We start from the raw sequence: 57,671 nt of genomic DNA, 5'->3' as shown, positions 1-57,671 counted from the left end.
GAAGCGGGCGAATGCGATTCGCCCCTACGGAAATATGATTAAATATAGTCTTAGAAACTACGTTCAAACCATGATCTTGGTCCATCCTCTCATCCTCGGTGGGTGAGCGGAGTCGAACCCCAATCCTGGTTCAAATATCAAGTCCACCACAAGTCTAAATACTAAATACTATATACTAAATACTACTCCGATAAATAACTCGTTTTCACCGTAATATTCGCGGTTTTCTTTCTTGAGGTCACATTAAAGGCACCACCATAGGAATACTCTTCGTTTTCGTTCTGGCCGGTGATCTGGAAGATACCTAAATCTGCTTTCACAAGGGATCCCAATGAAGATCCAGCTTCTTTGGCAATATTTTCAGCTCTAACTTTTGCGTTTTGGGACGCTTCGGAGATTAATTTTAATTTCAGGTCTTCAAGGCCAGAGAAATAGTAGTTTGGCGCATTGGAAGCCAACTCCACACCTTGCGAAATCAAAGTGGAGATTTCACGGGATGCATTAGCCACTTTATCTAAATCTTTCGACTCAATGGAAACATTTTGGGAAAGGCTATATCCTGTAAAAGTATTGAAACTATTACCGTTTTGGTCGGTATGGTAGTTAAAATCACGGGCAATATTAACGGCATTGAACAAAATTTCCTTCTCGTTTATTCCTTGTCGAACCAAAAAGTCTTTCACCAACTCACGGTCCCGCTTCAATTGTTCAGAGGCCTCGCTCAAATCCATGGATTTACGGCTAAATACCGCAGACCATTTCACTATATCAGACTCAAAATTGGTCATCGCATTACCGGTCACATTAATCGTATTGGAATTTTTGTACTTATACTTATAGGCATTACCAAAGATCATAGCAAAAACAATGATGGAAAGGCCGGCGATAATACTGATAATAATCCCTGTGTTTTTCATATAAAGCGTGTTAATGTGATTATACTAAAATTGTTATCCTTTAACCTAACCTAAGTTAACAAATTTTGGGTATTATTGGAATTCCAAACATCAAATTATATGAAACGTAAATTTGGCTTAATACTTCTTGGTTTAAGTGCAATTTCCCTAACGTATGCACAGAAAAAACCAATCGATCACACTGTTTATGATTCCTGGAATGTTATCAGTAAACCCGAGATCAGCAAATCTGGAAATCTTATTTTTTATAGCATTACTCCACAAGAGGGCGATGCCACTGCCATCTTAAAAAATGCCAACAACCAAAATCTGATTCAAATCCCTCGAGGAGCAGATTTAAAGTTGACCAAAGATGAAAAACATTTGGTCAGCTTAATCAAAGCTCCTTTCCAAGAGGTTAGACAGGCAAAGATCAAGAAAAAGAAACCTGATGAAATGCCAAAGGACTCTCTTTTGGTCTTCAATATCGCAAAGAACCAGACCAATAAATTTGGACAGGTCAAATCATATAAAATCGCCCGAAATGGAAATGATTTTGTTGCCTTCCTGCATGAAACTAAACTTCCAAGTACTTCGGATAGCAGCAAAACAAAGTCGGGATCAAAAAAAGACAAACCCACTCCTACTTTAACCGTCCTAAATTTAAATACGGCCGACACAAGCAATATTCTAAAAGCGGATAGTTACGAATGGAGTGATGATGGAAAGTTCCTAGTTTACTCCATTAAAGGTCCTGAAAAAGATTCCTTAAATGAATCTGGTCTATTTATTATGGACTTGGCAAATAAGTCCAAGAAGAAAATCAGCTCAGGAAAAGGAAACTATAAAAACATACAGTTTGACGACGCTACAAAGCAATTGAGTTTCTTGGCGGACAAAACAGCAGAAAAATCACTATTGAAAGAATTTAAGCTCTACTATTATACTGCATCCCAAGATTCAGCAGTGATATTGGCCGATAGAAATTCAAATGGGATTCCTCAAAACTGGTTTGTTTCTGGCGATGGTGCCTTAACCTTTAGCAAATCAGGCAAAAGACTATTTTTCGGTCTGGCTCCTATCCCAAGAGTAAAGGATACCACCTTGGTAGAATTCGAACATGCAAAAGTGGATATCTGGCATTGGCAAGATGACTATCTGCAACCTATGCAATTGGTAAACTTAAAAAGAGATCTTTCTAGGAACTATACGGCTATGATTAATTTAGCCTCCAATAGAAATGTTATCCCCCTATCGGATGAAACCTTCAATAGAATCTCCTTAACAGGCGATGCCGACAATGAATGGGCAATGGCGACTTCTGACAAGGAATACAGGATAGAGACCCAATGGGAAGGTGGTATGCGTTCCGATATTTATGCAATCTCTACCTTAACCGGCAAAAATAAATTGGTTACTAAATCAAATTCCGGATACGCCTCCTTATCTCCGAATGGAGATTACATTGTCTACTTCAACCGTAGCAATGGCAATTGGTACAGCTTCAATATTGCCTCGGAAAGTACCAACCAATTAAATGAAGGATTGCAAGTAAGCTTCGTGGATGAAGAAAATGATGTTCCAGCTGCTCCAGGACCCTACGGAATTGCAGGTTGGTCCAAAGATGGCAAAAACATCTTCATCAATGATCGATATGATATCTGGAAGCTGAGCCTGGATGGTAAAACCAAAACTAATCTAACTAATGGCCAAGGACGACAAAACCAGATGGTTTATCGTATTGAAGAACTGTTCAAAAATGATGATCCTAGAATCAATCATAACCAGATCGATGAATCAAAGGCCATTTTCTTAAATGGTTTCAATAAAATAGATAAAAACCAAGGTCTATATAAATTAGGTAAGAAAGACATCAGCAAGTTATGGTCAGGTCCTCATACCTATAGAATGCTTAGCGCGGATGAAAAATTAAACAAGGTCATTTATACCAAGGAAGATTACCAGCATTCTCCAGACCTTTATCTATTGGCCAACTTTAAAAACGAAACTAGGCTATCTGATATTAATCCTCAACAGGCAAATTATAACTGGGGAACAGCAGAATTGGTTCATTGGACAACCCCTAAAGGATATAAATCCGAAGGTATCCTATATAAACCAGAAGATTTCGACCCTAACAAGAAATATCCTATTATCGCTTATTTCTATGAAACCTTATCTGATGGGCTATATACCTACCAAGCTCCAGCTCCAACCCCATCGCGTTTGAACATCCCTTATTTTGTAAGTAATGGCTATTTGGTCTTTGCTCCAGATATCCGTTATGAAACTGGTTACCCAGGTAGATCCGCTGAAGAATTTATTAATTCAGGAATGCATTACCTAGCTAGGAACCATAATTGGGTTGATTCAACCAAAATGGGAATCCAAGGACAAAGCTGGGGTGGTTACCAAGTTGCCCACCTGATCACTCGCACCAATATGTATGCTGCAGCCTGGGCTGGTGCTCCGGTTGTCAATATGACTTCTGCTTATGGTGGAATCCGTTGGGGAACTGGAATGTCTAGACAGTTCCAATATGAAAATACCCAAAGCCGCATCGGAAAACCATTATGGAAAGCTAGGGACTTATATATCGAGAACTCACCCCTATTCTTTATGGATAAGGTGAACACTCCGGTTGCTATTATGCACAATGACAATGATGGAGCAGTGCCTTGGTACCAGGGTATTGAATTCTTCACAGCTTTGCGAAGGCTGAATAAACCGGTGTGGTTATTGAATTATAATGGTGATGACCATAACTTAATCCAAAGACAGAACCGAAAAGACATCCAAATCCGCGAAGCTCAATTCTTTGATCACTTCCTAAAAGGAAAAGCAGCTGCTAATTGGATCAAGAAAGGTGTCAAAGCAACTGAAAAAGGTATAGATTGGGGACTTGAAGTCGACTAATTTTACAAAACTCCATTAAAACAGGTGGTAATTTCTAGAAATTACCACCTGTTTTTGATAAAAAACACTAAATATCTTCAGTTTTTTCATTTTTTTTCAAAAATTTTATCCAAGTAAATTGTTTTTACTATACTTTTGATAAAAATTCAGAAGAAATAATTCAGTAATCAACAAAAACTTAAGTATATTTAATATTAACAGCATGTTAAACTCCAGACTATCCGCAGTTGAAACTGCCTCAAAGCACATGTTCAATGAAACTACTGAGGTAAATTCAGAACGCGCCATTCACATTTTTAACAAAAATGTGTTCAGCATCTCAAAAATGAGAGATTACCTTCCAAAGTCTACTTTTAGCGAATTAAAATCATCTATTGACGAAGGCAAACAAATCAGCAGAGAATTAGCGGACTTCATCGCACAAGCTATGAAAACTTGGGCCCTAGAAAATGGTGCTTCGCACTATACCCACTGGTTCCAACCTTTGACTGGATCAACAGCTGAAAAACACGATGCTTTTTTCGAACCAGACTCTGACGGAAGCGCAATCGAGAAATTTAATGCAGATGCATTGGTGCAACAAGAACCAGATGCTTCTTCTTTCCCGAATGGCGGTATCCGTAATACTTTCGAAGCAAGAGGTTATACTGCTTGGGATCCTTCATCCCCTGCCTTTATCTTTGAAACTGGTGCTGGCAAAACCTTATGTATCCCTACCGTATTCGTTTCATACACGGGCGAATCCCTAGATTACAAAGCGCCTTTACTAAAAGCTATCGCTTCTATTGACAAAGCTGCAACTGATGTTGCTCAGTATTTTGATAAAGCCGTTACCAAAGTAAATGCTTCTTTAGGTATCGAACAAGAATATTTCTTGGTTGACCTTGCCTTATATAATGCTCGTCCTGACCTACAATTGACTGGAAGAACCTTATTCGGACACATGTCAGCTAAAGGACAACAATTAGAAGATCATTACTTCGGAGCAATTCCGGAACGTGTATTAGCGTACATGGTTGATCTTGAAAACGAAGCCTTGAAATTAGGTATCCCTTTGAAAACTCGTCACAACGAGGTTGCTCCTTCTCAATTTGAATGTGCGCCTATGTTTGAAGAGATCAACTTGGCTATCGACCATAACCAATTGTTGATGAACGTAATGGAACAAATTGCCATTCGTCATAACTTCAAAGTTTTATTGCACGAAAAACCATATAGCGGAGTTAACGGATCTGGAAAACACAATAACTGGTCATTGATCACCAATACTGGTGTGAACCTGCTGTCTCCTGGCAAAACGCCTAAAAACAACTTGATGTTCTTGACTTTCTTCGTGAATACCATCAAAGCTGTTTATGAGCATGCAGATTTATTGAGAGCATCTATTGCAAGTCATTCCAATGACCACCGTCTTGGTGCCAATGAAGCTCCTCCAGCAATCATCTCTATCTTCTTAGGTTCTCAATTAGATGAAATCCTTGAAGAGGTAGAATCTGCTCGCGTTGCCAAAAAAGTTAAGGCTGATGCTAACTTATGGCACGGTATCCCAAAAATTCCTGATTTGAAATTGGACAACACCGACCGTAACCGTACTTCTCCTTTTGCTTTCACCGGCAATAAATTTGAGTTCCGCGCAGTTGGTTCTTCTGCAAACTCGGCATTGCCAATGACCATCTTGAATGCAATCGTTGCTACACAATTGATTGAATTCAAAACAGAGGTTGATAAACAAATCAAAAAAGGAATTAAAAAAGACCTTGCGATCTTAAACGTAGTTCGTAAATATATCAAAGATTCAAAAGCGATCCGTTTCGAAGGAAATGGTTATAGCGAAGAATGGGAAATCGAAGCAGCAGGTAGAGGTCTTTCTAACATCAAATCAACGCCAAAAGCACTTGATGTTTATGTAAAACCAGAATCTCTTGAGCTTTTCGAAACCCTAGGAATCTTCTCAAGACGTGAATCGGAAGCAAGACATGAGATCTTATTGGAGAACTTCTTCAAGAAACTTCAGATTGAAGCTCGTGTGATTGGCGATGTGGTAACTAGCCAAATTGCTCCTGCATGTCTGATCTATCAAAACCAATTGATTGAAAACGTAAAAGGCCTTAAAGATTTAGGTCTAAGCAAAGAAGCTTATAGTTCACAACTGAACTATGTTGAACGTATCTCCAAGCATGTGAACATTATCCTTGAACAAGCCGAGGAAATGCGTCAAGCCCGTAAAAAAGCAAACACCATCGAAGACATGCGCGAAAAAGCAATCGCTTACGACGAAGTCGTAAAACCATTCTTCGACGAAATCCGCTACCATGTCAACAAACTTGAAAAAATCGTTGATGACGCAAAATGGCCTTTGCCAAAATTACGCGAATTGCTTTTTATCCACTAAGCATTAACTAAACAAGAAACAATAACCATTAAGGGGCTTCTGCAAAGATTGCCCCTTTTTTTGTGGAGGGGAGTGGGAACAAAACGCAGTTTTGCACCACTTTCGTAGGGGTTTATTGCATAAACCCGCTTTTGAACCAGGATGCCCTTCGACGCCGCTCAGGGTACGGGATAAGAGGATGGACTAAGATCAAAAGCCAGTATTACCGAAATGTTGGTAGGGGTTTATTGAATAAACCCGCTGCATATTTTGAATAAATATCGCGGATTACATTGGCGTACAGGTTCTTTACCTTCGGTAAAGAATGACACGCATTAATAATAGAGAACCGTACAGATTCTTCACTAATCGTTCAGAATCAAAATGTCCTAAAGAGGGAATCACAGTAAAACGAAGAATCTATTTTTTGTTTTTTATGGATCGTTGTAATTGCGAAATCGTAAGATGAGCAAACTATTTTTTGGTGATTTTAAGGTTTGGATAAAGGTTTTATTCGCCCTATGGTTGAAATTATTTTAGGTTTGTAAGTGGTGAGCGTATGCGGTATCGATATTGAAAAACCAATCCCAAATCAACAATCCTGTGCCGGGTCTCGACTCCGCTCGACCATCGGAATTATACTTGGTCCATCCTCCAATCCCGTTTGGCGAGCGGAGTCGAGTCACATCCTGGTTCAAAACCAGTTCTTGGTCCATCCTCTTATCCATTCCATCCTGGTTCAAAAAAAAGAGGGGATTTCCCTTTCCCCTCAATTGATGCTATTCTTTAATAAAATAACAAACTAACTCCTCAAATATCCCACTTCTAGCCTTGTTATTTTTACACTTATTACGGTTTCAGATACCACAATTACAGTTTTTACCTTTTCTCTTCTGCAATACCCTCTTTAATAAAGATCTTCTTGATCAGGCTCACATCTAAGGTATTCATATCTACCAATTTCAAATCCTTGATCATTTTCAAGGTGGTGGTTTTATAATGCTGGAAATGTTTGGACTTGATATGGTCCTCATAGGCTTTTTGATCTCTATAGATTTCGAGAATCCTGATCTTATATTTTTCAGCCTGGATCTCCATCGGGAAAATTGAAATCACTCCTTCCTCCTTCTCCACGGACTCGCGAGCTCCATAGAGCAAGATTTCCTTATATTCTTCCCAGTATTCTGGAATTACCTCAATTTCTGCTATCCTAACCAAGTGAATTTGTTTATTTCCACCCAAATCCACAGCTTTTTCCTGCGAAAAGAGATTTCCAAAAGAAAAAACCAGAATAAAACCTAATAAATACCTCAAATTCAACTTAATTTCCATAGCGTGATTTATTTTCTTCAATTATAACCCAAATAATATCAGAATTGTTGGGTTTACAAACCTTAATTATTGATCTGGCTTGCCTGTTGGCCAACTGCTCGCTCGCCTACAATCTTGATTTTGTCCAATGCAGCAGTCAACTCCTTCAATTCTTCAGGTTTAAATTGAAATTCTCTCGAATCAAAATTTTCCTTCAAATGAGCCAGTTTGGTGGTTCCTGGGATCGGAACGATAAATGGTTTTTGTGCCAATAACCAAGCTAGAGCTACCTGAGCGACGGTCAAACCACGCAAGTCTCCAAAATCCTTCAGCACATCAATCAGAGTCCAATTGGCGATAATGGCATCCTTTTGATAGCGCGGCAAAGCTGGTCGATTATCATTATTCGCATTGTACTTGGTTCGTTCATTGATATAACCTGTAATCAAACCCCTACTCAATGGACTATAAGGAACAAAACCTATCCCTAACTCCTCACAGACAGGTATCACTGTGGTTTCAGGTTGGCGGGTAACCAAGGAATATTCACTTTGCAAAGCCGTCACTTGTTGTACAGCATGGGCTTTCCTAATATTTTCTGCACTGGCTTCACTCAATCCAAAGTTCCTGACTTTCCCGGACTGGATTAATTCTTTTACCGTTCCGGCAACATCCTCCATCGGCACATTCGGGTCAACCCGATGTTGGTACAATAGATCAATATAATCAGTCTTTAAACGCTTCAAGGATTGATCGACAACCTTTCTGATCGTTTCTGGTCTGCTATCCAATCCTTTCGCCGGTGTGCCGTCCACAAAACCAAACTTGGTAGCAATCAATATTTCCTTTCGAATAGGCTGTAAGGCCTCTCCTACTAATTCTTCATTAATCCATGGGCCATAAGCCTCGGCAGTATCAAAGAAATTAATACCCAATTCAGCTGCCTTTCTTATTAGATTTATGCTTACCTGACGGTCAGGAACGAAACTTCGGTGATAACTCATACCCATACAGCCTAAACCAAATGCGGATACTTCCAATTGATGTTTTCCAGATCCTAACAGCCTCTTTCCTGTTTCCTGAAAATTGAGGCTACTGTCTTTATTTATTTCCATGGTTGAACTAGCAAATAAAACATTGGTGCTGATCAGTCCCAATCCTGCTAATGCTCCATTCTTTAAAAACTCTCTACGATTGTTTGTTCTCATATTCTCTGATGGTTTAATGTATTCCAAAGGTCTGTAGAATAAACAATTAAATGCTTATATGGATTACAGGATTAACTACCAATTTTACTTTTGACTTTCATTATACCGAAAATCTCAAATTATACTTGGTTTAGCCGACATAAAACATCAATTTTATAATACTTGGCTTACCTGCCAAATGAGAACATTAAATGTAATCACAAATGAAACTACATAGCATAGATACTGGATTTTTCAAATTAGATGGTGGTGCCATGTTTGGCGTTGTACCAAAAAGCCTCTGGCAGAGAACGAATCCAGCTGACGAAAACAACTTATGTACCTGGGCAAACCGTTTGATGCTTATTGAGGATGGCAAGCGATTGACCCTGGTCGATACTGGGATCGGCGACAAGCAGGATGAAAAATTCTTTAGCCACCTCCATATGCATGGCGACGACACTTTGGATAAGTCTTTAGCTAAACTTGGTTTCCACCGTGATGACATTACGGATGTGGTCTTGACCCATTTGCATTTTGACCATTGTGGTGATGCCATTAAAAGAGAGGGTGATAAGCTGCTGCCGGCATTTAAGAATGCAAGGTATTGGTCGAATAAAGAGCATTGGGAGTGGGCCGTAAATCCGAATCCTAGGGAAAAAGCGTCCTTTTTAAAGGAGAATATCATACCTATCCAAGAAAGTGGTCAGCTCAATTTCATCGATATTGAAAGCCCACAATACGATACAGAGATCCAAATGCGCTTTGCTTATGGCCATACCGAGGCTATGATGCTTCCACAGATCCAATATAAAGGCAAAACCATTCTCTACATGGCAGACTTGCTTCCTTCTGTAGGCCATATTCCAATTGCTTATGTCATGGGTTATGATGTCAGACCATTGGTTACCATGCAGGAAAGACAAGATTATTGGAAAGAGATCGTTGATAATGAATATATCATGTTCTTCGAGCATGATTCCGTAAATGAATGCGCAACATTGCAGTACACTGAAAAAGGAATTAGACTGAAAGACACTTTTAAATTAAGCGAAATCTAAGCTATTCATGTCCGTAGATATCAAGAAAAGATTCGACCGTATTGTTGAGATATTGATTCAATTACAATCCAAAAGGATTGTAAAGGCGCAGGAATTGGCCGATCGATTTGATGTCAGCCTACGAACCATATATAGGGATATCAAAAGCTTGGAACAAGCTGGAGTCCCCCTCATTGGCGAAGCTGGAATGGGTTATAGCATCATGGATGGCTATCGGCTCCCGCCGGTCTCCTTCAGTAAGGAAGAAGCCCTTTGCTTTGTCGCCACGGAGAAACTAGCCGAGAAATACCTGGATCAAGCTGGTTTCTCGCTTTACTCTTCCGCATTGATGAAGATCAAGGCGATATTAAAGAGCAATGACCAAGACATGGTGACCAATATGCAGGAACAGATCATCATGCGGAAACAGCATGTACCGATCTTCCCTGAAAAGGTACCCCATGTATTGAGCAGCACCATTGAAGCCATTGCCAATAAAACCCAGATCCAAATTGAATACCAAGGTATCAAGGATGATGAAGCCATCCTCAGGATAATCGAACCTATCGGCATTGTCCACGAGATAGGCTTTTGGTATATCGTTGCTTATTGCCTTCAACGGATGGACTTCAGGCAGTTCAGGAGTGATCGAATAGCCCAGGTAACAGCACTGGAAAATAAGTTCAGCAAAAGACATATCAGCATTGAGGAATATATGTCGACCCAGAAATCCCCAGAGCTACCCAAGATTAAATCCAAGATTCTGGTTAGCCGTGATTTTGCTCCCTTTATGCGTTGGCAAAGAAATACTTATGGATATGTATCTGAAGCTAAGGTTGGGGATAAAATTGAGATGGTTTTTGAAAGCCGGGACATCGAACATGAGTTCCCTAGATGGCTGATGATGTTTGGGGACCAGATAGAAATAAAAGAGCCTGAAGAGCTTAAGCACAGCTTTAATAAACTCCTTCAGGCTATACAAAACAACATAAAATAGTATTTCTTTTTAAGCGCCTTGGTATGGATGTTTCCAAGGTGCCCTATATTCTCTTTTTAATCTTTTTGTAGCTTCTTCATCGCCCACACAGACCTTCTTCTCCGGATCATATACCAATGGACGATTTAATTCCATGGACAGATTGGCCAAGATACAGGAAGCTGTAGAGATATGCCCTTGAAGGACATCTGCTACGGGTAATGTATTGGTATCGATTGCCGACAGAAGATTCCGCATCTGCCCTCTGGTTGCTGGCGCTGCATTGAGCTCAATCCGAGGTTCTTTCAGATCTTCAGGATACTTTTCCCTTTCATAGACCACATCTCGAACGATCTTCTCCCCTTTTGTTGGGATAAATTCCCATTTCATGGTACTTCCCTTGAGTGTTCCCTTATCGCCATAGATCACAAAAGCCCAAGGGAATTCAGGATCTGCCGGCGTGCCCCATGTACGGTGGGTCCAGACACAATTCAGGTCATCGTATTCAAAAATAGCCGTTTGGGTATCGGCAATATTGGATTTTGCTTCTTTTTGCACATAGATCCCTCCCGTTGCCGATATCTTTTTGGGCCAGCCCAAACCTAAGATCCAACGTACCGTATCAAACATATGGACACACATATCGCCCGTGATCCCATTACCGTACTCCATAAATGCGCGCCACCAGCCACCATGCGGAAGCCCATCATAAGGCCTCAATGGCGCAGGTCCTGTCCACATTTCATAATCCAAAAAATCCGGAACCGGTTCTTCAGGCGGATTGGCATTGCTTTTCATATGGTAATAACAGCACATTTCAACATGTGAAATCTTTCCCAACAATCCTTTCTCTACTATATTTTCCTTGGCATCGATCATGTGCGGCGTACTTCTACGCTGTGTACCGATCTGAACCTTTCTATTATGCTTTCTAGCCGCAGCAACTACCGCCTCTCCCTCCAGCACATCCACACTGATGGGCTTTTGCAGATACACATGTGCACCCGATTCAATGGCTGCAATACCGATCAAGGCATGCCAATGATCTGGAGTGCCCACCAACACCAAATCCAGCTTATTCTCGGCCAACAGCTTCCTATAATCGGAATACTTCTTTGGAACCTTCTTCGATTTCTGTTTTTGGGAAATCAGCTCTGCAGCCTCCTCCAAATGCTTTTTGTCCACATCACAAACCGCAACTACCTCTACATCGCTTACTTGTAGCAACCTAAACAGGTCACTTTTTCCATACCAACCGGCACCAATCAAGGCAACAGTTCTTGCTTTTAAGATCTCCGCTGCAAAGCCCGCCTGCTGCAAGGCTGCAATGGACAATAAGGCACCAGTCCCAAAAATAAATTGCCTGCGATTGAGGTTTATATTTCCCATAAGGATAGAGGTTTTAAGGTTTATAGCTTTTAAGATAGGCAAAAATTAGGTAATAGACAATAGATATGAGATATGAGATATGAGACATTTTCTGGCGGAATATGTATTCCGTTTCGTGGGGGTTTGAACCAGGATGTTCGGGATGGGAGGATAGACCAAGATCAATTCCAAAGTTCGAGCGGTAACTCGGATTCGATTGGGGAGCACACTCAACAAGAATTGACTTTGATTAGGGAGCATATTACTTAATGGGGGATCACCCTCATAATCCCCCACAAGTAACATTTTAATTCAATTTACTAAACGAGAATCTTAGGTTTCAGCAATAAATTACTGGTTGATTATTCGTTCATGTCCTGACGCGCTAACTCATCATTGTATAAACATACTGGACAAACATTAATAACAAAATCTTATTAATGTTGTAATATATTGATTTACATAGATGTAAATCAATAATAGAAATAATATTCTACTGTCTGTATCACAAAAATAGCATAGAAAACAATACAAATAAAATTAATAAGTATATACATATAAAACAAAAACATATTCACCTGATTATCAATGATTAAAAAATTAATAAATCATGTCACATGAGGTTGGGTGGGGTTGATCCAGGATGCCCTTCGACTCACCTTCGACTCCGCTAAGGGAACAGCTCAGGGGACAGGATATGGGGATGGCCCAAGATCAATTTGTCACTGGAAAGTCCCCCGATACTGTAGGCCTTATGTTTGTATTTAGGACGTGCTAACACAAAGAGATAGCATAAGATTATTTGTTTATATTTTTATATAACCAAAATAACAACATAAATCCTAATCTTATGCTACGACAAAATACGGATTTAAATTTTGATGGACAACCGATCTATATCGGAATAGATGTCCATCTAAAGAGCTGGAACGTTGCGATCTACAGCAAGGACCTGTTCCTTAAGTGCATCCACCAGGAATCCAACGTTGGGGTCCTGGTGGACCATCTCTGGAAACATTATCCCGGAGCCTCCTACCATTCGGTATATGAGGCGGGATTCTGCGGTTTCTGGATCCATCGCGAACTCCAGGCGCACGGGGTCCACAACATCGTGGTCAATCCCGCCGATGTCCCCAGCACCCAGAAGGAGCTGCTCCACAAGAGCGATCCGATAGATAGCAAGAAACTGGGCAGGGCCCTTCGGGCCGGTGTTTTACGGGGGATATACGTCCCTTCGCCCGATTGTGAGGACGCCAGGTCCCTAGTGCGGCTGCGCCATTCCACGGTGAGGGAGATCGGCAGGATGAAGAACCGGCTGAAGTCATTCCTGTACACCAATGGCATCAGCTACCCCGAGGCCTTCCTGCACAACGGGACGCACTGGTCCAGGCGGTTCATGGCGTGGCTGAAGGAGGATGTCCACATCAAGGGCGAATTTGGCAGGCGGACCCTGGAGCTGCTGGTCCGGAAAGTGGAGTACCACAGGGGATTCCTGCTGGAGCTGAACCGGGAACTCAGGAGCATGATGGCCCAGCAGGTGCATGCCGTGGACTACGCGCTGCTGCGCTCTGTCCCGGGCATCGGTCCGGTGACGGCCATGAGCCTGCTGGTCGAGCTGGAGGACATCCGGCGGTTCGCCAACAGCGACCACCTGGCCAGCTTTATCGGCATCGTGCCGACCAGGCACAGTTCAGGTGAGCGTGACCCGGACGGAGAACTGACCTTCCGCAGGCACGAGCTGCTGAGGCGGATGCTGGTCGAGGCATCCTGGATCGCCGTGCGGAACGACCCGGTGCTGGCCCTGGGCTTTTCAAAGGCCTGCCTGAAGATGAAAAAGAACCTGGCGATCATCAAGGTCGCAAGGAAACTGGTCAACCGGATAGCGTATGTGCTGAGGACCAGGGAAAAATATGTTATTGGAGTAGTGAAATGACGGTACTTGGATAGACACAAAAAAATTGGGTGACCGCTATACGCCCCTTGCGGCATTGCGTCCGCTCTCATTGTAGTTTGCGGCACCCATACTTTACAAACTGAAAAAGACACTGCAGCCATAGGTCTGCTCATAGAAGGTTGTTTGAAAAGTAACTGTCATATCGCAGCTGTTGGAAAAACCATCAGCCGGGCAACCTTTGGCCCAAAGCAAGGGAAAGGGAAAGGAAAAACAACCATAGAGGCAAATAATCAAGAAAAAATTTGGAATACAACATAGAAGGGGCGTATCGCATACGCCCGCCACATGCATTTGAACCAGGATTAAAGGGATTCGGGGTTCGACTCCGCTACCCACCGGATGGACCAAGATTATTAGTCCGATGGTCGAGCGAAGTCGAGACCCGGCACAGGATTATCGTTGGCATTACATTCAACAATAAGCGAACAGTTCTTAAATCTTCGATTTAAGATGACAGGTCATCGTGTAAAATTACCGTACAGATTCTTCACTAATCGTTCAGAATTAGAAATTCCCTGAGAGGGATTCAGAGCAGCGCAAAGAATCTATTTCCTTTTTTTTGCTGAATATATCATTGCGAATCGCAAGATGAGCAAACTATTTTTATTAAATTTTGCAGGAGTTAATGGGATTTATTCAGCCTATAGGCTGACATTCTTTTTGCATTTGAACATTTACCCCTCTTTTCCTAAACCATCCATAAAAAAAACACAAGACCTTAGCCCGCTGAACGGTCTAAGGTCTTGTGTCTATTGTCTTATGTCTTAGAAGAAAGTCTATGACATTCTTCTAATAAAAAAGTTTTCCTGCAGTACTCTGTTTTACCATATCAAGGGATACTCCATCATGGAGTTCCAATACCTTAAAACCACCTGTTGGCATAACTTCAAATACGCCCAATTCCGTTACTATTTTCTTCACACATTTCACACCAGTCAGGGGCAATGTACAACTAGGCAACAACTTAGATTCTCCAGCTTTGTTGACATGTTGCATGGCAACGATAATATTCTCGGCGCTTGCCACTAAATCCATGGCACCACCCATTCCTTTCACCATCTTACCGGGAATCTTCCAGTTGGCGATATCGCCATTTTCTGAAACCTCCATAGCTCCTAAGATGGTTAAGTCGATCTTACGGGAACGGATCATGCCGAAACTCATCGCTGAATCAAAGAATGCCGATCCTGGCAATGTCGTAATAGTTTGCTTGCCGGCATTGATATAATCAGCATCTTCTTCTCCTTCAAAAGGAAAAGGCCCCATACCCAACAAGCCATTTTCACTTTGCAAAACCACATTGATATTGTCTGGGATATAATTTGCCACCAAGGTTGGAATCCCAATGCCGAGGTTCACATAATATCCATCTTTTATTTCCTTAGCAATTCGCTTTGCTATTCCAAATTTATCCAACATAGGTTAAATCTTTTTGAGGATCATGGCACTTGCCCCACCACCACCATTACAGATAGCGGCAAGTCCTAATTGACCATTCTCCTGATGTAATACACTAGTTAAAGTAACGATGATCCGAGCGCCGGAACAACCCAATGGATGCCCCAAGGAAACCGCACCACCATATACGTTCATCTGGTCTTCGGAGATGTCCAATAGCTTAGCATTTGCCAAGGCAACTACCGAAAAGGCCTCATTGAATTCAAAATAATCGATATCGTCTACCGTCAGTCCCACCTTCTGCAACACTTTTTGTGTAGCCGCAGTAGGTGTAGTGGTAAACCATTCGGGAGATTGTTCTGCATCAGCATAGGCAACGACCTCAGCTAAAGGTTTGATCCCAAGCTCCATTACTTTCTCTTCACTCATCAGGATAACCGCCGCCGCACCATCGCTTAAAGTAGAGGCATTGGCAGCAGTGATCGTTCCATCGGTTTTGAAGGAAGCCCTCAATTGGCTCACCTTTTCAAAATTGATATTCTTGTATTCCTCATCCTCATCCACCAACACGGTACCCTTCCTGGATTTCACTTCAACAGGAACCACCTCATTCTTGAATTTTCCAGTCTCCCAGGCGATCTTACTGCGGGTATAGGATTGAATCGCATATTCATCCTGATCGGCCCTACTGATCTCGTACTTCTCTGCACAGAGCTCACCACAATTTCCCATCGCTTGTTCCGAATATACATCCGTCAAACCATCTTTTTGGATACCATCGGTTAACTTCTGGTCACCGTATTTGGAACCCCATCTCGCTGCAGTATCATAGAAAGGCACTTGGCTCATGTTCTCCATCCCACCAGCGATCACAACCTGCGCATCTCCCAATAGAATCTGTTGTACGCCTATTGAAATGGCTTTCATACCGCTAGCACAGACCTTATTGATGGTAGTTGCCGGTACATGATCAGGGAGCCCAGCAAACTTAGAAGCTTGTCTAGCAGGCGCTTGCCCCAGATTAGCCTGAAGCACCGAGCCCATATAGACTTCGTCCACATGGTGCTTCTCCAATTTAATTTCGTCCATTACAGCTTTGATCACGGTAGCTCCCAATTCTGTTGAGGAAACAGAAGCCAAGGATGATCCGAAACTTCCCATTGCTGTTCTCTTAGCAGCAACGATATATACTTTTTTACTCATTATCTTCTCTTTTTCTAACCGTTCTTTGTTCAATTCTCTTTTCATACTTCGCCCCTTGGAAAATCTTGTTTACAAAAATCCCTGGAGTATGAATATGGTTAGGATCCAATTCGCCCACCTCCACTAATTCTTCCACCTCGGCGATGGTAATCTTACCACACATAGCGACAGCATGGTTAAAGTTCTGCGCCGTTCCGCGGTAAACCAAGTTACCTGCTGTATCGCCTTTCCATGCTTTTACCAAGGCATAATCCGGTTCAAAGGCATATTCCATTAAGTAATCTTTCTCTACCCCATGGAAAGTAAACCTTCTTACTTCTTTACCCTCTGCCACTTCGGTCCCTACTCCGGCTGGCGTAAAAATTACAGGAAGTCCATATCCTCCAGCCATCAAGCGCGTGGCCAAAGTTCCTTGTGGAACCAAGTCTACTTCCAACTCTCCACTCAACATCTGTCTTTCAAATTCTGCATTCTCACCTACATAGGATGCAATCATTTTTTTGATCTGCTTATTCTGCAGCAACAGGCCCAAACCGAAATCATCCACCCCTGCATTGTTACTGATGCAAGTGAGGTTTGTGACCCTCTTATCCAGCAAAGCCGAAATAAGGTTTTCAGGAATCCCACACAGCCCAAAACCACCTAGGGAGATGGTCATGCCATCCTGAATACCCTCAATAGCTTGCTGCGCATTAGATACTGTCTTATTAATCATATCTGTACATTGCGTTATTTCCCCAATCGGGAATAAATAAATCTTTTAGAGCTTAGGACAACCAAATAATTATCTAAAAATCAATCAGTTGATAAAATATTTTTTGGAATAATATTTATTTATGTCCTGAAGTTTATAATCATGATAAATTTAACGAAATTATCTTAAACCTCTAATTATTAAGAACTTTTACAATTCTATAAACTAGAATTGGGTATTATTCAATACTTAGCAGTAAACAGGAAGGTATTTTACAAATGATGGAACAGTTTTAGGAATTGGATTAGAGATTACAAAATCCCCTCCCAATTTAATCGGAAAGATAAATAATTATTAACCCCAGGTTAATCAAATAAATAGATTAGTGTATTATTGAATCAATTTCTAGAATTTCTTTTGTAATTCTAATTAAATTGCTAAACTTGACTCTTAAAGCAAGAAATATACCATATACTATGCGATTATTATCACTCTTTTTACTGTTTTGGGTATCTAGTTCAACCCTATTTGGACAGACCCTACAACAAAAACTGAAAACGGCTCCTCTAGACAGCCAATTCGTCTATTTGAATTTGCAATCTAGAAACCAAGACAAGGACTTTAAGATTATCCGTAAGACTAATCTTGACATCATCCGTCAAAATGTGAAAGACTCCTTGAGCATTTATAAAAAGCAAATTTCTGGTTTGAAAGGCGACGCATCCTCTACCGAAGGAAGCCTGCAAACCCTGCAAGATTCCGTAACGAATCTATCTGCTGCTTTACAAACTGAACAACAAAAAACCGATAGCATTTCCTTTTTGGGGATCCAGTTCTCCAAGAGCTCTTACCATACCATGGTATGGGTAATCATCATTGTGCTAGCGATTGCTTTATTTGGAATTTTAGCGGCATTCAGAAAAGCTAAAGTTGACACCGAAGAAAGTAAAAATACCGTAGATGAACTTCAGGAAGAACTTCAAACTCTTAGAAAAAAATCTATGGAAAGAGAACAACTCCTAAAACGTCAATTATTGGACGAACAGCTGAAAAGGAATTCTTAACTAGACATCAGACAACAGACAACAAACATAAGACGATGTTCCTCGTTGTTTGAGGTCTTGAAATAACAAAAAAGCAGTGTTAGCATCGGTTAACACTGCTTTTTTGATTTAAAATCATATTTTATTCAGAATCCTGTAACATAACAAGCTAATTTCTGACTAATTACTCAGGTTAAACCTAAAGCCTAAGGAGCATGAAGAGTTACTTCAATTTGCAGTTCAAGATTATCTGTAGATCCATGAAAGATTTCGGACTGCCTTGGCTATTGATTTTCCCAGCAATATTATTGGTCTATACTGCTCTTTTCTACTTACTTCAACTCTATCCATACTGGGCTGCCTACTTAATTTTCCTATTGAACTTTCAGGCCTTATTTAGCCTTGCTGAATACAACCGAAATGATTTTCTGAAGTTGACCTTCAATAACCTGGATTATTACCTCATCAGGATGCTAGAAAACCTGGTCATCAGCTTGGGTACGGTCATCCTATTTATCCTGCACGCTAAATTTGACCTGGCACTTTTGCTCTTGGCAATCGGTATCCTTTTCGTTTTCGTATCGACAAACAGCCTTTGGTCTAGAACCATTCCTACCCCATTCAAGAAATATCCATTTGAATTTATTATCGGATTCCGTAAGACCTGGCTTCTCCTTTTGATACTTTATATACTAGCCTATATTGGCTTGGCTTATGGCAATCAAAACCTTGCGCTTTTCTGTATGTTCTGTATCTGCATCTGTGCCAGCTTATATTATCAGGTTATTGAACCAAACCTTATCCTTTGGAATCAAAACCGAAAACCTGTTGCCTTCTTAAATCACAAATTCAAACGGGGCATATTTCAATTAAGCCTCTTATTATTGCCAATCCTGATTCCACTTGTTGCCCTCTTCCCTCATGACATCAGCAAAGCACTTATTGTATGGGGACTCGGCCTATTTTTGATACCCTTTGTGATCAGTCTCAAATATGCAGTCTTCCCCAGAAAGGTCAATGTTGCTGAGGGTGTCATCCTAGGCTTATGCCTGATGTTTTATCCATTGGTATTGTTCATCATCCCTTACTATTATTTCAAAGCCATCCAAAACTTAAAAACTGTACAATGATAGAAGTAATAAACCTAGGAAAATCCTATGGCGCCAAAGCTGTACTCAAGCTTATCAATGTGATCTTTGAGCCTGGAAAGGTATATGGCCTTGTCGGAGAAAATGGCTCTGGGAAAACTACATTCTTCAGATGCTTGGCGGAAATGGAGGATTACGAAGGAAAAATCAAGACCAGCTATAAGGAAATCAAGAACCACCTTGGATTTTTAACGGCAGAACCTTATTTCTTACCAAAGATTACCGGAGAAGAGCATATCTATCTCATGGCAGATGCTCGGAAAATTAAGCTGGAAAACCTTCAGGAAAAGAATATTTTTAAGCTACCTTTAAAGGAATATATCAGCCAATACTCCACTGGGATGAAAAAGAAATTGGCAATCATGGCAGTCCTCTTTCAGCAAAATGACTTCATTATCTTGGATGAACCTTTTAATGGTATCGATCTGGAGAGTTCAATCATACTTGAGGAAATCATCAAGATGCTCAAGGACAAAGGAAAAACCATCCTTATATCCTCACATATTTTTTCAACTCTTAAAAATAGTTGTGATGTGATTTATCAGATTGAAAATGGGCAGTTCTCCGAGCCTTATGCTCCATCCAATTTTGGAGACTTGGAAGAAGCCATGAAAAATAAAATCCTACAGAATCACTTCAACAATTTTTCTCTCTAAGATTTCGAAAGCCTAGCTAAAACAAAAACACGCCATTTTCTTTTGACCTTATTCGAGACATATTCGGAAAATTCCGAAAATGGCTAGAATATTATTAAAGGCTTTCCCGAACATGCCTCGAATGATTCTCGAATATAGTCAGGATATCAACCTTAAGAAAGGGCAAGAATTTAACTAATTACCCTTCTTTGGAACTTACTTTAAATTAGATTCAACATAAGCTGTTTTATTCCTCTGTTTTTATTATCTTATATTTAATTATAAATCAATAGAAATGAGAAGGTTATTTTTATATACATCATTCATATTCTGTTTATTATTAGAAGTGTTGTTAATCTATTCGTATTTAGCACAAAAAATAAACACAAAAGAGTTCCTTCTTATAGGATTAGGTAATATTGGTGTTATTTACGTTTTTATATTAAATATTAAACATAATAATAAAAAGGCTAAAACAATTCTGAACGATCAGTGAAGAAACTGTACGGCAATGTCCAAATACATGCTGTCATTCTGTACCGAAGGTACAGGAACCGTTCGCCAATATATTCACATGGTTTGTATGGTTTCCTCATCTTACGATTTCTATGACGAGGAAATTTGACGATTTTGGTAGGGGCGTATCGCATACGCCCGCCGCATATTTTTCAAAAAGATTGTCAGCCTTCAGGCTGTATAAATCCCATTAATTCCTGCAAAATTTATTAAAAATAGTTTGCTCATCTTACGATTCGCGATGACACAATCCCCCTTAAAAAAACAAAAATAGATTCTTCGTTACTTTTGAAGCCCAAAAGTAACCAAAACCGACGAAGGAGCTCACGGATACCAAAAAAAACTCGAATCCGTAACGCTTCGGCCCATTTAAGGTGGCTTTTCGCACGGCCTCCCGCACATGGATAGAATGCCTTGTTGTCGGGAATATCTTTCAATAGATCATCCCTTTTGATGGGATGATCTATTGAAAGCATTCCAAGGCCAATCCCATCGCACAGGGCATCGGCATTCTTTCCATTTTTCCGCCACTGCAAATGAGCCGGAGGCTAAAGGACTTCCTTCGGAAGGATGGTTGTTTGTTAATTATCCGAACCCCTAGCGGGGGTGGAATCTTTATAGATAATCGGATCGATCTGCGGATAACCCACAGCGTGGGTGAAATATTTTTCTATACCCTTTTTTGTGTCACCCTGAGAAGTAAAAATTTGGGCTAAATTTATTGGAAGCTGATGACAGCATGTTGGCAATGAAAATCTATTAGCTCTTTTGTTTTTTTAATATAGAACCCCATTTGGGGTTCCATTATTTTAGCAGATCTGGCACGTTAGCCTGGAAGTCGCGCTAAAACGATGTTCGATTAATCGAACATCGTTTTAGCATTACCCCTTTATTGTTTGCCACCCATGCTAAAATAATACATCCCCGCAGGGGATGAATGGCGGAAAAAATATTCTTCTGGAAAGGAAATATAGGTCTAAATACCTAGAAACACAGATTTAACAAACCTGTCCATTGGTAGGGCCCCGAAAGGTCTCGAAGCTATCTTTTCTTTATTAAAAATGGTTTCCTCATCTTACGATTTAGCGATGACCTTACTTCCCCCCAAAAAAAACAAAAGCAGCAATCCAAAGATTGCTGCTTCAAGGTATAAACCGATTTGTAAATTGTTGCTGTTTTGATTAGGACTTGTTCGCTGCGTCCTTCAGATTATATTCAAGGTATCCACCTTTAGGGCTGTCCACGATCAGCTTCGCCGAACTTGGATTTCCTTTTACGATCCATCTGACTTTCACGGAACTCATACCATCAATAGTAGGTACTTCGATCTGCTGCGGCTGATATTTTTGCTCTAGCGTTTCATTGAAGTCCGCGTTCAATACCTGCATCCCTGTTACCACCTGGGCACCTTCTAATCGTATATGGTTAGGGCGTTCTATCTTATGTCTCACATCATGGTCTGAGTGTGTTGGCACAATCCTCGTATTCCAGATGGTTGCATTCACTTCATATAAGTTACCGCCCAGAGGTTTGATATTGGATTCCATTACCTCCAATTTAGGCATGTGGTAGGCATGGTAAATGGTAAATGCCGCATTTCGGTGTGCATCTTCCATCAACAAGAAGCCTGGGTGGTTACGGGTATAGTTTTTCTTGGCTCCACCAATCTCGATTTTACCATATTGTGGATGGTCAAATTCCTTCCATGGCACATAAGCATCACCGAACATCAATAGCTTATCAAACTCATAATACTCATCACTATTCCTTAAGCCACCCTCTGATTTTTCATTGAATAGCTTATAGGTAGTCATCAATTCGTTGGAGAACGTAAAGATACCACGTGTTAAGGCCAAGAAATCGATCTCGCCACCAAACACGGTATAAAGATCTTTATGGATGACGATATAATCATAGCCCGGCAACATCTTCTCTCCAGTCTGACCTAAGGCATCATAAACCTGAACGTCTTTCCTAGAATAGAATCTTTCATCATCCGCAGCCCCAGGTCCCCGAAGGATCATACCGCCAAAGTTGTGGTAAGACTGTGCACCGGCAATATTCGGATGGGAATAGATAAATTTCTTGACGGCTTGGGTTTCAGGTAATGTTCCTGGATAGTATAAGGCACCTCCCTGTACATAATTTGGCTGCCAGTTCCATCCCCAGTCACGATTCGGGTCGTAGGTACCAGTAATATCTTCGTTGACCAAACCATCACCATCATTGTCGATCCCTTCAAATCCCAACATCTCATATTCACCCACCTCACCTGGTTTAACCATCAGCATGCGGTTAGGATTTTCCGGATCTGCTTTGAATCTACCGGTCTTGGACTTGCGGCGCATCATTACAATTTCGCCATCGCCATCCAAATCATCGTAAAGATCTTCTGCTACCAGTCCGTCACCATCGTTATCAAACGGTCGACGGCCAGTCCTCGAAGAGTGCATGGTGTTCGGTTGATAAATAAAGTATTCGCGGGAATCGGGATTGATCGTAGGTGCAATATAGAACACCTTATCCTTTAACAATTCTTTGATAAAGGGAACTGTATTATAGTTCTCTAATAGGTACCAAGCGGTATACATGGAAATCTCAGAACCTTGCAACTCATTGGCATGGATGTTACCATCGATCCACATTGCAGGCTTCCTTTCGGGTTGCCCTTGCTTGAAATCCGTTACGGTCAGGACAAAGATGTCTCTGCCTTCATAACTTTTTCCGATAGATTCATATTTAATAAGGTCGGGATAAGCTTTCTGCAGATCCTTATAGAACTGTTCCATTTGTTTCAGGTCATGGTACCGGCTCCAATTCATCTGAACTTTAGGATTGGAGGGTGACCCTACTGCACGGAGGCCAGCGATCTCTTTGCTGACATCGTCATTTTTCTTTTGGGCAAATGCTGCCGAAACACTCAGTGCTAAGGCAAGTGATAATATTTTATATGATAGTCTCATTTCTTAGCAGATTTTATAGGTTAATATCTAGGGTTTTCTCTCCAGCAGTTGGGCATCCAACAGTCACTTGAACTTTACCTTTTCCTTTGACCAACCAAGAGAAGGTATTTGAAGCACCTGCTTGTAGGGTTGGATAAAGCTGAAGGCGTTTGCCACTAAGGAAAGATTGTCCCTTTTGCAATTCCATAATGGACTTCATTTTGGAAACATGTTTGATCTTATCTGCAATTTCTGGATACACAGGCATTGCTCCTGTATTGAAGACTTTCACTTCGATCCGGTAGATATCATCGCCAAGATTGGTCACTTTCGGGCTTGAGAATTCTAGGCTGGCAAGAGAACGGGTCAATTCAACTACAAAATTGCTGTGCATCTTTGCTGAAGCTTCCAATAATGCTACGGGAGGGTTGTTTACAAAACGTTCCACTACCCCACCGACTTCCACCTCTTGGTTAGGAAAATCCGGATGGCTTACCTTGGTCCAAGGAAGGATAGCACCTTGGATCCCTTGGTTCTTTACCCAGTTTACGAAACGGTCAGAATTATTGGTTGCTGGCACTTTTGGGGCAGCATTTTTGGTTGTGTCAGAAATGGTTGGAATCCACCAAGAAGGAGTCACGAAACTGAATTTTCCGGCATGGTAGTAAATCGTTGGGCTCAGGTTTCCTTTACCAGCAGGCATTTTTGGCGCTTCACCCATTGGTTTCACGGCATCATTATAGATCTTGGTCACAAATGCAGAAACTTGCGCATCGTTATTTGTCCAAGATTTAGTAATTCTTTCCGAAGCTTTTCTTTGATCAAATTGCTCTGCAACAGAAAGATTGTTCTGTAAGCCAAAGTGTAGCACCGCAGCAATTTGTGGATTTTCGAAGATCAAATCAATGATCGCTCTGGTTTCAGGTTCTGAAGCTGCATAATCGCCAGTTTCAGGTTCGAAGAATGGGTAGTCAAACGTAAAGTTCTTATCTAGGTTGACACCAGTCTTACCATCTTCAGAAATAGCGCCATCTTGGTCCGCATCGCGACCTTCGGTATAAAGCTCGTAGTTTCCGGTTTCGCCTTTGTTACGCTCTGCCAATACCAAGTAATCAGCATTGTTAGCATGGGCACGGTATGGCCCTGCTGGGGTTTTGATCCGCATTTGTGAAATCAATCCATCTTTGTTAAGATCAACCTCCGGATCTTCATCGATGCGACCGTCACGATCATTGTCTATGGTCCTGCCATTTCCAGAGGACCATGCTGCAGAATTGGAATTTCTTTTATAAGCATCAACATTGAGAACGGGAATAATCCAAATGGACTTATTAGCTAATAGTTCATTAAGTTGATCAGTAGGAAGGGCTAATATTTGCTTTGCAACATTTAAGGAATTGATTACGCCTGCAGGGTGTTTTCCATCAACTCCCGCAACGATCAATAGTGTAGGTTTTGGAGTTTTTCCATTTTGGATTTTAATTAATGGGATGTCTTCAGAACCAACCGACTTTCCAATGGAAGTTCTTTCCACGAGTTTGTTTGAAGATACATCTTGAATTTGCTTTGTCAATGCATCGAAATTGGGATAATTCCATTGTGCATTTACAAAAAACGGCATGCCGCAGGAGAGCAGCAAAATGATCCAGTATTTCATATATTTAGGTATTTAGTCTGTCGCTAAACTACTGAATTAGGTTAATAATTGAAAGCCATTAAACAGATAATCCAATTTTTAAATAATAATTATTTAAAAATTGGATTATCTTCAAAATTAAGTCTAACAATAGCCTAAATAGGCGATGTTTTACAGTGAAAACATAGAGATAACAATGTTGTTATAATTGCGATTAGGGGCAATTATTCTTAAGGAAATAGGTTAAATAAGCTGGGGTGATTAAATCATTCTGACTTCTCTTCCCTTCGATCTTGGGCAGACTTATCTTCAGCGACACCTGCTTTCCAATAGGAGAAAGCATAAAAATCTTTATTGGACCAACCTAGTTTATCCTTAAAATAAGAACGGAGTTCCTTTACAGAACTATATTCACAGGCTACATAAGCAAACTTCGATAGATTTGTGGGCAGTTGTACATCCATAGTCAAATGAGGAAGTGAACTTCCTTTTTCGGGTTCTGGATTGATGAGCCACTGAAATTCAAATCCATCATGCTTTAATTCAGGATGGAAATCATGTTCGGAAGGAATTTCGATCAAACAATAGCCCCTAGCAGAAGCAGGCAGGCTCTCCAAAATACAGCTGATAACCGGAATAGCTGTTGCATCTCCGACCAAAAGGTACCAATCTACATTGGGATAATGTACTGTTTCCCTAATCTTCATAGCTACCCCTAATTGATCGCCTAATGTAGCTTTTCTGGCCCATGCAGAGGCTGGTCCATTCTCACCATGGTTGACAAAATCAATCGTTATTTCTTGGGTCTTGGGATTGTATTTTCGATGGGTATATGTACGCACGATTGGTTTTACATCATCCCCGGGCATCACCCATTCACCTTTTTCAGCATCAAAACTGGCAAATTGAACTTCTTTCTTTCCCAGAGGTGGAATAAAGATCTTATTGTTTGCACCAGGGGTACATTTATCAAAATCTATCGCCTGATCCGACTTGAGGACAACCCGGATATAATGTGGTGTAATGTTCTGCTTACCCGTTACTTTGAAAACATATTTTGAAATGATTGGCTTTTCCATCCTTAATTATTGAATAAGTTTAACAATATCATCTACCATTAAATTCACTGATGTAATACCTCCTCCAGAAATAAACCAAACATTGGGATCTAGGTAGAATAATTTATTGGACTTAGAGGCCTTGGTCCGTTTGATCAATTGATTTTCCACCTCTTCTTTACTGGATTTCTTACCTAAAACAGCAGCATTTCGGTCGACGATAAACAAGTAATCAGGATTGGCCTCGGCGATCAATTCATTGGATACCCTTTGTCCATGAACGGATTCATCATTCAGTTCCAGAACAGGCTTAATGCCTAATACATCATGGATAAACCCAAATCTTGACCCTTTGCCGAAAGCACTGAATTTCCCATTGTTGTAGATCAGGAACAATGCTTTATGTGGATCTTGCTTGTATTTACTTTGGGCGGCAGCAATTTTCTCTTCCAAGGAGGCTAATTTTTCATTAGCCTTTGCTTCTTGGCCATAAATCCTACCGATCAGTTTGACATTGTTCTCAAAAGATGGGATGTAATTTTTGTTGTCGGTTCCGATAAATACCGTTGGTGCGATTTCATTGATTTCTTGATAGAATCTTTCCAATCGGGTGGAAATAAAAATAATATCCGGTTTTGTCGCAGCGATGGCCTCGAAGTCGGGTTCAATAACTGATCCTACATCCGCCACATCGGGATTATCTTGGATTGATTTCAGATAAGAAGGAAGGAATTTCTTGGGTACACCTACAGGCACAATACCTAATTCGTTCATGGTTTCCAATGCACCGATATCCAGTACTACGCTGCGTTTGGGGTTTTTAGGGATGATCAGCTTACCCATTTTGTGCTCAATATGTAGCGTATCGCTGTCCAATGTATTTTCATTTTTAGATGAATTGGATTGGCAGGATAGCAATAGAAAAGACAAACACAAAAATGCGAAGGCTTTCCAAATTATATTTCTTAGCATAGTATTCATTTTATAGATTGAAATAATTACAGATTCTTTTATTGTTGATCTCGATAATATTGAATTCCAGATCAAATATTTCGTGAAGGATCTTTGCATCGATCACCTTATTGGTCTGATCGTTATAGAGAATTTCACCATCCTTCAAGGCGATAATTTGGTCGGAATATTGGGCAGCGAAATTGATTTCATGGATGACCATGATCACGGTTTTACCCAATTCATCGACCAGGCGTCGCAAGGTTTTCATAACATGGACGGCATGTTTCATATCAAGGTTGTTCAGAGGTTCATCGAGTAAAATAAAATCAGTGTCCTGGGCGATAATCATAGAGATAAAAGCCCTTTGTCGTTGTCCCCCACTTAATTCATCGATATAGGAATCCTTTAAGGCAGTGAGGTCAGAAAACGCGATGGCATCATCCACTTTCTTCCAGTCCAATTCGCTCAGCTTACCCTGGCAATAAGGAAACCTTCCAAAAGAAACCAGATCCCTAACGGTCAATTTCAATTCAAGATGATTGGACTGTTTTAGAATGGATAGTTTTTTTGCCAATTCAGAACTTTTATAGGAGGATAATTCCTTTTCGAAGAAAGCCACCTGACCGGCATCTTGCTTGATCAATCGGCTAATTATTGCCAATAAAGTACTTTTTCCGGCACCGTTTGGTCCGATCAATGAAGTGATCTTTGCCTGTGGAAAACCACCAGTCAGATTTTTCAACACTTCTTTTTTTCCATAACGCTTTACAATGGCGTCAAAGTTTAACTTATTCTTTTCCGGGTCAACCATAATAAATACATAAAATAAATTCCGCCGATAAAATTGATAATGATACTGACCGTTGTGGTAAATCCGATAACCTGTTCAACAAGGAATTGCCCCAATACTAAACAGAGCGCTGCTATAACCGCGCAGATGGGAAGCATAAATTGATGCTTTCTGGTCTTGAAAAGCTCATAGGTCAGGTTACAGACCAAGATTCCGAGGAAAGTAATGGGCCCAACCAAAGCCGTGGAAACTGAAACCAACAGGGTGATACAGATCAGAAACCTTTTGATCATCTTGTTATAATCGACACCAAGGTTTATGGCATGGTCCTTTCCTAGAGCGATCACATCGAGGTAGCGCAAGTTGAAACTGATATAAGTGATGGCTGCCAACATGGTAATCGCAGCGATGCTGAGCAATTTGGTATTCATCTTGGCGAAAGAGACGAACATGAAATTCTGTACCATCGAAAATTCATTGGGGTCGATCAGGACATGTAGGAATTGACTCATGGTCATAAATAAGGTTCCAAACACCATTCCTGTAAGCAAGAGATAATACATGCTTTTCTTATCCTTGCCAAACATCAAAAAGTAGATCAATAGGGAGAATCCCAACATCAAGATCACAGCATATACAAAATTCTCCTGCTGGTTGATCACTTGGAAGGCCCGATCTCCATAGATAAACACAATCAGCGTCTGGAATAGGATGAAGATGGCTTCATAGCCCATAATAGATGGAGTCAAAATCCTATTGTTGGTAATCGTCTGGAATAAAATCGAAGAGTAGGCGACAGAACATCCCACTATCAACATGCTAAAAAGTCGGATAGACCTCTTACTGATTGCATAATCATTGGACAGATCAACCTTATAAAATAGAAACAAGGCAACCACAATCAGCAGGAGACATAGCAATAATGAAAATTTGAGAATTGGTTTCATTTCTTATTTCTTTTTAAGGATTAAGATTAGGAACACAATTCCACCGATTATCCCAACGGTCATGCCAATCGGCACTTCATAAGGAAAGACAATCAGCCTGCTGATCAAGTCGCAAATAATAAGGAAAACAGCGCCTACGTAAGCAATTATTGGGAGAATCTTCCTCAGGTTGTCACCGAATACCATGCTCACCAAGTTTGGAATGATTAACCCAAGAAAGGGAATGGCACCGACGGTGAGCACCGATGAACTGACCACAATAGAAACTGTAAATAGGCCGATATAGACAATGCTGTTATAGGAAAGACCTAAGTTTTTGGCAAAGCTCTCCCCCATTCCTGCGATCGTAAAACGTTCAGCAAATAAATAGACCAGCAGCACCGCTGGCAGAATAATATAGATGGCTTCATACTGCCCTTGCATAACGGAAGAAAAATCCCCGAGCAGCCATTCCTGTGTACTTTGCACGATACCCTTTTCATAGGCAAAGAATGTTGAAATAGCACTCAGGATACTTCCAAACATCAAGCCGACCAATGGTATAAAAACAGTGCTCCGCAGTTTGATCTTGCTGATAAAAAATATGAATAGGAAAGAAGTGAAAAAGGTGAAAAGCAGTGCAAAGATCATCCTGACCGAAAGTGAGGATTGTGGGAAAAGGATCAGAGCCGTTAAGATCCCCATTTTTGCGGCTTCCAAGGATCCTGAGGTTGTGGGTGAAACAAACCTATTTTGCGATAATTGTTGCAAAATAAAACCGGATATGCTCAATCCAGCACCCACTAATATCAATGCCAAGGTCCTAGGGATTCGGCTGATCACAAAGAACAGCATCTTTTCACTATCCGAAAACAATTCGGAATAATGGATATCCTTGACACCTGTAAAAAGGGATATCCAGATTAAAACTAAAATAACCCCCATGGCAAGTATCCATAGCAGGTATTTATTCTTCAATAAACTCAAATTCTCCAATTCCTTAAAACATTTTAACAGCTCTCTTTAAACCGTTAAGATGATTTGATAATAAAATGAAACTATGCCCTATTCCATACGGATTAGGACATAGCAATCATCAAGATTTTATTAATTGATTTTAGTGATGGTATCGCCATTTTTGTCCACTACAACAGGTTGCCCTTCCACTGGTCTACCTCCTTTAGTTTTGTTGATGATAAAAGCTTCTCCAGTTTTCGGATCTATTTTTACATGATTAGGATGAGAACCGGTTGGCAGATCAGCTAGCACTTCTAGCGTCTTAGCATCGATAATGCTGGTCGTTCCTGTTTGGCGATTTGCAGAATAAATCCTGTTTTTCACTTTATCATAAGCAATTCCTATGGCCCCATCGCCAGTTGGGATGCTCTTTAATAGATTTCCTTCAGGACCTAATACAGTAACTGTACCTGACTTCTGATTGGCCACGAACAGGCGTTCTCCATCCGAAGTAATATTTACAGGAGACTCTCCGCCTGATGGAAACTGCATATCCACTTTTTTACTTTTCACATCAACGACATATATGGCATTTTCACCAATAACAGTCACATAGATTTTATCTGTGCCTTTTAGGAAAGTCATGCCAGTTGCAGTCTTTCCAAGGTTATCCAAAGAATGGGAATAGGTATTGGTTTTCCCATCAATAACCCAAATATTACTAGGGTCACCCACATCGGATACATAGATCAGGTTATTGTCTTCATCCACCAATACCTCACGGGTATGGGATTCCTCGGCACCGTTTTTAATGGTTGCCAATAACTTTCCGGATTTAAGATCAACGGCACTTACCGAGTTTGTTCTTGTATTCGTGGTGTAGGCAGTCTGAGTTTTGTTGTTTATTCCTATACCGAATGGCGGATTTTCCTTTAAGCTGATGCTATCCACAATGGCCAAATCCTTTGGATTGATTTTAAAGATGGCACCACCTGGTTTCGTACGAGAACCAGCTGAAGTCACATAAATATGTCCGTCATTTGAATTGATTACGGCTTCATAAACGCCAGTTCCGGCAGGAGAAGATTTTACTACCTTTTGGCCAAAAGCCAAGGTACTGCAAAAGAATAACCCTGTACTGAGGAATAGAGCTTTTGAAAGGATTGGGCACTTGTGATTGAAATGAATTGTGTTCATAGTTACTTATTTATATATATAGAGTTAATTTTTGAATTCCAGTGTAGATAGAAATCTTCGAATGCCTTTTGCCAATAATAGGCGCCATGTTTTCCTTCGGGATTGACATGGCGTGTTAATTTGCCTGAAAAATGATTTTTTATCCATTCGAAATAGCGATCGAGGTCAATTTTCATATTGTTATGGGCATCCATCAATCGAAATCGTCTTTCCCGATCTCCCATATAAAAGTAGAATTCCTGCTCAGCCCTATTTATACCCTTGCTGAGCATATTTTCCGAATAGGCATATAAATTATCTTCATCCATCCAGATCGATGGAGAAAATATGGCTACGGTGCCAAATACCGCTGGGTATTTCAGTCCAGCATAAAGAGTAAGCAAACCAGCAATAGAACTACCTAACATAGAAGTATGCATTGGACCTGAGAGGGTCCTATAGTTACTGTCTACAAAAGGTTTTAAAGTTTGTACGATATCTTCGAGATAATGCCAACCCAAGGCATTCTTGGTTCCTTGGACTGGATGCACCAGGTATTCTTGCTGTCTTAATTCATAATCCTTTGCATGATCGATAGCGACCACTATGGCAGAAGAATCATATCCATCAAGGAATTCATCGACCATCCATTCTACAGGCCCCGACCTTCCAATTGATCGCGCCTCATCGAAAAGATGCTGGCCATCATGCATATAAATGGTTGGGTATCGTTGTCCTGACTGCTGATAATCCTTGGGTAAATAGATCATGACCTTTCGATACACATTCATTTCCGGAAAATAGAAATGATCGTCTAAAGTAAGTACCTGTTTGCTTGCTGTGGATCTAGGGAATAGATCTCTCCAAGAATCGATTTCCAAATTGATTTCAGCATCTCGTTGTACTTTGAAAACTTGAGGTAATTTTAGTTTTCCATCATGAGTTGCCTCTAACGTCAGCCAATTCCCACGGGTAATCTTTAGTTCAAGGTCTCCGGTTTGTACATGTGGAATCAGGCATCTTATAGATTGCCCTATTGGAGGGATAGTTCCGACCAACAGATGTTGGGGATCCCAATTATTGAAAGTACCAGCAAGGAACAAAGGCTCACCTACGTAATGTTCACAATTGTTCAAAATGTTTACTGCTATCTCAATGAATTTTTTGGACATAAATAAATGTTTGTATATAGCAATTTGACTCGTAGCTAATTTAGATAGATTCTAAATAAATGACAAATTTTATTTAAACTAATTATAAATAAAGCTATATTTACCAGCAAATCAACGTTATTTAGGAGTTAGAATGAGTTTTTTCAAGAACACACTATTCATATTAATTAGCATTTTCAGTTCCAATTTAGGTTTTGCACAACAAGGAAGTACCATTCAAATCGATGTAATCGCTGATCAAAGCAAGGAAAAGATTGCTGGGGCAAGCCTTCATTTTGCTAATCATGCGGGAAGCACAAACCAAGATGGATCTTATCATGCAGAGGGAGTAAAAGCCGGTCAATACGAAATTGAGGTAAAGGCTGTCGGCTATATACCCTATAAAGGAACTATCACAAAAAACAGTTTTGAAGACTTGCATTTGGTCCTTTCTCTACAAGAGGAGGTATCGCGGATTGAAGGTGTAACTGTCCTAGGAAATTCGGAGAACAAAAAAATCAAGCAAGCAGCAATCCGCAACATATTTATAGATACCAGAGCGGTCTCTAGTCAAGCCATTTCCTTGAGTGACCTGATGAACCGAAGCACAGGAATTAGGGTACGACAGAATGGAGGCTTAGGTAGTCGACCTGAACTATCTGTGAATGGCTTTCAGGGAAAAGCAATCAAGTATTTTAAAGATGGGATTCCATTGGACTATTTAGGTGATGGTTATAATCTATCTTCCTTACCCATCGAAATGCTGGACCACGTAGAAATCTACAAAGGGGTTTTGCCTGTTTCCCTTGGTTCGGATGCCTTAGGCGGAGCAGTCAACCTAGTTAGCAGAAAAGGTCAAGGTAAGCATGCCAAGGTATATTATGAACTGGGGTCCTTCCAAACCCATAGATTAGGCTTGATGGGGTCTAATCTTTCAAAGGATGAAAAATGGGCTTACGGCGGAGAACTCTTTTATAATTATTCGGCTAATAATTATGAGGCATTGGTGGATGTCGTAAATCCTGAAACCAAAAACAAGGAACCTCAACGCCTCCCGCTCTTCCATAATGCTTACCGACATTTTTTGGGTGAAGTCTTTGCCAGTATGCGGAACCGCAGTTGGGCAGATGAACTTAAGTTTAGCCTGACAGGGTTTAATCTCTATAAGGAACAACAGCATCCAGCTTTAATGACCGACGCGTATGGCGCTTTGCATTCCAAGCAAAGAACCTTGGCCCCATCGCTGCGGTATAAGACAAATTTCTGGGACAATAAACTCCGGATCGACCAATTCAATTCCTATAATGTGCTGCAGACCAAAAGAATCGACACTTTAAAAGGCACTTATGATTGGTTCGGGAATTTTAAGCCTGGTACCAATTTTGGAGAAAGTCGCTTACCCTCCCAATCTAAGATCGACGAGAAGCAATGGGTCAATAGAACCAACTTAAGTTATTTAATAACCCCAAAAAGCAAGGTAGAATTAAACTATGTATTCAGTTCGGCAAACCGATCTGGGGAGGATCCTTTTGGGGTGAGGCTGGAAGGCTCAAACATCGATATCCTCACTTTGGCATCAACCTATCAGAAACATGTATTTGGTCTATCCTATGAGCAATCGCTGCTAAATGAAAAATTGACCAATCAGTTAATGGGGAAATACTATATCTACAAAGCAAAAGGATATCAAAACACTTGGTTCTCCGTGGACATTACGGAAAAAGACATACGGAACACTTCTGCTGATTATTGGGGCATTACCGAAGCCATAAAATATCAGTTCTCTGAAAACAATTTTTTAAGGGCCTCAGCAGAGTATACCTATAGACTGCCAGAAAGGGAAGAATTGTTTGGAAACAATATCTTCATTGTCCCTAATTTTGAATTGGACCCAGAACGCAGTTTAAATTTTAACCTAGGCTTGAGCACCCAGCTCCTTCAGCCATTGACAGTTGAATTGAACAGTTTCTATAGGAACACGAAAGGTTTGATTCTACTGGTTCCTATTCAAGCCCCGAATGCCCAATATCAAAATCAAGAGAATGTACGTGGATATGGAGTAGATCTGGATATTAAATACCAGGTCACTGAGCAATATCAATTGTCGGGAAATGCCACTTGGCAGGATTTGAGACTATTCGGAATCAAAAATGCGCAGGATTCATGGAAAAATGATGCACGATTAAGGAATACCCCCTATTTCTTTGCTAACCTTGGTGCAACTGCTAACTATAAGGATCTCTTTCAAAAAGAGAATAGCCTGCAGCTCTATTTGAACTACAATTTTATGCGCGAGTTCTATCTAGAGACCATCCCAAAGGAAGCTGAACCCGGAGGCTTTTTGGGCCTATCAGGCAGTGCGAACCTGAGTTCAAACCTGATCATCCCTAATCAACACCTGTTTAATGCAGGTTTTACCTATAAATTCCATAAAAATCATTTTGCTATTGGAGCAGAGGCTAGAAATATACTGGGCAAGGATATATATGATTATTACCGGGTACAACGCCCTGGCCGAAGCTTCCATTTAAAACTTAGTTATCAAATATAAAAACACAAAAATTAAAGATTATGAAAATCAATAGATTCAAAGCATCCGTTTTATTTATGTTCAGCATGGGGATTTTTGCTAGTTGCAGCGAAGACTCAACTGGTCCGACGCCTGTTGAACCGGAAGGTAAAGATAAATATGTATTAATTACCATGAGTGAAAACAACTTGCAGAAACCAGGCTTTGCAACAGCATTTGATGCTATACCTTCGGGCAATGTTGTCAATAATGGAAGTAATAGTTATCAGGGTTTGGGATTTGGAGGCTGGAGACCACATGGCAACCAGCTCTTGAAAATGTTCAATAGCAAGACCAATGAACTTGGAATCGATCAATTATTGGTTGATGCTAATGGAAAAATCAGTGCTGGTAAATTTATTGCCGCTGATAATAATAGTAATGGTTCAGGAAACTTTGTCATCGTGGATGATAATAAGGGGTACTATTGGGATGGCGCCTCACCATTGAAGATTCAGACCTTTAATCCAAGTAATATGACAAGGACCGGTGAATTGGATTTTGCGACTGTTGTCAATGAAAGAGGCCAGAATGTTCCTGAAATCCTTTATAGGTCCATTGGGCAGAAATTTCTAGCAGCAAAAGGCGGAAAACTCTTTGCAAATATCAGTTATGCCAAAACCAATGGTCCACAAAAAGGCTTTTTCGACGATTATTTTCCAGATGTGTATATAGCGGTCATTGATATAGCTTCGGGAAAGTACGAGAAAACCATAAAAATTGAGGATACCGGTTCCATTGCCTACATCAATGATAATAATATGTATGACTTCGACAGCAATGGAGATCTCTATATCGTTACGCAAGGACGCAGTGCTGTAGGAGGAAAATCCAAAATAGTGCGAATCAAGTCGACAGAAACAGACATCGACAAAACTTGGAGCCTTAATATGGATGAGATCCAAGAAGGAGGCAAGTTTGTTTCAGTTTTTGCGAAAGATGCTAAGATCATTACTGTCATTCCAAATACGAAATTGACTGCTGGTCCATCTGGGAACATCAATTTTGAAAACGTTTGGGAATTTTATCAAATCGATATTGCGAGTAAACAAAGGACCAAGATCACTGGAATTCCTGCTGTTACAAATCCAGGTGCAGCCTTTGGCGCGATTGAACTGGACGGAAAAGTTTTATTAAGGGTAAATACCAAGGATGGAAGCCAGAACGGTTATTATGAATTGACTGGCACTTCTGCGAAAGCCTTGTTCAATGTTACTGCTGGTGGTTCAGTATCTGGACTTTACAAGATCACTACAGGACAGTAGGCATTGTAAAAACCGACAATTAACGGCAGAAATAAATAACAAAAAAGGGGTATGCAGGATGATTTGAAAAAAATAAAAATTAAATATGCATATCCCTTTTGCTTTTAATAAGATAAAACTTATTTTTGCATTCCAAAATACAGGCATTCAAACAATCTGTATTTAAATTGATTAATAAATTTTAGTCCCTATAATATGCCCAATATTGGTAAAATAGCGCAGATTATCGGCCCAGTAGTTGACGTCAACTTTGCCGACAATGAAAATCTTCCTAAGATTTATGATGCATTGTACATTGAGAAAGACAATGGACAGCGCATTATATTAGAGGTTCAACAGCACTTAGGTGAGGAACGTGTTCGTACGATTGCAATGGATGCTACCGAAGGTTTAATTCGTGGCATGAAGGTAGTTGATACAGGCGCTCCGATCAAAATGCCGATTGGCGAAGAAATCAAAGGTCGTGTATTCAACGTTGTTGGAGATCCAATTGACGGTATTCAAGCATTAAACAAGGAAAACGGTCGTCCTATTCACAACGTACCTCCTAAGTTTGAAGATCTATCGACTGAAACTGAAGTATTGTTTACAGGAATTAAAGTAATCGATTTATTAGAGCCTTATGCAAAAGGTGGAAAGATCGGTTTGTTCGGTGGTGCTGGTGTTGGTAAAACAGTATTGATTCAGGAATTAATCAACAATATCGCAAAAGGACATGGTGGTCTTTCGGTATTTGCTGGTGTAGGCGAGCGTACTCGTGAAGGAAATGACTTGCTTCGTGAGATGTTGGAGTCAGGCATTATCAAATACGGTGAAAAATTCATGGAAGAAATGGAAAAAGGACAATGGCCTTTGGACACTGTGGATTTAGAATTGATGAAAGAATCTAAATGTACTTTCGTATTCGGACAGATGAATGAGCCTCCAGGTGCTCGTGCTCGTGTTGCGTTATCAGGATTAACAATTGCGGAATACTTCCGTGATGGTGATGGCGAAGGACAAGGTCGTGATATCTTATTCTTTATTGATAACATCTTCCGTTTTACCCAAGCAGGTTCTGAGGTATCGGCTTTATTAGGTCGTATGCCATCAGCAGTAGGTTACCAACCTACCCTAGCAACAGAGATGGGTTTAATGCAAGAGCGTATTACATCAACTAAGAACGGATCAATCACATCTGTACAAGCGGTATACGTACCTGCGGATGACTTGACTGACCCTGCTCCGGCAACAACATTTGCCCACTTAGATGCAACTACCGTATTATCTCGTAAAATTTCAGAGTTAGGTATCTACCCAGCGGTGGATCCATTGGATTCTACTTCACGTATCCTTTCTCCAGCAGTTTTAGGTGATGAGCACTACAATACAGCACAACGCGTAAAAGAAATTCTTCAACGTTATAAAGAACTTCAAGATATCATCGCCATCTTAGGTATGGACGAATTATCTGAAGAAGATAAGTTAACAGTACACCGCGCACGTCGTGTACAACGTTTCTTGTCACAACCATTCCACGTAGCAGAGCAGTTTACAGGTTTGAAAGGTTGTCTAGTAGACATCAAAGACACTATCAAAGGATTCAACATGATCATCGATGGTGAAGTAGATGAATACCCAGAAGCATCTTTCAACTTGGTAGGTTCAATCGAAGACGCTATCGAGAAAGGTAAAAAACTATTAGCAGAAGCAGTTTAATGTAAGATATGAGATATTAGACATGAGATATGAGGCTTTTGAAAGTATAAAAAGTCTCATATTTTAAGTTTAGGTCTCAAATCTCAAATCTCACATCTCAAGTCAAAAATGAAATTAACAATCATAACTCCAGACAAATTAGCTTACGAAGGTGATGTAACAGCGGTTACAGTTCCGGGATCGGCGGGTTCTTTTCAGATTCTGAAGGATCACGCGGCTATTGTGTCTACGCTAGAAGATGGTAAAGTCATTATTAAAAAGAATAATGATGAAGAAGTCATTATTATTAAAGGTGGTGTAGTGGAAGTAAAGGACAACAATATCATCGTTTTAGCAGAAGGAATTGCGGAAGAATAGATAAACAAAATATTACGATAAAGTAGCCCTTAAAACTTCAAGTTCTAAGGGCTATTTTTTTGCAAGTTTTTTCGGTCCGAGAGCAGTTTTAGGAAGAATTTCGACCGGTTCACTAAAAATTTGAAAAAAATAAAAATATACCAATTTTAATTTTAGTCTACAGGTAACAAAATTTAAAACACAAAATAAGGGATAGTTGTAAAATATAATTTTTAAAATATTATATTTTCAAAATAAAAAACTTTATCAAAAAAAATTTCTAGGCTATTGTAAAGAATTTTAATTCGAGCTAACTTAACAAAACAGAACGAAGGGAATCCTAAACGATAATTTTTCAATCAAGTATTACATCAAATTCGGCAGGTTATTATGCAGTATTACAATCAAGATACACTGATCTATTTAAATGGGGAGTTTGTGAAGGCGAGCAATGCTGGAGTTGATATGTTTGGACAGTCATTACATTATGGCTATGGAGCCTTCGAAGGTCTGCGTGCTTACAGCACTCATAATGGAACGAGGATCTTTAAGGCAGAAGAACATTTCGACAGATTACAGCAATCTTGTAAGGCTATTGGCCTTCCTTATCAATGGGACAACAGAGAGCTGATAGCGAAGTCCTATGAACTATTGGAAGCCAACAATCTTAGGGCAGCTTATATCCGCCCCTTGATCTATTCGGGATCCAATATGCACTTGACCGCTTCGGATACGGCCAATATCATGATTGCCGCTTGGGAATGGGGACCCTATTTAGGACAGAACCTATTAAAGGTAAACATCTCGAGGATTGAACGCCCGAATCCAAAGTCCTTCCCGATCAACGCCAAGGTGTCCGGTCAATATATCAATTCGATATTAGCGACCAGTGATGCTATACAAAAGGGATTTGATGAAGCCTTATTGTTGGATCAGGATGGTTTTGTTGCACAGGCATCGAGTGAAAACCTGTTCATTGAAAAAGATTTCAAGATTTACACCCCGCCATTGGGAAACATCTTCCCGGGCATTACAAGGGAGACCGTGATCGATATCTGTAAGCGTTTGAATTTTGACATCATCGAGAAGAGAATTACGATAAAAGATATATACGAAGCTGATAGTGCCTTTTTAAGTGGTACCGCAGCGGGAATAATAGGCATAAAACAAGTAGACGATGTGGTATTCCCTGAAGAATGGGAAGACAGCATCGGCGCATCTATCCAAAGAAAATATAAAAACTTAGTATTAGAGCAGAATAATTATGAAGTCATCATCTGACAACCAAAAGGGAATCAACAAGTACAGCCGCATCTTTACACAAGATGAAACTCAACCAGCTGCGAAAGCCATGTTATATGGTATCGGTCTGACCGACGCAGATATGGAAAAGGCGCAAGTTGGAATTGCGAGCATGGGCTACGACGGTAACACCTGTAACATGCACCTTAATGACCTAGCTCAGGTCGTCAAAAAAGGTATTTGGAACAGCGATCTGGTCGGCTTGACGTTTGGAACGATTGGGGTCAGTGATGGAATGAGTAATGGAACGGATGGAATGCGCTACTCTTTGGTCTCACGCGATGTGATTGCAGACAGTATCGAAACCATCTGTGGTGGACAGTACTATGATGGTGTGGTGGCTATTCCAGGCTGTGATAAAAACATGCCGGGGGCTATCATGGCAATGGGAAGATTGAACCGTCCTGCTATTATGGTATACGGTGGAACGATCGCTCCTGGTCATTATAAAGGTGAAGAATTAAATATTGTTTCCGCTTTTGAAGCCTTAGGAAAGAAAATCGCAGGAACTATTTCCGATGAGGATTATGATGGGGTTATCCGTCATACTTGTCCAGGTGCTGGTGCTTGTGGAGGTATGTATACAGCAAACACAATGGCTTCAGCAATTGAGGCTATGGGAATGAGCTTACCTTACTCCTCTTCTAATCCTGCGGTTTCTAAAGAGAAACAACAGGAATGTTTGGAGGTGGGTAAATATATGCGCATCCTATTGGAGAACGACATTAAGCCTTCGGATATCATGACCCGCAAAGCATTCGAGAATGCCATGCGTATCATCGTGATCTTAGGTGGTTCGACGAATGCAGTCCTTCACTTTATTGCAATGGGTAAATCGGTGGATGTAGATGTTACTCCGGATGATTTCCAACGCATGTCGGATGAAACTCCTGTATTAGCAGACTTCAAACCATCAGGTAAGTTCTTGATGCAAGATCTACACCAATACGGTGGTATCCCTGCAGTAATGAAATATCTATTGGATGAAGGATTATTACATGGCGACTGTTTGACGGTAACTGGTAAAACTGTTGCAGAAAACTTGGCTAATGTAAAATCGATCATTGAATATAATCAACCGATCATACACAAATTAAATGATCCGATCAAAGCAACAGGACACTTACAGATTCTTTACGGAAACTTAGCTGAAGAAGGTTCAGTTGCGAAGATTTCAGGTAAAGAAGGTGAGAAATTCACAGGTCCTGCGCGCGTATTTGATGGCGAGCATGATTTGGTGAAAGGTCTGGAGACGGGAAGAATCAAGAAAGGTGATGTCGTGGTGATCAAAAACGAAGGTCCGAAAGGAGCTCCAGGTATGCCTGAGATGTTGAAACCAACCTCATTGATCATTGGAGCGGGCTTAGGAAGCTCGGTGGCATTGATTACAGACGGACGTTTCTCGGGTGGTACACATGGTTTCGTTGTGGGCCACATTACACCAGAGGCTTATGAAGGCGGATTGATCGGATTGGTACAGGACGATGACATCATCGAAATCGACGCAGTCAACAACAGCATCAACCTGCAGGTCTCGGATGAAGAGATCGCAGCTCGCAGAGCAGCTTGGCAACAACCAGCCCTGAAAGTAAGCAAAGGAGTCCTTTACAAATACGCTAAAAGCGTAGCGAACGCATCCCAAGGATGTGTGACGGATTTGTAAAAGAGCCTTGAGAACAGAGATTTGAGATTTGAGATATCAACAGTTAAAAAATGATATCCAAAAAGGAAAAATTGAATACACAAATTGATGCTAAGATAAAGATTGAATTGATTTTTGAGGTTAGTCTCACATCTCATATCACATATCTCACATCTAATTAAATAAATACTACAAAATGAGTACACTTGAAAAAACGGAAACAAAGGAGACCACTAGAAAGGCAGCTGGGACGCAGGTAAGCGGTGCCCAGGCTGTGATGGAAGCCTTAATCCACGAGGAAGTGGATACCGTATTCGGGTATCCAGGAGGTGCTATTATGCCGATCTATGATGCATTGTATGATTACACTGATCAATTGAAGCATATTTTGGTACGTCACGAACAAGGTGGAATTCATGCTGCACAAGGATACGCACGTACATCAGGACGTGTGGGTGTGGCTTTTGCAACAAGCGGTCCTGGGGCGACCAACCTGGTCACTGGTTTGGCAGACGCGATGATCGATAGTAACCCTATCGTCTGTATTACAGGTCAAGTCTTTGCTTCTCTCCTAGGAACGGATGCATTTCAAGAAACGGACGTCATCAACATCACCACTCCTGTGACCAAATGGAACTATCAGGTGACTGATGCAAATGAAATCCCAAGTGTATTAGCTAAAGCATTCTATATTGCTAGAACAGGGAGACCTGGTCCAGTATTAATTGATATCACAAAAAATGCTCAGATCCAATTGTTTGATTACCATGGATACGAGTCATGCAAGCATGTACGCAGTTACAGACCTGCTCCAATCGTTCGTAAGGAATATGTGGAAGAGGCAGCAAAGGCTATCAATGCAGCAAAAAAACCATTCATTCTGTTTGGACAAGGCATTATCTTGGGTAAGGCAGAACAAGAGTTCAAGACCTTTATCGAAAAAGCCGGTATTCCATCTGCAGCAACAGTAATGGGGCTGAGCGCTCTGGAAACAGACCACCCATTGCACGTGGGCATGTTGGGGATGCACGGAAATTATGCTCCCAATGTGATGACCAATGAATGTGATGTATTGATTGCTATCGGTATGCGTTTCGACGACCGTGTAACCGGCCGATTGGACAAATACGCAAAGCAAGCGAAGGTTGTTCACTTGGACATTGATCCAGCTGAAATCGACAAGAATGTGAAAGCACATTATCCTGTTTGGGGAGATTGTAAGGAAACCCTTCCGATGCTGACCGAATTGATTGAGAAAGCTGACCACTCGGCTTGGCTGAACCAGTTCAGGGATTTGGAAAAAGAAGAAATCAAGGAAGTAATCCATAATGAACTAAACCCTACATCTGACATCTTGACCATGGGTGAGGTTCTGAAAGTATTGAACGAGATCACCGGTGGAGATGCTGTCATCGTAACTGATGTGGGTCAGCACCAAATGGTAACCTGCCGTTATGCTAAATTCAACAGTTCGAAATCCAGCGTTACTTCTGGAGGCTTAGGAACCATGGGATTTGGTCTACCAGCTGCAATCGGCGCTTGGTATGGTGCTCCACATCGTGATGTGGTGGCTATCATCGGCGATGGTGGTATCCAAATGACCATCCAGGAATTAGGTACGATTATGCAATTCGGCGCCAAGGTGAAGATCTTGATCTTGAACAATGAGTTCTTGGGCATGGTTCGCCAATGGCAACAATTATTCCACGACAAGAGGTATTCATTCGTTAATATCACAAGCCCTGACTTCGTAGCAGTTGCTAAAGGATATTATATCGATGGAAATAGAGTTTCGGAGCGTAAGGATTTGAAAGATGCCCTACAAACGATGATGGATCATGATGGCTCTTACTTATTAGAAGTAATGGTAGGGAAAGAGAACAATGTATTCCCAATGGTAGCACAAGGAACAAGTGTGTCAGAAATTAGATTGAAGTAATCATGGAAAAACAAGAATATACCATAACCATATATACAGAAAATTCTATCGGGATGATAGGTCGTATATCTGGGATATTTTCAAGACGTAAAATCAATATCGAGAGCTTAAACACTTCCCCATCAGAGGTGGAAGGGATACACCGCTTTACGATCTTGATTACAGAATCAGAAGAAGTGGTTCGCAAATTATGCCGTCAGGTAGAAAAACAAGTGGAGGTATTGAAAGCATACTTCAATACTAATGATGAATTGATTTGGCAAGAACAAGCCTTATATAAAGTACCTGCAGAGGCTATTGCAGAGAAAGTATTGGTAGAACGCTTACTTCGTCAGTATGGAGCTAATGTAGTTGTGATTCGTAATGACTATATTGTATTCGAAACCGCAGGTCACCGTGAGGAGATCGATAGGCTAACCGAGGAACTGAGCAAATACAGCTTAATTGAATTTGTGCGCGGTGCCCGTATCGCGATCATCAAGGACAGTGCTGGTTTCCATACCAAGCTTAAACAATTTGAGATCAATGAACCTGCTCCAGACATCGTTGAAAACGAGTATTTGGATCAGCGTGATGATGTCTTTACCATGTAATAAAACCTTGCATGCAGATAGAACAGGTCATACCGATATTCAGAATATTTGATTATTCCAAGGCAGTCGAGTTTTACATCGACTGGCTTGGTTTTCATATTGACTGGGAACATCGATTTGACGACAATTCTCCGATTTACATGCAGATTTCCAGAGATGGAATGGCGATGCACCTAAGCGAGCATCATGGTGATGCCACACCGGGTTCACAGGTTTTTGTGAACTGCTCTGGATTAAAGGCGTATCATGAGCAATTGATCCAGAAAAACTACAAGTACAACAAACCCGGTTACGAGGAAACCTTCTATAACTGCCATTGCGTTCAGGTCATTGATCCATTTGGCAATAAGATATCTTTCAACGAACCGATTAAATAAGTATAAAACAAATGGAAAAAGTATTCCAATTCATTATCGATGGCCGCAAGGCATTCATCAGATTGATCGATGAATTGTCCTTGGAGCAATTGAACGAGATTCCAACAGGATTCAATAACAACATCATCTGGAATTTTGGACATATCGTAGTGAGCACACAAACATTAAGTTATACCCGCACTGGAATCCGTGATGGGGTTAACTGGGTAAAGTATGTGGATGCCTATGCAAAGGGCACTGAACCTACCTACTTCGTAAGCCAAGAGGAAGTAAATGATCTTAAGGAAATCGCATTGAGCTCGATCCGTGAGATCGAAGCTGATTACAATGCCGGGGTTTTCAAGACTACCACTCCTTATGAGACGGCAACCTATGGGGCTACGCTAAACAGCATAGAGGATGTATTGATCACTTCGGTAGGTCATGACAACTTGCACTATGGCTATGCAACCGCGCAAAAAAGAATAATCAACAACAAATAATAAGAAACCTTAATCGAAAAAAATATTTAATTCAGTATTACAATGGCAAATTATTTCAACACATTACCTCTTAGAGAGCAATTAGATCAATTAGGCGTTGCAGAATTCATGAATTCATCTGAATTCAACGAAGGAGTAGAAGCTTTAAAAGGTAAAAAAATCGTAATCGTAGGTTGTGGAGCTCAAGGCTTGAACCAAGGTCTAAACTTGAGAGATAGCGGATTGGACGTATCTTATGCATTGCGTAAAGAAGCTATTGAACAAAAAAGAGATTCTTGGAAAAATGCAACTGACAACAATTTCAAAGTTGGAACCTATGAAGAGTTGATTCCTTCGGCTGACCTTGTTATCAACTTGACTCCAGATAAACAACATACATCCGTAATCAATGCTGTAATGCCATTGATGAAAGAAGGTGCTACCCTATCCTACTCACACGGCTTCAACATCGTGGAAGAAGGTATGCAGATCCGTCCAGATATCACGGTAATCATGGTAGCTCCAAAATGTCCAGGATCAGAGGTTCGCGCTGAATACTTAAGAGGATTTGGTGTTCCTACCTTGATCGCTGTTCACCCAGAAAATGACCCACAAGGAAAAGGATGGGCTGAAGCGAAGGCATACTGTGCTGGAACTGGTGGTGACCGCGCTGGGGTATTGAAATCATCTTTCGTTGCGGAGGTAAAATCTGACTTGATGGGTGAGCAAACTATCCTATGTGGTTTGTTGCAAACTGGTTCTATTCTTTCATTTGATAAAATGGTAGAAAAAGGAATCGACGCTGGTTATGCATCAAAGCTTGTTCAATACGGTGTTGAAGTTATTACAGAAGCTTTAAAGCATGGTGGTGTAAGTGGTATGATGGACCGCTTGAGCAACCCTGCGAAAATCAAGGCTTTTGAATTGTCAGAAGAATTGAAGGACATAATGCGTCCTTTGTTCCAGAAACACCAAGATGATATCATGTCTGGCGAATTCAGCAAGACCATGATGGAAGACTGGGCTAACGGCGATGCAAACTTGTTGAAATGGAGAGCTGAAACAGGTGAGACTGCTTTCGAAAAAACTCCAGCTGGAGATGTTAAGATTTCAGAACAAGAGTACTTTGACAATTATCTATTGATGGTTGCTTTCGTGAGAGCTGGTGTTGAATTGGCTTTCGAAACGATGGTTGAGGCTGGTATCAAACCAGAATCGGCATACTACGAATCATTGCACGAGACTCCATTGATCGCAAATACTATTGCTCGTAAGAAATTATTCGAGATGAACCGTGTTATTTCCGACACGGCAGAATATGGTTGTTATTTATTTGACCAAGCTTGTAAGCCATTATTGGCAGATTTCATGAAGAAAATCGACACGGATGTGGTTGGTAAAAACTTCAATGAAGGAAAAGATGGTTCAGTTGACAACATCAAATTAGTACAGGTTAACGATATTTTAAGAAATCATGAAGTAGAAATCGTAGGTAGAAAGTTGCGTAAAGCGATGACTGCTATGAAAGCTATTCAAACTGTTTAATTTTTCGTAAATTAGATAGCTAAAACTGGGGTAAAATTACCATATTTTGATTTTACCCCTTTTAAAATTTCAAACCAACAAGAGATAAAGAGAAAAATGGGAAAAACATTAGTAGAAAAAATTTGGGATGCACATGTCGTCAAGCGTCAAGAAGGGTTTCCTGATATCATATATATCGATACCCACCTCATCCATGAAGTGACCTCCCCACAGGCATTTGATGGTTTGCGCAAAAGAGGACTGCCTGTACTCCGTCCGGATCAAACTGTAGCAACGGCTGACCATAATGTCCCAACATTAAACCAGCACTTGCCAATCAAAGAAGAACTTTCTCGCTACCAAGTAGACATGCTGACCAAAAACTGCAAGGAATTTGGTGTTGAATTATATGGATTGGGTCACCCTTTCCAAGGAATTGTGCATGTTATTGGGCCTGAATTAGGCATCACCTTACCAGGAAAGACAATGGTATGTGGAGATAGCCACACTTCTACACATGGTGCATTTGGTACCATTGCATTTGGAATCGGAACTTCTCAAGTAGAGCAAGTATTTGCTACACAATGTTTATTGCTGCAAAAACCAAAAACCATGAAAATCGAGGTCAATGGTGAGCTAGGAAAAGGTGTGGGTGCTAAAGATATTATCCTTTACATCATTTCCAAGATTTCTGCAGCTGGTGGAACAGGTTATTTTGTTGAATATGCAGGTTCTGCTATTCGCTCATTGAGTATGGAAGGCCGTATGACCATCTGTAACATGAGTATTGAAATGGGTGCTCGAGGTGGATTAATCGCGCCGGACCAAACGACCTTTGATTACATCAATGGCCGTGAGTTTGCTCCTAAAGGAGAAGAATGGGAGAAAGCATTGGCTTATTGGAAAACCTTGTATTCCGATGATGATGCAGAGTTTGATAAGGTCTTGACTTTTGATGCTGCTGATATCCAACCTATGATTACTTACGGTACGAATCCTGGAATGGGAATTGGGATCACGGAAAACATTCCTACAACGACTTCTCAACCAGAGAATGAACGTCCATCTTACCAGAAGGCTTTAAATTACATGGGATTCCACGATGGCGAACAGGTTATTGGAAAGCCGGTTGATTATGTTTTTATCGGAAGTTGCACCAACTCTCGTATTGAAGACTTGCGTCAGGTGGCTGCCTTCGTACAAGGCAAGCATAAGGCTGATAATGTGGAAGTATGGATCGTTCCGGGATCAAAACAAGTGGAAGCTCAGGCTAAACTTGAAGGTATCGACAAGATATTTGAAGAAGCAGGCTTTATGCTTCGTGAACCTGGCTGTTCTGCATGTCTAGGGATGAACGAAGACAAGATTCCTGCAGGTAAATACTGTGTTTCTACTTCTAACAGAAATTTTGAAGGTAGACAAGGACCAAATGCGCGCACTATGCTGGTAAGTCCGCTTACCGCAGCAGCTGCCGCAGTGACTGGTAAAATTGTAGACGTTAGAGAATTAGTGTAAAGAATTAGAATCATGAAAAAATTTGAAAAATTATCCTCTCGTGTAGTTCCACTACCGATAGAAAATATAGATACAGACCAGATCATTCCAGCTCGTTTCCTGAAGGCGACGACCCGTGAAGGATTTGGAAATAACTTATTCCGTGATTGGCGCTTTGATAGTGAAGATCAGCCAAAGGCGGACTTCGTTATGAATGACCCGACTTATAAAGGCAAAGTTTTGGTTGCCGGTAAGAACTTTGGCTGTGGCTCATCTCGTGAGCATGCTGCCTGGGCTATTCAAGATTATGGCTTTGATGTTGTAGTAAGCTCTTTCTTTGCAGACATCTTCAAAGGAAATGCTTTGAACAATGGGGTATTGCCTATCACAGTCCCTGAGGATTTCTTAGAAAAAATCTTTGAGAAGGTTTTTGCAAATCCAGATACGGAACTGGTAGTAGACCTAGAAGCTCAAACCATCAGCATAGCTGGTACGGATGACAAATTCACTTTTGAAATCAATCCTTACAAAAAATCATGTTTGATCAATGGTTATGATGATATTGACTATATCTTGAGCCAAAAAGCTGAAATCGAAGCTTTCGAACAAAACAGATAATGGCAGCTTTCGTCCAAATATCAAATTTATCGGTTTCATACGATCTTACGACCGTTTTGAACAATTTGTCTTGGACCATTCCCCCAGAAGAAAACTATGTATTGGCCGGAAAGAGTGGATCAGGCAAAACAACCTTGGCTAAAGCCATTGCAGGTTTGATAACTGCAGCTGGCGAGGTGAAAGTTGAATTTGATTCTAGTTGTCCACTCCTTCAAAAGGCGATCTATGTTTCCAATTGGTACCAGTTTACCAATTTAGAAGGCGATAGAAACTTCTATTACCAACAACGCTACAATCGCCATCAAGGGAATGATACCCTGACTGTCAAAGCTGAATTGCTTCATTTTGCTAAGAAAGAAAACCTTCAATTGGAGGATATTCATGAGAAAATTGTAGCCATGGGTTTTGAACATACCATTGATTCTCAATTGATCGAGCTTTCGAGCGGTGAGCACAAGAAATTGCAACTGATCAAATCTCTTTGGTTGAAACCGCAGCTTTTGATCATTGATGAACCTTATACCGGTTTGGATAAGCAATCAAGAGTGGAATTGAACAGCTGGTTAGATGAACTTGTTGCAGAAGGTGTTCAGTTTGTTATCATCTCAAATGATAGACAGTTACCGACCTCAATCAACCGATATGCACATATTGTGGATGGTCAGATCGAAACGGTTCAATCATTTGATGAGATCATCCAAGATGAGAAGCGAGTTAAAAAGGAATTACCTTCCTTTTTGCACAAAATACCTGAAACAAACTACAGCACTGTAGCCGATCTGAAGGATATCATCATCAGATATGGTGAGAAGGTTGTATTGAACAATGTATCTTGGAAGGTAGATGTTGGCGAGAAATGGCTATTGCAGGGACCGAATGGTTCTGGGAAATCCACTTTATTGAGTTTGATCAATGGTGATCATCCGCAGTCTTATGGATTGGAAATCGAATTGTTCGGGAATAAACGCGGATCCGGTGAGAGCATTTGGGATATCAAACAGAAGATTGGGATGATATCTCCAGAGATGCATTGGTATTTTGATCAGAATGCTACAGTTTGGCATACGCTGGCTTCAGGATTTTACGACAGTATTGGTTGGTTTATTGATGTAAAATTCCAAGAAAAGAAGCAGATAGAAGAACTAATGGCTTTCTTTGATTTAACCGAGCATAAGGATCAGCTGCTGCATACCCTTCCGTTAGGCAAACAGCGCTTGGCTATGTTAGCCAGGAGCATCATCAAAAACCCACCCTTATTGGTATTGGATGAACCTTGCCAAGGTCTGGATTCGCAGCAAGCAAAATATTTTAATGATGTAGTGGATGAACTTTGCCAGCACGGCAAAACATTGATCTATGTCGGACATTATGAAAGTCAGCTTCCGAGCTGTATTGAAAAAAGAATTGTATTAGAAAAAGGCGAAGTCATTGCCTTAGAAAATAAAGTTGAAAACGTTTTATAACACATGAAGAAAAACATTCTTATTATTCCCGGAGATGGAATTGGACAAGAGGTTACTACCTGGGGAAAAGAAGTTCTAAATAAAATTGCCGAAAAATATAATCACGAATTTATTTTCGACGAGGCAATCATGGGCCACACTGCTATTGAAGCTACAGGAAATCCATTACCAGATGAGACCTTAGAAAAAGCAAAAGCTTCTGACGCTATCCTCTTCGGTGCGATCGGTCATGCTAAATATGACAACGATCCTTCTGCCAAGGTACGTCCTGAGCAAGGCTTATTGAAGATCCGTAAGGAATTAGGCTTATATGCCAACCTACGCCCTATCCTATTGTTTGATGAGCTATTGGATGCTTCAAGCTTGAAACCTGAAGTCCTTCGTGGAACTGATATCCTTTTCTTCCGTGAACTGACTGGTGATGTTTACTTCGGTGAGAAGAAACGTAATGAGGATAACACCTTCGCTTCCGATCTGATGAACTACAACCGTTATGAGGTGGATCGTATTGCTCGCAAGGCATTCGATGCGGCTAGAACCAGAAGCAAAAAGCTTTGTTCAGTGGATAAAGCCAATGTGTTGGAAACATCAAGATTGTGGAGAGAGGTTGTCCAAGAAATCGCCAAGGAATACCCAGATGTTGAAACTGAACACATGTTCATCGACAATGCCGCGATGCAATTGGTTAAGAATCCTAAGAAATTTGATGTGGTATTGACGGCAAACCTTTTTGGTGACATCTTAACTGATGAAGCATCACAGATCGCTGGATCAATGGGGATGTTGGCTTCTGCTTCTGTGGGCGATGGAACTGGTTTCTTTGAGCCTATCCACGGATCTGCACATGACATTGCAGGACAGAACAAAGCTAATCCTTTAGCTTCTATCCTTTCAGCAGCGTTGATGTTGGACATCGCATTCGGATTACAGGATGAAGCAAAAGAAGTGACCAATGCAGTCGCTGAGACATTGAAGGCAGGTTGGAGAACAGGAGACATCGCCAATGCGGATACTCCAGCTGACAAGATTTTAGGCACTCAAGAAATGGGAGCTAAAGTTTTAGAGTTTTTGAAATAGAATTAATCAAGGTATAAACATAAATTGAGACAATATGTTACACGATCCTAATCACTTATACATTTTCGATACGACATTACGTGACGGTGAGCAAGTGCCGGGTTGCCAATTGACAACTCCTGAAAAAATCGAAATTGCCAAAGATTTGGAACGCTTAGGGGTGGATATTATCGAAGCAGGATTCCCTGTTTCAAGCCCCGGAGATTTCCAATCGGTAGTCGAACTATCTAAGGCTGTTAATGATGTGATCATCTGTGCACTGACCCGTGCTAACATGAACGATATCGATGTGGCTGCTGATGCATTGAAATATGCAAAAAGACCCCGTATCCATACTGGAATCGGCTCTTCAGACATGCACATCAAATATAAATTCAATAGTACCCGCGAGGAAATCCTAGAACGTGCTGTAGCAGCAGTAAAGCATGCCAAATCTTATGTAGAAGATGTGGAGTTCTATGCTGAAGATGCTGGACGTGCCGATTTAGAGTTCCTGGCAAAAATGATCGAATCCGTTATTGCCGCTGGTGCTACGGTAGTCAATATCCCCGATACCAATGGCTATTGCTTACCAGATCAATATGGCTCCAAAATAAAATACCTGAAAGAAAATGTGAAAAACATTGATCAGGCTATTATCTCTGCGCATTGCCACAACGACTTAGGATTGGCTACTGCCAACTCCATCGCTGCTATCCAAAATGGTGCCCGTCAAGTGGAATGTACCATCAACGGAATCGGTGAACGTGCAGGAAACACTTCTCTTGAAGAAGTTGCTATGATCTTGAAAGTACACAACCAGGCTTTTGGAGGATTATCTTCCAATATCGATAGCAGAATGTTCACTTATCTTTCTAGAAAAGTAAGCGAAATGATGAATATGCCAGTTCAACCTAACAAAGCTATTGTTGGCCGTAATGCTTTCGCACATAGTTCAGGAATCCACCAAGATGGATTCTTAAAACACCGCGAGAATTACGAGATCATCCGTCCTGAGGACGTAGGCTTGGAAGAAGCGGACATTATCTTAACTGCTCGTTCTGGCCGCCATGCCTTGAAACACCACCTTGAACGCCTAGGTTATAACCTAGATAAAGATAAATTAGCAGATTGCTACCAAAGATTCTTGATCTTGGCAGATGCCAAAAAAGAGATCTGCGATGAGGATTTACTGATCTTGGTAAAAGAAAATTAATACAAAGGCTGGGTGACCAGCCTTTTAAATCACCTAAACAAACGAACGGATTAGAATGAGTTTGGACCTATCAACATTGACCATAGACTCGGTTGCTGCAAAAGAACAGATCAAGGATGTGGTTACCCGTACTCCATTGCAGTACAACCATCATCTTTCTGAAAAATACGGAGCAGAGGTCTATCTTAAAAGGGAGGATCTTCAAGTAGTAAGATCTTATAAATTACGGGGTGCCTTCAACAAAATCTGCAGTCTTTCCCAAGAAGAAAGAGAGCGAGGAGTTGTTTGTGCCAGCGCAGGAAACCATGCCCAAGGCGTTGCATTATCCTGCAAAAAATTAGATATCAAAGGCGTAATCTTTATGCCCGGCCCTACCCCTAGACAAAAAATTACCCAAACTGAAATGTGGGGAAATGGCAATATCGAAATCGTTCTGATTGGCGACACATTCGACGACTGCCAAAAAGCCGCTTTGGAATTCACAAAGGAACATAACATGACCTTTATCCCTCCTTTTGACGACCTCAAAGTCATTGAAGGACAAGGTACGGTAGCTGTTGAAATCCTAGAGGACCTACCTGATGTAGATGCTATTTTCATCCCAATTGGTGGCGGAGGCTTGTCATCCGGAGTAAGCTACCATATCAGCAAATTTGCTCCCGGAGTGAAATGCTACGGTGTTGAACCAGAAGGGGCTCCATCTATGCAGGCGGCAATCCAGAATGGCAGCCCAATTGAATTGGAGCAAATCAATAAATTTGTTGATGGCGCTGCCGTTAAGAAAGTGGGTGCTCTGACATTCGATATCAGTTCCCAACTGTTGGACGGCGTAAAATCGATTCCTGAGGGCAAGATCTGTACCACCATCCTTGAATTATATAATAAGGATGCCATTGTAGTAGAACCTGCAGGGGCACTTTCCATTGCAGCATTGGATTTTCACAAAGATGAAATCAAAGGCAAGAAAGTTGTCTGTATTATTTCTGGAGGAAACAACGATATCGATCGAATGAGCGAGATCAAGGAACTATCTTTATTATATGAAGGATTTAAACATTACTTCATCGTTCGCTTCCCACAAAGACCTGGTGCATTAAAATTATTGGTTACCGAAGTACTTGGTCCTAAAGACGATATCACCCGTTTTGAATACATCAAAAAAACAGAACGAGAAAGAGGTCCTGCCTTAATTGGTATTGAATTAAATGATCCAAATGATTATATTACATTTATAGAACGCTTAAAGTCTTATAAATTTGACTTTATCGAACTGAACAAAGACCAGACATTATTTGAGTATCTGGTATAAAAACGCAACTAACCCTCCAAAATAAAGTAGATGCAACGGCCATTATTTCTTATGGTCGTTGCTTTTTTATTTTACAGATATTATCAAATTTTTGACTCTTTTGTTACAAAACAACTAAAAAAGTTTAGGTGGGATAGGATGCGTATTCTCTAATTTATTGACCATCAACAAAAGAACATCCCAAAAGAAGAACACCTACCTGCATTAGCTTTATTTTACCCGATTGCCAATACAAATAGATGTTCTAGAAAATTTTAACCTATCATAACTTTATCTAACTAACAAACCTAAATTCTAGGATAGATTATGAATCAATATTAGGGATATTTACTGTTAAGAAGTGTAAATAAATCCTAATGTTCTCTTAAATTTTCATTAACCGATTGACTTTCAGTGAAATTATACAACAATTATCGCTAATTTCAGTTTATTATATAGTCATTAACCAAAATCATACTTACGATGAGAGCATCAACAATCTTATTAATCTTGACCCTGCTATGCGGTTTTTCCCTGGCTCAAGCTCAAGAAAAAAAACCTAAGGCTAGTCCTGCGGACAGCACTATGGTCACTACAGACGACGGAGTAACAATTTCAATCAAGTACAGCAGCCCTTCTCTAAAAGGTCGTAAGCTCGGTGTAGACCTTGCAAAAGTTGGAGAGGTATGGAGAACTGGAGCCAATGAAGCTACTACCGTAGAATTCGACAAAAACGTATTGGTAAACGGCCAAAAACTTCCGGCTGGAAAATACAGCTTGTATTCCATTCCTGGTGAATCCCAAACAACCGTGATCTTTAATAAAACATGGAAACAATGGGGAACCGATTACAACGAGAAGGACGATGCCCTTCGCGTGCAAGTCGACAATGAGGAAAACGGAGAAAATCTGGAACGCCTCAAAATCACCGCTGACAAAGATGGAACCATTAAAGTGAAATGGGGCGATTACGGCCTGCCAATTTCGGTTAAAGCGGATAAATAAAATAAAACGGTCCTTTTTTGTAAAAAGGACCGTTTTATTTTATTTAAACATAAGACAGTGGACAAAAAAGAAAGCTAAAAAATGCTAACAGCCCTACCCATGTCTTATGCCTACTTCCTATTCTTCACATATTTCTCCAAGAACTGATCTTGTTCCCATAATAAGTGGAAGATATTTTCTTTTGCCGCATAGCCATGAGACTCTCTTGGCAACAATACCATTCTAACTGGGGCGCCCAAGTTTTTCAGGGCTTGGAAATAACGCTCAGTTTGTAGGGTAAATGTACCAGGGTTATTATCTGCAGCTCCGTGTACCAACAACATCGGCGTCTTCATCTTGTCTGCGCTAAAGAAAGGCGACATGGTGATATATAGGTTTGGATCATCCCAAAGGTTCCTTTGCTCGCTCTGGAAACCAAATGGAGTCAAGGTACGGTTATAAGCACCGGAACGCGCAATACCTGCTGCAAACAGCTTAGAATTGCTCAACAAGTGTGCAGTCATAAAGGCTCCATAAGAGTGACCTCCAACAGCCACTTTATTTCTGTCCACATAGCCCAATTTATCTACGGCGTCGATGGCAGCCTCGGCATTGCCAACCAATTGTTCGATAAAATTATCATTAGGCTCTTGGGTTCCTTCACCAACAATCGGAAAAGCTGCATTATCCAATACTGCATACCCTTTAGCTACCCAATAAATAAAGGAGCCATAGCTCGGGAAAGTAAACTCCTTAGGATTATTGGTGCTCTGCCCTGCAGTGCTCTTATCCTTATATTCACGAGGATATGCCCAGATCAACAAAGGCAATTTCTCTTTCTTGTCATAACCCGCTGGTAAGTACAAAGTACCTGATAGGTCAACCCCATCCTTACGCTTGTAGTTCAACACCTCTTTATGCACATTCGCCAAAGACTGGAATGGATTAGCAATCTCGGTAACTGCTTTCTCCTTACCAGATTTGATATTCTTGGAATAGTAATTAGGAAAATCTGTAGGAGATTGTAAAGAAACCAAGATTTCACCCTTATCCATATCGATTACCGAATAGATACGTTCCTGCATCTTCGACTCTTTGGCCGTATAGATACGTTTCTTCTTTTGGGTTTTGAAATCATATTCATCGATAAATGGATATTCACCTTCTTTGGTATATCCATCTCCTATCCAATAAGACTTACCGTTCTTGATATACATGCTGTAGGCACCATAGTCATTCTTATCCCGGTAAGGAGTTCCTGGATCCGAATAGATATCCTGCACGTTAAGGTCATAGATCACCTGATTTTTTCCAGTACTTGGATTCAGTAGATAGGTCTTTCCATTTCTGGTATCATACCATTGGCTATAAACTATGGCATAATCATCATTTCCCCAGATCGTACCAGCATAACGGTCTTTGATCTTGATCAATGATTTTGGTTCCGCGTTGAATGGCGCATCCCAAACAAATAGTTCATCCCTAAATTCGGCTTCCTTGTTGGCATCTCCCCCATCTAATGCCTGTACAAAGGCAAGAGTCGCTGGCTTATCCGTTCTCCAAGATAAAGAACGCTTTCCAGGGCGTGTAGAAGAGAATCCTTTCGGCATAATTTCCATCAATGGCGTCTCATTCACCTTCTTCACCAAATTTCCTTTCAGATCATAAACATTGGTTTCCATTGGGAAGCTGCCATAAGAAACGACATAGGAGAAAGGTTTTTTCAAGCTAGTCACCAATACATATTGTCCATCAGGAGAAACTGATGAACCCATGTGCAGGTCAGCATTTTTAAAAGGCTCTTCCTTGCCGTCCAAACCTAACCAAACCAATTTAGACTTCACCAAGTTCTCAAATTGCTGCTCATCCTGAGGGTTTTTCAACAGATCCTGATAAGTACGCAATTGCGAAACCTGTCCTGTAGAACTCGACACCACCGGTCCGGTTGGCAACTCATCTGGATTCCTAACCTTATCCTTTACAGAACCATCGATCAGGCTTAACAATAAGCGATCTGAGGATTTATACCAAATATAAGGCTGGTGCATTACGGCATTTAGGTTATACTCGGTTAGCTTTTTCAGTTCCCTCTTTTCGATGTCATAGACAAAAAGAGCGACCCCATTTTCCTGTGTGTTGGTAAAGGCCAACTTCTTGGAATCTGGTGAAAAGGACACATTCGATACCTTTGCCATCTCTGGCAATGCAATTTCAATTACTTCCTTCGATCCAGCCGGACTTAAGCTCAAGGCATCAAAGTAAGTCTCAGTACTCGAAATATGAGCTTTTGCATTGATTCGCAAACCTGCCAATTTAGTTTCTTCCACGCCTAGTTCGGATAGCGTTTTGTAAGTCGGGCGGTACATGGATAGCACCCAGTTCTTGTCGCTGCTCATCTGGATGGAGGGCGGGCGCTTGAAATCTGCCAACTGAAGGATTTCCGTGGATGGTTTTTGGAAGGTTACATTCTCTTGAGCAGACACACTCGAAAACAGCAAGAGAAATGGTACTAAAAATTTACATTTCATAATTATGGTTTCATAAACATTTAATAAATTCTTGAATAGTTACCCTTGGTTTGGGTCTCACTTCTTAACAATTGTTAATAAAGTAGCGCATTAGATTTACACAAATCTAACAATATATTGTTTTATTATTTACTTTTAAAAATATATAACGATTTTGGTTAATATTCCCAAAAAACCCAAGGTAATTTGACAATAAAAAGAGGAACGATTTCAGGCCAAAAATTATCTTCTATAAGTTATCAACATAGTTATAAAGCTGTAAAACAAGACTTTACCAAATAGTAAATGTTACCAAGCATGTTTTAACCTGATTTTGGAAATCAATGTGGAAAAGTATCGTTACCGCCCCGAGGAAAAATAAGAGATATTTGTTCTACTTAAGAAAATGACCTTCTTAAGTCACAACGTTTTTTTTATTTATCAAAGGACCAAAGCTTAATCAGCTAAAATTCTTTTAAACTTAATATATCATGGCAAGAATCATTAAATTCGAAAAAAATGACTGTGCACCATGCGCACAAGTATCGGCATACCTAGACAGTAAGGGTATTGCCTACGAAACCATTAACCCTTTCGACGAACCTGAATTAGCCGTTAAGTTTAAAGTTCGTACAGTACCGACTGTGATCGTACTGGAGAACGATGAAATCAAAAACCGAATCATTGGATTCAATCCATCTGAATTAGATCAAATCGCATTGTAATAATCATAAACCGGAGGAATTATGATTTATTTATACTATGATTCTCGAACAGGTAATGTGGAACGCTTCATCAATAAAGTGGTTCAGATTACCGGCTGGACAGCCATCCGCATCCAAGATGACTTGGAAGTCAAGGAAGCTGGCCATCTGATCACCTATACCACTAATTTTGGTAAAGTGCCAGATAAAACCGATGCATTCATGAAAGAAAAAAGTCATCTGATCAGTTCTGTTACTTCAAGTGGTAACCGCAACTGGGGAAGAAACTTTGCCGTGGCTGCAGACAAAATCTCTGAAATATTCGACATCCCTACAGCGATGAAATTCGAACTTTCAGGAACAATGGAAGATATTAATCAATTTATTGA

At 40.7% G+C, this 57,671-nt stretch carries 47 protein-coding genes (1 of these 47 only partly in view); 28 read left to right on the top strand and 19 right to left on the bottom strand.

Going from position 1 to position 57,671, the window contains the following annotated elements; all coding sequences use genetic code 11:
- Positions 1 to 182 precede the first annotated feature (182 nt).
- On the bottom strand, positions 183 to 917 hold the full coding sequence (locus tag ACK2WI_RS05790) for an SIMPL domain-containing protein (RefSeq protein WP_093097124.1): 735 nt from the start codon (positions 915 to 917) through the stop codon (positions 183 to 185).
- Positions 918 to 1,016: 99 nt separating this feature from the next.
- Between ACK2WI_RS05790 and ACK2WI_RS05785 the strand changes: the two genes are divergently transcribed.
- Together ACK2WI_RS05785 and ACK2WI_RS05780 are read left to right on the top strand one after the other, a co-directional pair.
- Positions 1,017 to 3,812 (top strand): S9 family peptidase, encoded by a 2,796-nt coding sequence (locus ACK2WI_RS05785; protein WP_409150037.1) that lies wholly within the window; start codon positions 1,017 to 1,019, stop codon positions 3,810 to 3,812.
- 202 nt (positions 3,813 to 4,014) lie between these two features.
- Positions 4,015 to 6,204, top strand: a complete 2,190-nt coding sequence (locus ACK2WI_RS05780; protein ID WP_409150036.1) for a glutamine synthetase III — start codon at positions 4,015 to 4,017, stop codon at positions 6,202 to 6,204.
- A gap of 515 nt (positions 6,205 to 6,719) precedes the next feature.
- Here the strand turns inward: ACK2WI_RS05780 and ACK2WI_RS05775 are convergent.
- The 3 genes from ACK2WI_RS05775 to ACK2WI_RS05765 form a co-directional block, all read right to left on the bottom strand.
- On the bottom strand, positions 6,720 to 6,911 hold the full coding sequence (locus ACK2WI_RS05775) for a hypothetical protein (RefSeq protein WP_409150035.1): 192 nt from the start codon (positions 6,909 to 6,911) through the stop codon (positions 6,720 to 6,722).
- Between the two features lie 151 nt (positions 6,912 to 7,062).
- Positions 7,063 to 7,515 (bottom strand): putative quinol monooxygenase, encoded by a 453-nt coding sequence (locus ACK2WI_RS05770; protein WP_409150034.1) that lies wholly within the window; start codon positions 7,513 to 7,515, stop codon positions 7,063 to 7,065.
- 62 nt (positions 7,516 to 7,577) lie between these two features.
- Positions 7,578 to 8,702 carry an aldo/keto reductase gene (locus ACK2WI_RS05765; RefSeq protein ID WP_409150033.1) on the bottom strand — a complete coding sequence of 375 codons (1,125 nt, stop codon included), beginning with the start codon at positions 8,700 to 8,702 and terminating at the stop codon, positions 7,578 to 7,580.
- A 203-nt stretch (positions 8,703 to 8,905) separates the two neighbouring features.
- On the opposite strand from ACK2WI_RS05765, the gene ACK2WI_RS05760 reads away from it, so the two are divergent.
- Both ACK2WI_RS05760 and ACK2WI_RS05755 read left to right on the top strand, forming a co-directional pair.
- Positions 8,906 to 9,742, top strand: a complete 837-nt coding sequence (locus tag ACK2WI_RS05760; protein WP_409150032.1) for an MBL fold metallo-hydrolase — start codon at positions 8,906 to 8,908, stop codon at positions 9,740 to 9,742.
- A 7-nt stretch (positions 9,743 to 9,749) separates the two neighbouring features.
- Positions 9,750 to 10,718 (top strand): helix-turn-helix transcriptional regulator, encoded by a 969-nt coding sequence (locus ACK2WI_RS05755; protein ID WP_409150031.1) that lies wholly within the window; start codon positions 9,750 to 9,752, stop codon positions 10,716 to 10,718.
- 9 nt (positions 10,719 to 10,727) lie between these two features.
- On the opposite strand, the gene ACK2WI_RS05750 is transcribed toward ACK2WI_RS05755, so the two are convergent.
- On the bottom strand, positions 10,728 to 12,086 hold the full coding sequence (locus tag ACK2WI_RS05750) for a Gfo/Idh/MocA family protein (RefSeq protein ID WP_093097800.1): 1,359 nt from the start codon (positions 12,084 to 12,086) through the stop codon (positions 10,728 to 10,730).
- An 829-nt stretch (positions 12,087 to 12,915) separates the two neighbouring features.
- On the opposite strand from ACK2WI_RS05750, the gene ACK2WI_RS05745 reads away from it, so the two are divergent.
- Positions 12,916 to 13,998, top strand: coding sequence for an IS110 family transposase (locus ACK2WI_RS05745; RefSeq protein ID WP_409150030.1), 1,083 nt, complete (start codon positions 12,916 to 12,918; stop codon positions 13,996 to 13,998).
- An 810-nt stretch (positions 13,999 to 14,808) separates the two neighbouring features.
- Here the strand turns inward: ACK2WI_RS05745 and ACK2WI_RS05740 are convergent.
- From ACK2WI_RS05740 to ACK2WI_RS05730, 3 genes are read right to left on the bottom strand one after another with little or no spacing between them, the layout of a single operon-like run.
- A complete protein-coding gene (locus ACK2WI_RS05740; RefSeq protein WP_093100229.1) occupies positions 14,809 to 15,438 on the bottom strand; it encodes a 3-oxoacid CoA-transferase subunit B in 630 nt (209 codons plus the stop codon).
- Between the two features lie 3 nt (positions 15,439 to 15,441).
- Positions 15,442 to 16,620, bottom strand: coding sequence for a thiolase family protein (locus tag ACK2WI_RS05735; RefSeq protein WP_409150029.1), 1,179 nt, complete (start codon positions 16,618 to 16,620; stop codon positions 15,442 to 15,444).
- Positions 16,613 to 17,335 carry a CoA transferase subunit A gene (locus tag ACK2WI_RS05730; protein WP_093100231.1) on the bottom strand — a complete coding sequence of 241 codons (723 nt, stop codon included), beginning with the start codon at positions 17,333 to 17,335 and terminating at the stop codon, positions 16,613 to 16,615. Before ACK2WI_RS05730 ends, ACK2WI_RS05735 begins: the two co-directional genes overlap by 8 nt.
- Before the next feature lie 455 nt (positions 17,336 to 17,790).
- Here ACK2WI_RS05730 and ACK2WI_RS05725 point away from each other — a divergent pair, with 455 nt between their 5' ends.
- The 3 genes from ACK2WI_RS05725 to ACK2WI_RS05715 all read left to right on the top strand — a co-directional run bounded on the left by ACK2WI_RS05725 (position 17,791) and on the right by ACK2WI_RS05715 (position 20,161).
- Positions 17,791 to 18,378: a hypothetical protein gene (locus tag ACK2WI_RS05725; RefSeq protein WP_093100232.1), complete on the top strand. Its 588-nt coding sequence runs from the start codon at positions 17,791 to 17,793 to the stop codon at positions 18,376 to 18,378.
- Between the two features lie 194 nt (positions 18,379 to 18,572).
- Positions 18,573 to 19,487 (top strand): hypothetical protein, encoded by a 915-nt coding sequence (locus ACK2WI_RS05720; RefSeq protein ID WP_409150028.1) that lies wholly within the window; start codon positions 18,573 to 18,575, stop codon positions 19,485 to 19,487.
- Complete coding sequence (locus ACK2WI_RS05715) at positions 19,484 to 20,161, top strand: ATP-binding cassette domain-containing protein (RefSeq protein ID WP_093100236.1); 678 nt, start codon at positions 19,484 to 19,486, stop codon at positions 20,159 to 20,161. The genes ACK2WI_RS05720 and ACK2WI_RS05715 overlap by 4 nt, the downstream gene beginning before the upstream one ends.
- A 719-nt stretch (positions 20,162 to 20,880) precedes the next feature.
- Here the strand turns inward: ACK2WI_RS05715 and ACK2WI_RS05710 are convergent.
- The 10 genes from ACK2WI_RS05710 to ACK2WI_RS05665 all read right to left on the bottom strand — a co-directional run bounded on the left by ACK2WI_RS05710 (position 20,881) and on the right by ACK2WI_RS05665 (position 32,267).
- The gene (locus ACK2WI_RS05710; protein WP_409150027.1) at positions 20,881 to 21,192 is read right to left on the bottom strand and encodes a hypothetical protein; all 312 of its coding nucleotides are present in this window, start codon (positions 21,190 to 21,192) and stop codon (positions 20,881 to 20,883) included.
- A 645-nt stretch (positions 21,193 to 21,837) separates the two neighbouring features.
- The gene (locus ACK2WI_RS05705) at positions 21,838 to 23,619 is read right to left on the bottom strand and encodes a M14 family metallopeptidase (protein WP_409150026.1); all 1,782 of its coding nucleotides are present in this window, start codon (positions 23,617 to 23,619) and stop codon (positions 21,838 to 21,840) included.
- Between the two features lie 13 nt (positions 23,620 to 23,632).
- Positions 23,633 to 25,255, bottom strand: coding sequence for a M14 family zinc carboxypeptidase (locus ACK2WI_RS05700; protein ID WP_409150025.1), 1,623 nt, complete (start codon positions 25,253 to 25,255; stop codon positions 23,633 to 23,635).
- Between the two features lie 245 nt (positions 25,256 to 25,500).
- The gene (locus ACK2WI_RS05695) at positions 25,501 to 26,313 is read right to left on the bottom strand and encodes a siderophore-interacting protein (protein ID WP_409150024.1); all 813 of its coding nucleotides are present in this window, start codon (positions 26,311 to 26,313) and stop codon (positions 25,501 to 25,503) included.
- A 6-nt stretch (positions 26,314 to 26,319) separates the two neighbouring features.
- Complete coding sequence (locus tag ACK2WI_RS05690) at positions 26,320 to 27,264, bottom strand: siderophore ABC transporter substrate-binding protein (RefSeq protein WP_409150023.1); 945 nt, start codon at positions 27,262 to 27,264, stop codon at positions 26,320 to 26,322.
- A 10-nt stretch (positions 27,265 to 27,274) separates the two neighbouring features.
- The gene (locus tag ACK2WI_RS05685; protein WP_409150022.1) at positions 27,275 to 28,057 is read right to left on the bottom strand and encodes an ABC transporter ATP-binding protein; all 783 of its coding nucleotides are present in this window, start codon (positions 28,055 to 28,057) and stop codon (positions 27,275 to 27,277) included.
- Positions 28,030 to 28,983, bottom strand: a complete 954-nt coding sequence (locus ACK2WI_RS05680) for an iron chelate uptake ABC transporter family permease subunit (RefSeq protein ID WP_409150021.1) — start codon at positions 28,981 to 28,983, stop codon at positions 28,030 to 28,032. The genes ACK2WI_RS05685 and ACK2WI_RS05680 overlap by 28 nt, the downstream gene beginning before the upstream one ends.
- Positions 28,984 to 28,986: 3 nt before the next feature.
- Entirely contained in the window at positions 28,987 to 29,940 is a 954-nt protein-coding gene (locus ACK2WI_RS05675) for an iron chelate uptake ABC transporter family permease subunit (RefSeq protein WP_312696655.1), read from the bottom strand.
- A gap of 129 nt (positions 29,941 to 30,069) precedes the next feature.
- Positions 30,070 to 31,116 (bottom strand): YncE family protein, encoded by a 1,047-nt coding sequence (locus ACK2WI_RS05670; RefSeq protein WP_409150020.1) that lies wholly within the window; start codon positions 31,114 to 31,116, stop codon positions 30,070 to 30,072.
- Between the two features lie 2 nt (positions 31,117 to 31,118).
- Positions 31,119 to 32,267 (bottom strand): alpha/beta hydrolase, encoded by a 1,149-nt coding sequence (locus tag ACK2WI_RS05665; protein WP_409150019.1) that lies wholly within the window; start codon positions 32,265 to 32,267, stop codon positions 31,119 to 31,121.
- A gap of 133 nt (positions 32,268 to 32,400) precedes the next feature.
- Between ACK2WI_RS05665 and ACK2WI_RS05660 the strand changes: the two genes are divergently transcribed.
- The 18 genes from ACK2WI_RS05660 (at position 32,401) to ACK2WI_RS05575 (ending at position 54,092) form a co-directional block, all read left to right on the top strand.
- The gene (locus tag ACK2WI_RS05660) at positions 32,401 to 34,797 is read left to right on the top strand and encodes a TonB-dependent receptor (RefSeq protein ID WP_409150018.1); all 2,397 of its coding nucleotides are present in this window, start codon (positions 32,401 to 32,403) and stop codon (positions 34,795 to 34,797) included.
- 20 nt (positions 34,798 to 34,817) lie between these two features.
- Entirely contained in the window at positions 34,818 to 36,080 is a 1,263-nt protein-coding gene (locus tag ACK2WI_RS05655; protein ID WP_409150017.1) for a hypothetical protein, read from the top strand.
- A gap of 195 nt (positions 36,081 to 36,275) precedes the next feature.
- Complete coding sequence (gene atpD, locus ACK2WI_RS05650) at positions 36,276 to 37,778, top strand: F0F1 ATP synthase subunit beta (protein ID WP_409150016.1); 1,503 nt, start codon at positions 36,276 to 36,278, stop codon at positions 37,776 to 37,778.
- A 108-nt stretch (positions 37,779 to 37,886) separates the two neighbouring features.
- Positions 37,887 to 38,135 (top strand): ATP synthase F1 subunit epsilon, encoded by a 249-nt coding sequence (gene atpC, locus ACK2WI_RS05645; RefSeq protein WP_093100258.1) that lies wholly within the window; start codon positions 37,887 to 37,889, stop codon positions 38,133 to 38,135.
- A 369-nt stretch (positions 38,136 to 38,504) separates the two neighbouring features.
- Positions 38,505 to 39,395, top strand: a complete 891-nt coding sequence (locus tag ACK2WI_RS05640) for a branched-chain amino acid transaminase (protein WP_093100259.1) — start codon at positions 38,505 to 38,507, stop codon at positions 39,393 to 39,395.
- Positions 39,379 to 41,079: a dihydroxy-acid dehydratase gene (ilvD, locus tag ACK2WI_RS05635; protein WP_093100261.1), complete on the top strand. Its 1,701-nt coding sequence runs from the start codon at positions 39,379 to 39,381 to the stop codon at positions 41,077 to 41,079. The genes ACK2WI_RS05640 and ilvD overlap by 17 nt, the downstream gene beginning before the upstream one ends.
- Positions 41,080 to 41,254: 175 nt before the next feature.
- Positions 41,255 to 42,997, top strand: coding sequence for a biosynthetic-type acetolactate synthase large subunit (ilvB, locus tag ACK2WI_RS05630; RefSeq protein WP_313367915.1), 1,743 nt, complete (start codon positions 41,255 to 41,257; stop codon positions 42,995 to 42,997).
- Between the two features lie 2 nt (positions 42,998 to 42,999).
- Positions 43,000 to 43,590, top strand: coding sequence for an acetolactate synthase small subunit (gene ilvN / locus ACK2WI_RS05625; protein WP_093100264.1), 591 nt, complete (start codon positions 43,000 to 43,002; stop codon positions 43,588 to 43,590).
- An 11-nt stretch (positions 43,591 to 43,601) separates the two neighbouring features.
- Complete coding sequence (locus ACK2WI_RS05620; protein WP_409150015.1) at positions 43,602 to 43,967, top strand: glyoxalase superfamily protein; 366 nt, start codon at positions 43,602 to 43,604, stop codon at positions 43,965 to 43,967.
- A gap of 11 nt (positions 43,968 to 43,978) precedes the next feature.
- A complete protein-coding gene (locus ACK2WI_RS05615) occupies positions 43,979 to 44,449 on the top strand; it encodes a DinB family protein (protein WP_409150014.1) in 471 nt (156 codons plus the stop codon).
- A 42-nt stretch (positions 44,450 to 44,491) separates the two neighbouring features.
- Positions 44,492 to 45,973, top strand: a complete 1,482-nt coding sequence (ilvC, locus tag ACK2WI_RS05610) for a ketol-acid reductoisomerase (protein ID WP_093100267.1) — start codon at positions 44,492 to 44,494, stop codon at positions 45,971 to 45,973.
- Between the two features lie 96 nt (positions 45,974 to 46,069).
- Positions 46,070 to 47,467, top strand: a complete 1,398-nt coding sequence (leuC, locus tag ACK2WI_RS05605) for a 3-isopropylmalate dehydratase large subunit (protein ID WP_312696663.1) — start codon at positions 46,070 to 46,072, stop codon at positions 47,465 to 47,467.
- A 12-nt stretch (positions 47,468 to 47,479) separates the two neighbouring features.
- On the top strand, positions 47,480 to 48,064 hold the full coding sequence (gene leuD / locus ACK2WI_RS05600; RefSeq protein ID WP_093100270.1) for a 3-isopropylmalate dehydratase small subunit: 585 nt from the start codon (positions 47,480 to 47,482) through the stop codon (positions 48,062 to 48,064).
- Positions 48,064 to 49,527, top strand: a complete 1,464-nt coding sequence (locus tag ACK2WI_RS05595; RefSeq protein WP_409150013.1) for an ATP-binding cassette domain-containing protein — start codon at positions 48,064 to 48,066, stop codon at positions 49,525 to 49,527. Before leuD ends, ACK2WI_RS05595 begins: the two co-directional genes overlap by 1 nt.
- Before the next feature lie 3 nt (positions 49,528 to 49,530).
- Positions 49,531 to 50,604 (top strand): 3-isopropylmalate dehydrogenase, encoded by a 1,074-nt coding sequence (leuB, locus tag ACK2WI_RS05590; protein ID WP_093100274.1) that lies wholly within the window; start codon positions 49,531 to 49,533, stop codon positions 50,602 to 50,604.
- Between the two features lie 34 nt (positions 50,605 to 50,638).
- Positions 50,639 to 51,799, top strand: a complete 1,161-nt coding sequence (locus ACK2WI_RS05585) for a 2-isopropylmalate synthase (RefSeq protein ID WP_093100276.1) — start codon at positions 50,639 to 50,641, stop codon at positions 51,797 to 51,799.
- Positions 51,800 to 51,854: 55 nt separating this feature from the next.
- On the top strand, positions 51,855 to 53,108 hold the full coding sequence (gene ilvA, locus ACK2WI_RS05580; protein WP_312696666.1) for a threonine ammonia-lyase IlvA: 1,254 nt from the start codon (positions 51,855 to 51,857) through the stop codon (positions 53,106 to 53,108).
- Between the two features lie 462 nt (positions 53,109 to 53,570).
- Positions 53,571 to 54,092 (top strand): DUF2911 domain-containing protein, encoded by a 522-nt coding sequence (locus tag ACK2WI_RS05575; RefSeq protein WP_093100280.1) that lies wholly within the window; start codon positions 53,571 to 53,573, stop codon positions 54,090 to 54,092.
- Between the two features lie 110 nt (positions 54,093 to 54,202).
- Here the strand turns inward: ACK2WI_RS05575 and ACK2WI_RS05570 are convergent, their stop codons facing one another.
- Entirely contained in the window at positions 54,203 to 56,599 is a 2,397-nt protein-coding gene (locus tag ACK2WI_RS05570; RefSeq protein ID WP_093100282.1) for a S9 family peptidase, read from the bottom strand.
- A gap of 470 nt (positions 56,600 to 57,069) precedes the next feature.
- Between ACK2WI_RS05570 and ACK2WI_RS05565 the strand changes: the two genes are divergently transcribed.
- Together ACK2WI_RS05565 and nrdI are read left to right on the top strand one after the other, a co-directional pair.
- The gene (locus ACK2WI_RS05565; protein WP_093100284.1) at positions 57,070 to 57,303 is read left to right on the top strand and encodes a glutaredoxin domain-containing protein; all 234 of its coding nucleotides are present in this window, start codon (positions 57,070 to 57,072) and stop codon (positions 57,301 to 57,303) included.
- Positions 57,304 to 57,324: 21 nt separating this feature from the next.
- Positions 57,325 to 57,671, top strand: the 5' portion of a protein-coding gene (gene nrdI / locus ACK2WI_RS05560) for a class Ib ribonucleoside-diphosphate reductase assembly flavoprotein NrdI (RefSeq protein ID WP_093100286.1). It continues 61 nt past the right edge of the window; only the first 347 of its 408 coding nucleotides appear in the window; its start codon is at positions 57,325 to 57,327; its stop codon lies beyond the right edge, outside the window.

Origin of the sequence: Sphingobacterium sp. BS-2, assembly GCF_046161205.1 — a bacterium.
Taxonomy (GTDB): domain Bacteria; phylum Bacteroidota; class Bacteroidia; order Sphingobacteriales; family Sphingobacteriaceae; genus Sphingobacterium; species Sphingobacterium mizutaii.
Note: the sequence above shows the minus strand (reverse complement) of the source record. Positions and strands in the feature narration are given on the sequence as shown.

What these genes read in the sequence shown, in the direction of transcription:
- ACK2WI_RS05790 (WP_093097124.1), bottom strand. Translation starts at nt 917, where the DNA reads ATGAAAAACACAGGGATTATTATCAGTATTATCGCCGGCCTTTCCATC.
- ACK2WI_RS05785 (WP_409150037.1), top strand. Translation starts at nt 1,017, where the DNA reads ATGAAACGTAAATTTGGCTTAATACTTCTTGGTTTAAGTGCAATTTCC.
- ACK2WI_RS05780 (WP_409150036.1), top strand. Translation starts at nt 4,015, where the DNA reads ATGTTAAACTCCAGACTATCCGCAGTTGAAACTGCCTCAAAGCACATG.
- ACK2WI_RS05775 (WP_409150035.1), bottom strand. Translation starts at nt 6,911, where the DNA reads ATGGATAAGAGGATGGACCAAGAACTGGTTTTGAACCAGGATGTGACT.
- ACK2WI_RS05770 (WP_409150034.1), bottom strand. Translation starts at nt 7,515, where the DNA reads ATGGAAATTAAGTTGAATTTGAGGTATTTATTAGGTTTTATTCTGGTT.
- ACK2WI_RS05765 (WP_409150033.1), bottom strand. Translation starts at nt 8,702, where the DNA reads ATGAGAACAAACAATCGTAGAGAGTTTTTAAAGAATGGAGCATTAGCA.
- ACK2WI_RS05760 (WP_409150032.1), top strand. Translation starts at nt 8,906, where the DNA reads ATGAAACTACATAGCATAGATACTGGATTTTTCAAATTAGATGGTGGT.
- ACK2WI_RS05755 (WP_409150031.1), top strand. Translation starts at nt 9,750, where the DNA reads ATGTCCGTAGATATCAAGAAAAGATTCGACCGTATTGTTGAGATATTG.
- ACK2WI_RS05750 (WP_093097800.1), bottom strand. Translation starts at nt 12,086, where the DNA reads ATGGGAAATATAAACCTCAATCGCAGGCAATTTATTTTTGGGACTGGT.
- ACK2WI_RS05745 (WP_409150030.1), top strand. Translation starts at nt 12,916, where the DNA reads ATGCTACGACAAAATACGGATTTAAATTTTGATGGACAACCGATCTAT.
- ACK2WI_RS05740 (WP_093100229.1), bottom strand. Translation starts at nt 15,438, where the DNA reads ATGTTGGATAAATTTGGAATAGCAAAGCGAATTGCTAAGGAAATAAAA.
- ACK2WI_RS05735 (WP_409150029.1), bottom strand. Translation starts at nt 16,620, where the DNA reads ATGAGTAAAAAAGTATATATCGTTGCTGCTAAGAGAACAGCAATGGGA.
- ACK2WI_RS05730 (WP_093100231.1), bottom strand. Translation starts at nt 17,335, where the DNA reads ATGATTAATAAGACAGTATCTAATGCGCAGCAAGCTATTGAGGGTATT.
- ACK2WI_RS05725 (WP_093100232.1), top strand. Translation starts at nt 17,791, where the DNA reads ATGCGATTATTATCACTCTTTTTACTGTTTTGGGTATCTAGTTCAACC.
- ACK2WI_RS05720 (WP_409150028.1), top strand. Translation starts at nt 18,573, where the DNA reads ATGAAGAGTTACTTCAATTTGCAGTTCAAGATTATCTGTAGATCCATG.
- ACK2WI_RS05715 (WP_093100236.1), top strand. Translation starts at nt 19,484, where the DNA reads ATGATAGAAGTAATAAACCTAGGAAAATCCTATGGCGCCAAAGCTGTA.
- ACK2WI_RS05705 (WP_409150026.1), bottom strand. Translation starts at nt 23,619, where the DNA reads ATGAGACTATCATATAAAATATTATCACTTGCCTTAGCACTGAGTGTT.
- ACK2WI_RS05700 (WP_409150025.1), bottom strand. Translation starts at nt 25,255, where the DNA reads ATGAAATACTGGATCATTTTGCTGCTCTCCTGCGGCATGCCGTTTTTT.
- ACK2WI_RS05695 (WP_409150024.1), bottom strand. Translation starts at nt 26,313, where the DNA reads ATGGAAAAGCCAATCATTTCAAAATATGTTTTCAAAGTAACGGGTAAG.
- ACK2WI_RS05690 (WP_409150023.1), bottom strand. Translation starts at nt 27,264, where the DNA reads ATGCTAAGAAATATAATTTGGAAAGCCTTCGCATTTTTGTGTTTGTCT.
- ACK2WI_RS05685 (WP_409150022.1), bottom strand. Translation starts at nt 28,057, where the DNA reads ATGGTTGACCCGGAAAAGAATAAGTTAAACTTTGACGCCATTGTAAAG.
- ACK2WI_RS05680 (WP_409150021.1), bottom strand. Translation starts at nt 28,983, where the DNA reads ATGAAACCAATTCTCAAATTTTCATTATTGCTATGTCTCCTGCTGATT.
- ACK2WI_RS05670 (WP_409150020.1), bottom strand. Translation starts at nt 31,116, where the DNA reads ATGAACACAATTCATTTCAATCACAAGTGCCCAATCCTTTCAAAAGCT.
- ACK2WI_RS05665 (WP_409150019.1), bottom strand. Translation starts at nt 32,267, where the DNA reads ATGTCCAAAAAATTCATTGAGATAGCAGTAAACATTTTGAACAATTGT.
- ACK2WI_RS05660 (WP_409150018.1), top strand. Translation starts at nt 32,401, where the DNA reads ATGAGTTTTTTCAAGAACACACTATTCATATTAATTAGCATTTTCAGT.
- ACK2WI_RS05655 (WP_409150017.1), top strand. Translation starts at nt 34,818, where the DNA reads ATGAAAATCAATAGATTCAAAGCATCCGTTTTATTTATGTTCAGCATG.
- atpD (WP_409150016.1), top strand. Translation starts at nt 36,276, where the DNA reads ATGCCCAATATTGGTAAAATAGCGCAGATTATCGGCCCAGTAGTTGAC.
- atpC (WP_093100258.1), top strand. Translation starts at nt 37,887, where the DNA reads ATGAAATTAACAATCATAACTCCAGACAAATTAGCTTACGAAGGTGAT.
- ACK2WI_RS05640 (WP_093100259.1), top strand. Translation starts at nt 38,505, where the DNA reads ATGCAGTATTACAATCAAGATACACTGATCTATTTAAATGGGGAGTTT.
- ilvD (WP_093100261.1), top strand. Translation starts at nt 39,379, where the DNA reads ATGAAGTCATCATCTGACAACCAAAAGGGAATCAACAAGTACAGCCGC.
- ilvB (WP_313367915.1), top strand. Translation starts at nt 41,255, where the DNA reads ATGAGTACACTTGAAAAAACGGAAACAAAGGAGACCACTAGAAAGGCA.
- ilvN (WP_093100264.1), top strand. Translation starts at nt 43,000, where the DNA reads ATGGAAAAACAAGAATATACCATAACCATATATACAGAAAATTCTATC.
- ACK2WI_RS05620 (WP_409150015.1), top strand. Translation starts at nt 43,602, where the DNA reads ATGCAGATAGAACAGGTCATACCGATATTCAGAATATTTGATTATTCC.
- ACK2WI_RS05615 (WP_409150014.1), top strand. Translation starts at nt 43,979, where the DNA reads ATGGAAAAAGTATTCCAATTCATTATCGATGGCCGCAAGGCATTCATC.
- ilvC (WP_093100267.1), top strand. Translation starts at nt 44,492, where the DNA reads ATGGCAAATTATTTCAACACATTACCTCTTAGAGAGCAATTAGATCAA.
- leuC (WP_312696663.1), top strand. Translation starts at nt 46,070, where the DNA reads ATGGGAAAAACATTAGTAGAAAAAATTTGGGATGCACATGTCGTCAAG.
- leuD (WP_093100270.1), top strand. Translation starts at nt 47,480, where the DNA reads ATGAAAAAATTTGAAAAATTATCCTCTCGTGTAGTTCCACTACCGATA.
- ACK2WI_RS05595 (WP_409150013.1), top strand. Translation starts at nt 48,064, where the DNA reads ATGGCAGCTTTCGTCCAAATATCAAATTTATCGGTTTCATACGATCTT.
- leuB (WP_093100274.1), top strand. Translation starts at nt 49,531, where the DNA reads ATGAAGAAAAACATTCTTATTATTCCCGGAGATGGAATTGGACAAGAG.
- ACK2WI_RS05585 (WP_093100276.1), top strand. Translation starts at nt 50,639, where the DNA reads ATGTTACACGATCCTAATCACTTATACATTTTCGATACGACATTACGT.
- ilvA (WP_312696666.1), top strand. Translation starts at nt 51,855, where the DNA reads ATGAGTTTGGACCTATCAACATTGACCATAGACTCGGTTGCTGCAAAA.
- ACK2WI_RS05575 (WP_093100280.1), top strand. Translation starts at nt 53,571, where the DNA reads ATGAGAGCATCAACAATCTTATTAATCTTGACCCTGCTATGCGGTTTT.
- ACK2WI_RS05570 (WP_093100282.1), bottom strand. Translation starts at nt 56,599, where the DNA reads ATGAAATGTAAATTTTTAGTACCATTTCTCTTGCTGTTTTCGAGTGTG.
- ACK2WI_RS05565 (WP_093100284.1), top strand. Translation starts at nt 57,070, where the DNA reads ATGGCAAGAATCATTAAATTCGAAAAAAATGACTGTGCACCATGCGCA.